We start from the raw sequence: 57671 nt of genomic DNA on the forward strand, positions 1-57671 counted from the left end.
GCCATGGCGCGTACATCGCTGCTTGATGGCAGCTTCCAGGCCTGGAAGCGTGAGGGCCGGCCCACGACTACCGACGCGCCGGCCCCGGTCAGCGGCGTGCAGTTCACGCCGCGCCTCCAGCCCGAACTGATTGCCACGCTGGCGCAGGTGGAGGCCATCACGAAGGATGGCAGCACGCATCTCATCGATGCGCGTCTGCCGCGCTTCTACCAGGGCAACGGCGGGGGCTATCCGCGGCCCGGCCATATCCCGACGGCCGTCAACGTGCCGCTGTCGACGGTGAGCAGCAACGGCTACCTCAAGCCCGCGTCGGAACTGAAGCAGTTGTTTGTGGCGCAGGGCGTCGACGGGTCCAAGCCTGTGGTCACCTACTGTCACATCGGTCAGCAAGCCACCCTGCTGTGGTTCGTGGCCAAGCTGCTGAACCATGACGTGCGCATGTTCGACGGCTCGTTTCAGGAGTGGAGTGGTGCCACGCACTTGCCGGTGGTGGCGCCACCGGGCGCCAAATAGGGTCCACTGTGGTGCACAGAGGTCGGCCTTAACGCCGACCTCTGTCGTTTCGTCCATCAGAACATGCTGATCCTTCTCGCTTCCCTGCTGCTGCAGGCCCCGGATTCTGCGGCGCTCGCGCGCGCGGCACGCCATTTCGAAGAAACGGACGGTCAGGCGCTGATCGTTATGCATGCAGGGCGCGTTGTGCACGAGCAGTATCGGGCCGGTGGTTCGCGAAACACCAGACAACTGCTCGCCAGTGGCAGCAAGAGCCTCGTTGGCCTGGCGGCCGTGGCCGCGGAAGCCGATGGTCTCGTGCAACTGAGTGCACCGGCGGCGCGCTATCTCAAGGACGCGCTGACGGCCGGCACCTTCGCGGAACCGGGGACGGCGTTTCGCTATGGCCCCTTCCCCTTTCTCGTGGTGGGGCAGGTTATCGAAACCGTGCAGCCCCGATCGTTTGCCGAGTATCTCGAGACACGCCTGCTCGCCCCGTTGGGTGTGACGGTGGAGTGGCGTCTGCGCTGTGCCGATGGCAAGCCACAGTTGGCCGGCGGTGCCGCCATGACCGCGCGCGACTGGGCCACACGGGGCGAGTTCATTCGTCTTGGCGGCGTGCACAACGGCCGCCGCCTGCTGCCCGACAGTGCCGTGCGCGCCCTCTTCCGGCCATCGTCCGTCAACCCGGCGCATGGTCTGTCCTAGTGGTTGGCCGGCGCCACCGTTCAGGCGCAACCGGCGCTGGGCCTCGAGGGTGCGGGAGCGACCGGCGCAGATCGGCCGCGCCGCAGACAGGGGGCCGGCATCCTGCGCGGGCGTCGGCGAAATCCCGCGCCTACAGCCAGCACCGAGTTGCCGGACTGGATGCCAGCGGATGTGGTGATGGCCGCCGGCGCGGGGAAACAACGTCTCTACATCATCCCGAGCCGTGGTCTGGTGGTGGTGCGCATGGGTCCCGTGCGTGGTGGGCGTCAGTTCACGGATCTGGCCTTTCTGCGCGCGCTCCTGGGTCCGGCTACCTGAGCCCGGGGCACGAATAGGCTAGATTGCCGGGATCCTTTTCCCGGAGCTTTCGTGAACGTAGTCCCGGGCAGCGAGAGCGCTGCCGGCACGACGCCCCTCGTTGGTGTGGTCATGGGAAGCGCGAGCGATTACGAGACGCTTGCGCCGGCCTGCGAAATGCTGGCCGAACTGGGCGTCCCCTATGAGGCCAAGGTGGTGTCGGCGCACCGCACCCCCGACTGGCTCTTTGCCTACGCCGAGGCGGCGTCCACGCGCGGCCTCAAGGCCATCATTGCCGGAGCGGGCGGTGCCGCGCACCTCCCTGGGATGCTGGCCGCCAAGACGCTCGTGCCCGTGCTCGGTGTTCCGGTGGTCGCCACGCCCCTGCAGGGCATGGACGCCTTGCTGAGCATCGTGCAGATGCCGGCCGGCGTGCCCGTGGCCACGTTCGCTGTTGGCAAACCCGGTGCGGCCAATGCTGCCCTGTTTGCCGCGCAGTTGCTGGCGTTGCATGACGAGCCGCTGCGAGGCCGGTTGGCGAACCGCCGCGTGACCAAGGCGGACGAAGCACTCGCTCGCCCGTTGCCGGCACCCAACGCCATCGCCACTTCGTTCGCTCCCACGCCGCGCTCCCTGTGACAACTGCCAAGCAAACTTCCGCGTCGCCCCTGCCCCCCGGTTCGGTCATTGGCTTTCTGGGTGGTGGTCAGCTCGGCCGCATGACGGCGCTTGCTGCCCGCTCCATGGGCTATGACATCCATGTGCTCGACCCCGAAGCACAGTGCGCCACGCGGCCGGTGGCCTCGCGCACGATCACGGCACCGTTCAGCGACGTGGCCGCGGCCGAGGACCTGGCTTCGCAGTGCGACGTGGTGACACTCGAGATCGAGCAGATCCACCCGGACGTGCTGGATGCGGTGGCCGCACGCGTGCCGCTGCGTCCGGGCCGCGCGCCCGTGTACATCATCCAGGACCGCATCCGTCAGAAGGAGTGGCTGCGCGCGCAGCAGTTCCCGCTCGGCGCATTTGTCGCCGCGCAGTCCGCGGACGACGTCGCAGACATGGTGCGCACACACGGCGCCTGCATCGCCAAGTCCACGCACGGCGGCTACGATGGCCGTGGTCAGGTGCGCCTGCGTGAGCCCGAGCAGGCCGTGGAAGCCTGGCAGGCCCTTGGTGCAAGGCCCTGCCTTGTGGAAGCCATGGTGGACATTCACTACGAAGTGTCGGTGCTGGTGGCGCGATCGCCGTCCGGACAGACGGTGGTGTATCCACCGAGCCGCAATCACCACACCAGCGGCATTCTCACCTGGGCCGTGGTACCGGCCGTCATCAGCGACGAAATGACCTTGCGTGCGCAGACGCTGGCCCGTGCGGTGGCCGAGCGCCTCGACATTGTGGGGCTGTTGGCCGTGGAGTGCTTCGTGACACGCAGCGGCGAGTTGCTGGTGAACGAACTCGCGCCACGCCCCCACAACACGTATCACCACAGTGAGCGCGGACTCGCGACGAGTCAGTTTGAGCAGCTGGTGCGCGCGGTGTGTGATCTGCCACTCGGCGAGCCCACGGTTTTTGCGCCCTCGGCCATCGTGAACCTGCTGGGTGATGTGTGGCTGCAGGGGCACGAGCCGGCAGTAGCCGACGCGCTGTTGGTGCCCGGCACGCGCTTGCATTTGTATGGCAAGGCCGGCGCCCGCGCCGGTCGCAAGATGGGGCATCTGTCGGCCATCGGCGCCGACAGTCAGGAGGCTCTGGGCCGTGTGCTGGAGAGTTATCGACGCCTGTCACCCAGCACGGTGGATAGTTTTGATGTGGAAGAGCCGGTACTCTCGCGTATCAGCTCGTAGCCCCGACTCAGACCCCGACCCAGACCCCGACCCAGACCCCGACCCAGACCCCGACCAAAGCCCCGACCCAGACCCAGACCGCTTTGGTCTGAGATCCCTTCCCTTCCCGCAGTTCACTTTACGCCGTTCAACCTTACGCAGTCCCACCTTACGCCCCTCTTTGGTCCCCCCATGTTTCCTAGAGATTTTTACGAGATCCTGCACATCCTCGGCATCGCCCTGCTGTTTGCGGCAGTCGGCGGCGCGGCCGTGCACGCGGCCAACGGCGGTCAGAAGGCCACCAGCGGCACACGTGGCATCCTGTCGTCGGTGCACGGCCTGGGTGCCCTGCTCATCCTCGTGGGCGGCTTCGGCATGCTCGCGCGCATCGGTTTTCAGCATGGCACCAACTTCCCGGGCTGGCTCTGGGGCAAGATCATCATCTGGCTGGTGCTGAGCGGTATCGCGCTGTTGCCGTATCGCAAGCCGGAACTGGCCAAGCCCTTCCTGTTCATCCTGCCCGCGCTCGCAGGCGCGGCGGCGTGGATGGCCCTGTACAAGCCGTTCTGATCGTCCGATCACGGCACGCAGAGCTCGCAGCACATGAACGTCCTGGTCCTCAATGCCGGTTCGGCCACCGTGAAGTTTCAGGTGGTCGTTACCGATGCCGATCGCATTGCCTGCGACCAGGACGAAAAGCTGCTGCGCGGACAGATCGAGCGCATCGGTGGCGAAGCCGTCATCACGGTGCGTGGCGCCGACGGGGTGAATCGCAAGCGCACCGCGCAGCTTCGTGACATGCGCAGCGCCGTGGAGTGGTTGGTGGGCTTCATCACCGACCCGGAAAGCGGCACCGGCATCAGCTCACGGGCTGAGCTGCAGGCCGTCGGTCATCGCGTGGTGCACGGCGGTGAACAGTTCCGCCGCAGCAGTCTCATCGACGAGGCGGTGCTGCGGGGCATTGAAGAGAACGTGGAGCTGGCGCCGCTCCACAATCCGCACAATCTGCGTGGCATTGATGCCGCCCGCGCGGCGCTCGGCAGTGGCGTGCCGCAGGTGGCGGTGTTCGATACCGCGTTTCATCAGACGTTGCCGGAACACGCGTATCTCTACGCGATCCCGTATCCGCTTTACCGGCGCCACAAGATCCGTCGCTACGGATTTCATGGCACCTCGCATCGCTCCATTGCCTATCGCTTTCGCAAGCTGACAGGCCGCGAGCGCGCGGACGTGCGCATCGTGACCCTGCACCTCGGCAACGGATGCTCGGCCTGCGCCATTCAGGGTGGCGAGTCCATCGACACGAGCATGGGCTTCACACCGCTCGAAGGTCTGGTGATGGGCACGCGCTCCGGCGACATCGATGCCGCGCTGCTGGACTACATTGCCGCCAAGGAAGGCCTGTCGCTCACGCAGGTGGAAGCGCTGCTCAATACGCAGAGCGGCCTGCTGGGATTGTCGGGCCTCACGAATGACATGCGCGACCTGCTGCTGGAAGCGAAGGAAATGCAGGATCGGCGCGCACGGCTGGCCATCGAGATCTTCTGCTATCGCGTGCGCAAGTATGTGGGCAGCTATCTCGCGGTCCTTGGTGGAGCCGACGCCGTGGTGTTTGCCGGCGGCATTGGCGAGAACGCGCCGGAGGTGCGCTCGCGCATAGGCGAGGGACTGGCCTGGGCCGGCCTCCATATCGACGAGGCCGCCAACACCCAGATGGTGGGCGGACACGAGGGGTGCATTTCCACGCCGGAATCGAGCTTGCAGGCCTGGGTGGTACCTACGGACGAGGAGCTGCTCATAGCCCGCGACACCTACCGCGTGGTGACGGGCATCACGGCGCCAAGCTGATCGTCCGGTTTTCTCGGTCTGACATGGACGGGGCTGCCACAAGTGGCCCTTGCGTTTTCTGCCGGACCGACCGATACTCGTGAGGTGCACGGCGGTTTCCCCGATTTGACGGGCCGTGTACACAGCGCCAGCGGCGCTGTCCATCCGTCTAAGTCGAGGTCCCGACGGCCCGCGACGATACAATCGGCGCGGGCCGTCGGCTTTTTTGTATCCGGCAGGCCCGTGGACAGGTGCAGGAAGACAACCGAAGACCGCAGCGTGGCCTCGCCGCCGCGCCGCCGTGGTGATTTGCCGCCGATTGCCGCCACGCAAAACAAGGAGCTAAACCGCGAGCGCGCCCGGCGGCCCTCTGTTGCCGGGCGCGTGTTGTCGTGGGGCGGCACTCACCCACTCTGGAGAGTGCCCCGATGTCCGATGTCACTACGCAGCACGATTCGCAGCACGATTCGCAGAACGAGAAGAGCCGCACCCCCGCGCGCGCCGGGCGCCCGCTGGCCGTGGATACTGTGGCCCTGCATGCCGGCCAGGAAACGGCCGACCCGGCTACCAAGTCGCGTGCCGTGCCCATCTACGCCACCACGTCCTTCGTGTTCGACAGTCCCGAACACGCAGCGGACCTGTTCGGCCTGCGCGCCTTCGGCAACATCTACACGCGCATCATGAACCCAACCACCGACGTCTTCGAGCAGCGCATTGCCGCACTCGAAGGCGGCGTGGCCGCGGTGGGCGTGGCCAGTGGTCAGGCTGCACAGACACTGGCCATTCTCAATCTGGCGCAGGCCGGTGAGAACATCGTCGCCTCCCGCTCGCTCTACGGCGGCACGGTGTCGCTGTTCACGCACACGCTGCCGCGACTTGGTATTCGTGTGCGCTTCGTGGACATTCACGACCTCAAGGCCGTAGCAGCGGCCATCGACGATCAGACGCGCGCCGTGTACGTGGAGACGGTGGGCAATCCGGCGCTTGACGTGCCGGACCTCGAGGCTCTCTCACATCTCGCGCACGAATTCAATCTGCCACTCGTGGTGGACAACACCTTTGCGCCGGTGCTGGTCAAACCCCTGGCGCATGGCGCAGACATTGTATTGCACAGCGCCACCAAGTGGATAGGTGGCCACGGCACCAGCATTGGCGGAGTCATTGTGGACGGCGGGCGCTTCGACTGGGGCGGCACCGAGCGATTCCGGGCGTTCTACCGCGATCCCGAGCCGGCCTACCACGGCCTCAAGTTCGCCGAGGCATTTGGCAACGTGAACGGTGCCAACATTGCGTATGCCATTCGCCTGCGCGTGTTGTTGCTGCGTGACATCGGTGCGGCACTGTCTCCGTTCAACTCCTTCCTCTTCCTGCAGGGGCTCGAAACGCTGCCGCTGCGCATCCGGCAGCACAGCGCCAACGCGCTGCGGGTGGCGCAGTTCCTCGCCTCGCATCCCGCCGTGTCGTGGGTGAGCTATCCGGGCCTGTCCTCGCACGCCACGCATCGCAACGCGGTGCGGTATCTGCGCGGCGGATACGGTGGTGTGCTGACCTTTGGCGTGCGGGGTGGCGAAGCGGCAGCGCGGCGCTTCATCAGCGAGCTCTCGCTGTTCTCCCTGCTGGCCAATGTCGGTGATGCCAAGAGCCTGGTCATTCATCCCTGGACCACGACACACGAGCAACTCAGCGATACCGAACGGCGCGCCGCAGGCGTCACGCCTGACCTGGTGCGGCTGTCTATTGGACTCGAAGACGCGGACGACCTGCTGGCCGACCTTGAACAGGCCCTCGCAAAGGCTGTGGCGTCGGACGCGTCGCGTCAGCTGGCGGCCACGGCAAACGCCAGCGCCAACGTGATTGCCGCACCGGCGCCGGACGAGTCTGCCGCATGAGCGTCGGAACCAGGACCCGTCGCCCGGTCAGTCGCGTGAATAGCCCGGCACGAACAACGGCGGCAAGCAGCGTGGGTGCGCAATCCGTTGTGCCACCCGATTGGCCGGTGGTGGACGAAACCATCACGCTCCCGGGCATCACGCTCGAGGGAGGCGAAACGCTTGATGCCATTCGCGTGCACTATCGCCTTGAGGGCACCGTGGCGGCGGCGCGCGACAACGTGGTGCTGGTGGTGCACGCGCTCACGGGGACCACCGAGGCGACGGTATGGTGGAAGGGTGTCATTGGCGCCGGCCAGAGCATCGACCCAACGCGCCACGCCGTGCTCTCGGCGGCGCTGCTTGGTGGCTGCGATGGCACCACCGGGCCGAGCAACATTGAGCCTGATGCACTGCCGCCAATCACCACGCGTGATCAGGCGCGCGTGCTGGCGCTGCTGCTCGACCTTCTGCGCATTCCGGCACCGCTGCTCGTCTGTGGCGGATCACTTGGCGGCATGGTCACACTGGAGTTCGCGGCGACCTTCCCCGAGCGCACGCGCGGCGCCGTGGTGCTGGCGGCGCCGGCCGTGCAAACGGCGCAGGGGATTGCGTGGAACGCCATCATGAAGCGCGCCATTGCGCTGGGCGGCGCGCGCGAGGGGTTTGCCCTCGCGCGCATGGTGGGCATGCTGAGCTATCGCACGCCCCTGGCCCTCGAACAGCGCTTCGGGCGTCGTCGCACGGCGGCAGGTCACTTTGAAGTGGCCGACTGGCTTGATGCACATGGTGAGCGTCTCGTGGCACGTTTTGATGCCACGAGTTATGGCGCGTTGCTCGACGCCATGGACAGCCACGATGTCGGACGCGGGCGTGGCGGCGTGAGTGCGGCACTCTCGCCCGTGGCTGACCGGCTCACCGCCGTTGGCATTCCGGGTGACCTGCTCTATGCCGACGAGGCCGTGCGCGAATGGGCCGACGCCTCTCGCGCCACGTACCGCGAGCTCACGTCCGTCCACGGACACGATGCCTTTCTGCTCGAAACGGCCAAGGTGTCGCGCATCATCGAGGAGGCCCTCGACGCGGCGGCGCGCACTCCCGTGTCGACGCCGGTCGTCAATCCGCGCGCGGTATCGCGCCACGTCGCACGTCCGCGGCTGCGTCGGGTGGCACTGGCCGGCTGCGGCTTTGTCGGTGGCAGTCTGCTGGAGTTGCTGACGGCCCGTCACGAGGAGCGTCCCGGTCAGGTCAGTGTACCGCGCGTGTTGGTGCGCGACGCCGAGCGCGAACGCCCTGCGCTACAGCAGGCCATTCGCAGTGGGCTCGCGCCCGCCAACGCCTGCATCACCGATCCGCACGCCTTGCTCGATGACGACATTGACGTGCTGGTGGAAGCCATCGGCGGTACGGAAGTCGCCGCCGATCTGGTGGAGGCCGCCCTGGCCCGCGGCATTCACGTCGTCACCGCCAACAAGGCGCTGCTTGGCCTTCGTGGTGAAGCACTCAAGGCCAGCGCCGAGTGGCAGCGCAGCAGTCTGTCCTTCGAGGGCGCCGTGTGCGGGGCCATTCCCATCGTGCGCTGCCTGCAGAGCGGCGCGGCGGGTGTGGACATCACGCGCATCACCGGCATTCTGAACGGCACCAGCAACTTCGTGCTGCAACAACTTGCCGCAGGCCAAACCCTCGGCGAAGCCGTCGAGACCGCGCAGGCGCTGGGTTATGCCGAAGCCGACCCCACGCGTGATCTGAATGGACAGGATGCCGAGGACAAGTTGCGCATTCTCTCATGGCTGGCCTTCGGTGTGGCGCCCCACGCCCTCGAGGTGCGACGCCGTGGACTCGACGAAGACGTCGCGCGCTGGGCCCGGGACGTGGCAGCATCCGGAGACCGCGTGAAGCTGCTGGCGTCCGTGCAACGCGTGGGCGAGCAGCTCATCGCGCGCATCGAACCCACACGCGTGGCCGCAAACGATGCCTGGGCGCAGGTCGACGGGCCATTCAATCGCATTGTGGTGGAGTCGCGTTCCGCTGGAGCCCTGGTGTTTCAGGGACCGGGCGCCGGCGGACTGGCTACAGCGGGTGCGGTGCTGTCCGACCTCCTGCCGCTCATTGCGTGATGTGCGTGGCAGCGCATGCGCTCCGCGGTGAGCAATGCCGCGCTCTTCCGGGTCTGACATGGGACTTGCCCGATCTTTGTATTTCGCGACCTCGCAGTTCAACGTTGACTGCGTTTCTCTGCGAACTCTGCGCCCTCAATTACTCTGCGTGAGTTGTTGACGTTCTTGCCAATGCCATCAATGCTGTGGTGGTCCGCACGTTCGTCAACAGCCTTGTCGCGGATGACACGGATGGAGCGGAAACCGCACGGATCAACTGCTCGCAGTGCTCTGGTTCCAGTGCGTGGGCTGACATCGTGAACAGCCCACGCAGGGTGAAAGAGGGCGCAAAGGCCGCGACAAGGCAGTTCAACCCCGACCGCATCTCTCACGGTTTGATGCCTCGGGCTTCGAGCAGAGGACGCACGGAATCGACGGGTAGCGGCCGCACGGTGCCCGCGCGGCTGCTCACCGGTGTGGCCATGAGCATGGCGTTGTACAACGCCTCCTCGGTGGCTTCCGTCACGGCCTGAAACAGGGCCGACATGGCGTCGTTGCCCAGCTCGTCGTTGGTACTGACCGACGCATCGGGTGAGCGACGCACCCTGGGGTTGGTGCTGAAGGCCAAGACGTAGTCGCCCGAACCGTTCGACGCACTGGAGCCGGTGCGCGCGAGCCCCATGATCGCGCGCGCTCCCAGGCGTTCGAGATTGCGCGCGAGAAGCGGTGCATCGGTGGCAATGACAATCATGCACGATCCGTCGCCCCGCTCCGCGCCGGCATCGCCCGGCGACCGACCGGCTGCATCCCGCTCGACATCCCGCTGAAAGGCATACCGTCCGAGCAACGGTCCTACCGGCACGCCCGCCATTTGCAGCACTCCCCCGTAGTTGCCCTGTACCAGCACGCCCACGGTGTGGCCACCGAGTGAGGCCGGCAGACGCCGCGACGCGGTGCCGATGCCCCCCTTCCAGCCAAACATGACCGTGCCGTGTCCGGCGCCGACACTGCCTTCGGCCACCGGCCCGGTTGACGCGGCAGCCAGGGCCTGCTGCACGGCGGCGGCCATGCCGGGCCGCGCACGCGTCGCATTGAGCGCGCCGTCGTTGGTCTCGCCAACCACGGGATTGATGGACCGCACCGAAGCGTTCTCCGGCCGCGCCATCATGTACTGCGCCAGGCCGTCGCCCACCTGCCAGATGCACAGCGTGCAGGTCAGCAGCAGCGGCGTCTCCAACTCGCCCAGTTCCCGCAACTGCGTCACGCCGAGCAGCTTGCCGAAGCCATTGCCCACATGCAGCGCGGCCGGGACCCGCTCACGAAACAGGTCGCCGCCGTGCGGGAGAATGGCCGTGACGCCGGTGCGAATGGAGTCGCCGTGGGAAACGGTGGCATGTCCTACCGCCACGCCGGCTACATCGGTGATGGCATTGAGTGGCCCCGGCCGGAACACTCCGGGCGCGATGCCCAGCGTCCGGGCGCGAACCTGCGCCGACAGGGTGGCAGGCACAAGGCAGGACAACAGCAGGAGGGCGCGGCGCATGGCGGGGACCTTCGAAGTACGGAGCAGGCAGCGGAGGGGCGGCGGAGGAACGGCAAAGCCGTAACGGAGACCGCCGTGGTGACCGATGTAGATTGCAGCATGTCGCTGCGTCCCGTCTATGGCCACCAGGCCATACGTCATCGCCTTGCCACTGCGGCCGCCGAAGGGCGGCTGCCGGCCAGCCTGTTGCTGCAGGGCCCTCGGGGCGTGGGCAAGCAGCGTCTGGCCCTGTGGCTCGGGCAATTGCTGCTCTGCGATCAGGCCCTGTCCGAACGCGCTATTGAACCCTGCGGGCAGTGTCCCCAGTGTCGCTATGCGGAGCGCGGCATGCACCCCGACCTGCACTGGGTGTTTCCGCGCGCAAGGCTCAAGGAAAGCGACCCCGACGCCCAGGATGCCAAGGAGGACCTGGGCGAGGCCATCGCGGAACGCATGGCGGCCGACGGGCTCTGGGGACCGAGCAACGGCACCGAGGCCATCTACAAGTACATGATGCAGATGGTGGTGCAGCATGCGGCCCGTCGCCCGGCCATGGCGCGGCGCGCGGTGTTTGTGCTGGGCGACGCGGAACGCATGGTGCCCCAGGAATCGAGCCCCGAGTCGGCCAACATGCTGCTCAAGCTGCTCGAGGAGCCGCCACCGGGCACGACGCTCATTCTCACGTCGAGTGAGCCGGGCACGCTGCTGCCGACCATTCGCTCGCGCGTGGTCTCGGTGCGTGTCCCGGCGCTGGGCCGTGCTGATGTCGACGCGTTTCTGAATGACGCGGCCGTAGCGCGCGCCTTGTCGCGGGTGCCTCGCGAGGAGCAACTGGCACGCGCGGGCGGCACACCGGGCGCCCTGTTTGGTGGAGAACCCATGCAGGGCGCCTTTACTTCGGCGCGACTGCTGCTCGAAGCGGCCCTGGCTCCCTCAACGCCCGACGGTCAGGCGCAGCGTCTCAAGGTGGCTGCCAAGCAGGGCGTCGCCGGCGCGCGTGGCGCATTCAGCGACATGCTGGACGCACTAACCCACCTGCTGCATGCACGCACGCAACAGTTGGTGGCGCAGGGTGCCGAGCGCGAAGCGCGACGCACAACGATGGCGATTCCTGTCGTGGAGCGCGCGAAGGAACTAACACAACGCAATGCGATGCCCAACCTGCAAACGGCTGCGCTGTTGGCCGATTTGCATCGACTGCTGAGGTCATGAGTACGCCACATTCTGGTCCAGATTCTGGTCCCGCCACGCCCCCGGATTCTGCCCGCGCGGAGGTCGCGCGTGACCTGACGCACACTGATGGGGCAGGAAATTTTCGCATGGTGGACGTCGGCGACAAACCGATTTCCGTACGGTCGGCGTTTGCCTCCGGTTCGATTCGAATGGAGGTGGACACATTTAAAGCCATACGTGACAATACCTTAAAGAAGGGCGATGTCATTCCGGTGGCCCGACTGGCCGGAATTCAGGCAGCCAAACGTACGGCTGAGCTCGTTCCGCTCTGTCACCCCTTGGCGTTGTCCGGGGTAGAGGTCCGGGTTAGTCTCGATGAATCCCTTCCCGGTTGCCGGGTCGAGGGATTCGTCAGAACCACCGCCCAAACCGGGGTGGAGATGGAAGCGTTGACAGCCGTGTCCGTGGCGTTGCTCACGATTTACGACATGGCCAAGGCTGTCGACCGGACCATGGTGATTTCCGACATCGTGTTGCGCGAGAAGCGCGGCGGCACGAGGGGGGACTTCATCGGCGGTCCGTGACTGACCAGCTGAACGAGAGGGTTCATGCACAACGTTGACGATAGCAGGACGAAGACAGACGCGGAGTCGCGTCGGCGCCGCATGCAGCGCCGCCGCAACATGCGTCAGGCCAAGCGCAGTTCTTTGGCCGTGGTGGTGTTGGCGCTGGTGTTGGTGATGATGGAGCGTCGTGGTCCGCGCCCTGAGGGGGCAGAGACGCCGCTTCCGTCTGTGGGTGAGGTGCTCGGCTTGCACGGTCCCACACAGCCTACGGTGGCCGCCGCGCCGCGTGTGTTGCGTCAGGAGCCGCTGGCGGCCATTGCCGATCAGCCCATGTGGCGCCGCGCCGGTGAGGTGCTCAAGCGCGGCAAGACCAGCCCGTCTGCCACGCAGATGGCCTCCGGTCAGCTTGCCGGTCAGATACCAAGCCAGCATGAGTATCTCAACCGCTGGCAGGCCATCCAGAGCTACAGCACCCGCTACCGCATCAAGACCGATCTGGCGCGGCGCATCTACGATGCCTCAATCGCCGCCGGCATCGAGCCGGAACTCGGCTTCCGCGTGGTGCGCGTTGAGAGCGTGTTCGACCCGCGCGCCGTCAGTTCAGCGGGCGCCATCGGTCTCACGCAGCTCATGCTGGGCACAGCCCGGGCGTTCGAGCCCCGCATCACGCGCGAAGACCTGCTCGATCCCGACGTGAACCTGCGCATTGGGTTCCGCTATCTGCGCGGCCTCATCAAGCAGTACAAGGGCGACTTGATGCTGGCGCTGGTGGCCTACAACCGTGGCCCGGTGGCCGTGCAGCGATCGCTGGCCATGGGCGTCAGCCCGGCCAACGGCTACGAGAAGCTGATCACCCGCGGGTATCGCGGAAACGGCATTCTGGATTAACAGCAAACGGCGACAGCCGTAACCCGGAAGCCGGGTTCGGAAGCCTCAACCCAGGAGCCGAAGGCCCGGCAACGCGCCGTGCTGTTTGTTTGGCTTCTGCGGTAAGGCTCCCGACCCCGGCTTCCGTTTCGTGCTACCGCTTCTTGCTGTTTGTGCTTCGCACGACCAGTGTCTGTCCCGCCAGAATGCGATCGCCGCGAATGCGGTTGAGTGAACGCAGGCGGGACTCCGTGATGCCATAGCGCCGCGCAATGCCGCCGATGGTCTCACCGCGCCGCACCACGTGCACACCGCGACTGGTGGACGTGGCCACCGCCGTCCCGTACTTCTCGATGCCCGGGTCCGGCACATTGCGCGCGAAGGCCAGCGCCGACTTCATGGGGATTCTCACCGTCTGCCCCACCACCACATTGCCCTTCTTGGTGGTGCGCAGACCGGGATTGAACCAGCGCAACTGGGCCGAGGTTACGCCATGCTGCTTGGCCAGGGCCGCCACCGACTTGCTGGTCTTTACCTTGACCGCGCTATAGCCGCGTCGATCAGCCTCGGGCAGCGCATCAAGCGCCGCACGCACCCGATCGCCGCTGCCGACCGGCACCCGAACCCAGATGGCCGCGTCCGGCGGTGTCACGCCGCGCAGAATGGCCGGATTGAGGTCGCGCAGCGTATCGACGGGTACGGCCCCCGCATCGGCCACCACACTCATGTTGCTGCCAGCCGCCACGAGCACCGAGTCGTACGCATAGGGAGCCAGTGAATCCACCTGCAGTCCATGGCGCTCGGGCACCTTGGCCACCAGGGCCGCCGCAATCAGTTGCGGCACGTAGTTCTTGGTTTCGGCGCGCAGATAGTCCTGCTCCGCCAGGGCAAAGAAGCGATCATCGCCTTCACTGCCCTCGAGCGCGTCGGCATAGCGCGAGAGTCCGCGCGCCACACGCCCGGGCCCGCCGTTGTACGCGGCCGCGGCCAGATAGAACGAACCAAACTGCTTCTGCAGATAGCCCAGGAAGCGAATGGCCGCATCGGTGGAGCGCGCGGGGTCCCGCCGTTCATCCATCCACCAGTCCACGCGCAGCCCCACATCGCGCGCCGTACTGCTCATGAACTGCCACATGCCCACCGCGGCCGCGCGCGAGTAGGCATTGGGGTCGTATCCACTTTCAATGAACGCGAGGTAGGTGAGGTCCTCGGGCATGCCCGCCTCGCGCAACTTGCTGCGGATCATGGGCTGGTATCGCGTGCCTCGCGTAAGCCGCGACACGGTGCGCTCGCGCGCCGTGGTGCTGAAGAGCGAGACATAGTGCGCCACCCGCTCGTGGGTCTCATAGCTGCGCACGTCGATGTCCCAAGTGGGCTCGTCGCTTGCGGAATCCGCATTGGCCACCGCCGTCGAATCACCAAAGACGGCCACGGCGGCCTCCACCACTTCATCACGGGGCGCTGACGCGGCCGGCGCGCTGGGCGGCCTAGGGGTCGGCCGGGAGGCGGTGGCGGTGAGTGGCTGGGGCGCAGCGTCCGGCCCCAGCGCAGGGCGCAGACCGGGCTGACAGGCGGTGCTGACGGCGACGCCGCACATCATGACCAGCGCGCGCAGGCGCCCGTCGCGGAACGTCGACCACAGCCCCGCGCGCAGGAAGGGGGCGGCAGGGTTCACGCCAACAACCTACCCCGATCGGCTCGCTTCGGACACCGTGCCGGCCCCCGGAAATGGGGATCGGCGTCACAGAGCGGGCGTGTGAACTAGCGCGGGTGACAGGACGGGCCGGCTGACAGATGCGGCGCCACGAGGCGGTTCACGGCCTGCAGGGCCGCCCGGGCAGCGGTGGTGATGGGGTCGCCTTCGTCCACGGCGGCGCCAATGACCTTGGTGCCCGCACCGGCCACACGGACCACGGCCGCCACCATGATGACGGTGGCATCGAAGGCCCGCACGGGCTTCGCGCCAATCAGTTCAAAGGTCAGGGCATGGCCCGTGGCCTGGGCCAGCGCGTCGAACGTGGCCAGGGCGGCCAATCGCAGGTCGCCTCCCGGGCAGGTGCTGCCCTCGTGGGTGGCGGTGAACTCATGACCAGCTTCCAGATCTGCACCGCACGCCTCGGCAGCCCCAACGAAGCGCACCCGAACGCGCGAACGCGCACCGGCCAGCAACTCCAGCTGACAAGCATCCAGCCGAAGTCGCGCCGCGTCGGCCACCACGGTCTGCGATGTGTTGGGTAGAGGGAGCATGCGCAAGACGACGATCAAGCACCGCGTTCAGTAACGGTCGCGGGTGACCCACCACCGCAACGGCTGGCCTTGGACATTGGCCCGACTACGCGTCCGCCACCACGCCCGCTTCCAGCGCAAAGCGCGTGAGTCCGGCCACCGAGTGGATCTGCAGTTTGCGCATGAGACTCTCGCGATGCGCTTCCACCGTGCGGCGACTGATGCCCAGCTCGGCCGCTATGGCCTTGTTGGTCAGCCCGCGCGCAACACCGCCCAACACGTCCTTCTCGCGCGGCGTGAGTTGATCGAGCTGCGAGGCCGGGGTGTTGTCCACTACGGCGTCGGCCGAAGAAAGACGGCGCACGACCGCCGGACTGAAGAACGTGCCACCGGCGTGCACGGCACGAATGGCGGCGCGCAACTCCTCACCGGCGGAGTCCTTGAGCAGATAGCCGTGTGTGCCGATGCGCATGCCTTCGCGCACGTACTCGCTCTGGTCATGCATGCTCAGCAACAGGACGCGTGTGCCCGGCAAGGCCTCGAGAATCCGACCGGCCGCCTTGAGGCCCGTCTCCTCCGGCATGGTGATGTCGAGGACCACCACATCGGGCGTGAGCTGCTGCGCCAGCTCCACGGCCAGGCGACCATTCGACGCCTCGGCCACCACTTCGATGAGCGGGTCGGCGTCGAGCACGTAGCGCAGCCCCTCACGCACGAGGGCGTGGTCGTCGGCCAGCAGCACACGAATACGGGGAGCGTCGGTCACGTTGGAGAGTCGGGTCACGCGGGAATGGGGACGCGGATGAGCAACTCCGCGCCGGGATCACGATTGGAAATCTGCAGCGCGCCGCCCGCTGTGTGCAGGCGCTCTCTCATGCCGGTCAGTCCCATGCGCTGATCGGTGTCAAGCAGGCGACCACCCGGCGCCGACGGGAAGCCACGACCATCGTCGCGTACACGCAGGCGCAACTCGCCATCTGCGACGTGGAGTTCCACCTCCACCGTCGAAGCCTCGGCGTGGCGCAGCACATTGGACAGGGCCTCCTGCAGCGCACGGAACACCGCCAGTTCTGCTTCACCCTCCAGCGCCGGCAGACTGGGCGGCGCCACAAATCGCACCTGAACACCGGTGCGCTCGGTGAATTCCGTCACCAGCGAATTGAGGGCGGGCCTGAGACCCAAATCATCCAGCAACGTGGGCCGCAGGGCACTCGTGACTTCACGAATGCTCGCAATGCCGGTGTCCACCAGAGACAGCAGACGATCCAGGCGCGGCCCCGCCTCCGGCACCAGCGAACCACGCAGCGCCTCGAGCTGCATCTTCACGGCCGAGAACACCTGCGCGGTTTCGTCATGCAACTCGCGCGAAAGCCGGCGTCGCTCTTCTTCGTGCTGCCGCAGCATGCGTGATGACAGGCGCTCGAGCGCGCGCGTGCGCGCGGCCAACTGCCGGTCGAGTGACCACTGATCGAGTGCCGCGCCAACCTGCTGCCCAAGGGCCAGGAGGAAATCATCATCGAGGGCCGTGAACGGATTGCGCACATCACCAGCCATGATGAGCGCGCCCACCAATTGGGTGCCCGACCCCACGGGCAGCGCCGCAATGAAGGGCTGCTGATCCGTGGACGCCACCACCTGCGGCCGTCGCGTGATGCGCATGCGCGCCAGCGCATCGCGCACGGCCGGCAGCGGCAGTTGCTCTGCCCATTCGGTGCACACACCGGTGCCGCGTACAAAACGTCCGCGTGGTGGTGTGCCGTCATTACCTGACGCCGCTGTTGTGGACAGGGCGCGAGTGCGCGCCGCCTCGAGCACGCGATCGAGAATCTCGATGGGCGACTCGTTGACCTCCCCTGCACCGCCGAGCCGCGCATCGGCACCGTCGCGCGGCGGCGGCTCAAACAGGTACATGGCCGAGCCGCGTACGCCGGGCAGTGCCAGTGGCCGCGACAGCAGGACGTCGAGCGGATCGGTGTCGTTGGTGCGTCGCTGCAGGTCACCCGACAGCGTGGACAGCGCACGCACGCCGCGTCCGAGGTCGTCGAGTACGAGCAGCACCAGGCCCGACGCCACCAGCAGCACCATGGCGATGTCGAGGTAGTAGCCCCATGGGGTCCAGGCCCCCTGCGCGCGCAGGAAGGGATAGTCGAGGTGATGCAGGCCCCAGAGCAGGAAGGCAATGGCCAGCAACCGCGCACCGGGACTGCCCACCACGCGATGATGACGCCAGAACACCCAACCGGTCCACACGGTGGCACCGCTCAGAAACAGCACCGCGGGCAAGGCCGCCGAGAGAAAGCTGTCGAGCTGATAGATGGCGAGATACGACCAGAGCGGCGGGAAAAGCGCCACCAGCAGGTAGCTGGGCCGTGCCTTGGGCTGCCGCAGAAACACCAGCGAGGCCCAGAGCAGCACAAGGGCCGTCCATCCCGTCGTGACCTGATGCCAATACAACCACACGCGCTGACCACTGAGCAGAAAACTCAGGATGCACAGCAGCCGTGCCACATACACGCCCCAGGCCACGGCAAACCAACCGAACCAGGGCCGGCGATAGCGCGCGTAAAGATGCGCGCAGAGCGCCGCCACGCCCGTGGTCACGACCCCCTGCAACAGGATGGCCGCGAGCTCGGTGGCCACGATGGCCGGTGGCTCCACGGGCAAGTCCACCTGGAGCCGCGCCACGATCCACGGCAGGAGCAGCACGCCAGCAACAGTGGACGTCACGCGCTCAATCGACCGTCACAGGTGGTGTACCGCTGGCGCCCACGTGGTACACCGTGCGCGACGGGAAGGCAAAACCGCTGCCGTGTCGCCGCACGATGCGCATGAACTCCAGCATCATGTCGTGACGATACTTCACGAACTCGTTGATGTCGGTGGTCTGAAACCAGCAGGTCACGTTCATCCGAATGGCTGACTCGCCGAAGGCCGTGAGATAGACCCGCACGCGCTCGGGCCAGATGGCCGGATGCGCGCGCAGGGCCGCTTCCACGTCGGCTCGAATGGTCTCGAACTGCTCCGGGGTCGTGTCGTAGGTGAGATCGAGATCGGTACGGAAGGCCATGCGATCACGTTCACCAAACGTCTCGATGCGATCGTCGGCCAGGCGCCCGTTGGGCACCCGCACCACCGTGCGCTCAATCGTGCGAATGCTGGTGGAGCGAAGACCAATGCGTTCCACTTCGCCCTCGGTGGTTCCAACGCGCACCCAGTCACCCACGCGAAACGCGCGATCGGCCGCCAGACTCACACTGCCGAAGAGATGCTCCACCGTCTTTTGCGCGGCGAGTGCGACGGCAATACCACCAATACCGAGACCGGCCAGCAGAGTCGTGACCGGATAACCGAACTGCGAGAGCGCCACGAGCAGCGCCACAATGGCCAGCGTGACACGCAGAATATTGGACAAGAGCGGCACGAGTGTGCGCGCCTGACTTTGCCCTGTGGCCACCGCCGACTGCACCAGGCGCTGCTGCACCAGACCGATAATGCGCAGCAAGGCCCAGAAGAGGGCTATCAGCGCGAGTCCACGGACCAGCGCCGAGAGAAACCCATCCACGCGAGGATTGAGCTGCAGCAACCCCAGCACCGGTAGCGCCACGATGGACCCGGCCCACAAACGAAACGGGCCGCGCAGGGACGCCAGCAACAAATCATCCCAGTCGGTCACGGTGCGTCGCGCAATGCGTCCAAGCACGGCACGCAAACCGGCGCCAAGCAGCCACGACACCAGGATCAGCAGCGGCAAGGCAATGGCCAGCGCCACCCACTGCCAGTAGAACACGTTGAATGGTCCCTCACGCATCATCGACGCCGGCAGGCGATCACGCAGAAACGGCGCGCCAAGCTCGTCGTACCAGGCATCGACCTGCGACACGGTCCCCGCAGCAAACTGCCAGCGCACGGCACCGCTGGTGCGCGCCGTGCGCACGAGTCGAACCGCAACGTCGCCACCACGCGTGGCAATGCTGCCCACAACATCGCTGGTGATGTCACCGTCGGTGGTATCGCCAATGGCCAACGGAGACAGCAGTGCGGGATCAAGCGCCAGTCGCTGGTCGAGCACCACCTTGAACCGACGGGCGAGCTGCGGACCGCGGCTGGTGGCTGACGGCGAAAGCGCGAGATAGCTCGCCGCGGCGTCAAAGTCGCCCGTATCGGCGAGACGCAGAAATTCCTGCACGGCCGCACGCGGTGAGGCCGACGACACGGCCGGCGGCGCGGCGCTGTCCGGGGCTGGCTTGGATGAACCGCCAAGGCCGAACTGTGCGGTGACAGAGGCAAGAGGCAGGGCGAGGGCGGCCAGCGTGGCCAGACCGATCATCGCCCCATGGGCCAGTGGGCCCCAAAGGTGGCGCGCCGGGCGCACCACGGGTCTCAGGCAGCGAAGCATCTCGCAAGATAGCCAATGACAGGGGGTTACCGAACCCGCGAGGCAAAGATCCCTGGGTCATTTTCCACAGAACCTGTCGCCGGGAAGTGACCGGGGTGGGGATCGAACCCACGACCTACGGATTAAAAGTCCGCTGCTCTACCGACTGAGCTACCCGGTCCAACTCCCACGTGCGAAGAACAATGCAGACCAGAACAATAACGGGGCGACCACCATGGCTGGTAGCCGCCCCGTTCTTGCTGATGCCCTGCGTGGCGGCCATCCCGGAGGATGGCCGACCGGACCCGCTTATTCGTTGCCCGAGATGGCGGCCACGGTGGCCGTACCCATGCCAGCCGGCGTCTCGACCACAAACACCACGCGGCGGTTGAGCTCCGCACCGCTCTCGTCACCCTTGGCACCCGGCTTCACGAGACGGGTCTTGCCGTACCCCACCGTGCGCAGCGAGGCGCCATCGAGGCCCTTGCTCACGAGGAAGTCGCGCACCGCGTCGGCCCGCTCACGCGAGAGGCGCAGATTGTAGGCCGCGCTGCCCGCCGGGTCAGCAAAGCCTTCGATGGTGATGGTCGCGCCCTTGTAGTAGTTGGACGCCACCTGCGCGAAGCGCTCCAGCGCCGCTTCGTCCTGCTGACGCACGGCCGCATCGTCAAAGCCGAAGTGCACCGGCATGGCGAACTTCACCTGGTTCTCCATGGCCGTGATGCGCGCGCCGAACTCGTTGCGCAGGGTGCCCAGGTCGTTGCGCAGGGCGTTGAGGTCGGTACGCAGCGCGCCCACCTCGGTGTCAATCTTCGTGCGCAGCGAATCATCGCCCGCCACACGCTGACTGCGCTCGGTAGACAGCGCCACGCGCTGCTCCTCGAGGCCCTTCCGCACGAAGCCCTTCGTGGCACAGGCGCTCAGCGTGCTCACCGCCAGCACCGTCATCGTCGCAAACCGGATCTTCTGCATCGCTGTCTCCTCCCATGGATTGATCGCTCTTGGCAGCGCGTCGTCACACTGTGCGCCAGCGCGCCCGCCACGAAAGGAAGGTCGTGCGCCAGGACCTGTGGCGCCGTGCGCTTCATCACGAAAAACCCGCCAATTTGTGCGAAAGGTGACAGCAGTCACGCGATTCGCATGAAGAAAACATTACGGCGTGGGCTTGGCCAACCACTCGCCGCCGTCGACGACAAAGATGGCCCCCGTAATCCAGTCGCCGGCCGGCGACGCGAGGAAGGCCACCATGTTGGCGATGTCCTGTGGCGTGCCCCAGCGACCCAACGGAATGCCCGTGCGGGCATACTCGGCCATGCGCTCTTCCGCGGCGGCAAAGAGGTCGGGCACGCCACTCTCGGCCGGCGGCGTGAAGGCCTTGCGCACGCCCTCCGTCGGGATGGGGCCGGGCGCGATGGCATTCACTCGAATGCGATCGGGCGCCCACTCCATGGCGAGGGTGCGTGTGAGGGCATCCACACCCGCCTTGGCTGCCGTGGCATGGGCCATGAGGGGCCAGCCCCGATAATGCAGCGTCATGGATGTGCTGATGATGCGTCCCCCGCCCTGCGCCTTCATGACCGGATGCGCGGCCTGCGAGCAGTAGAAGGTGCCGTAGAGATCGATCTCCACGACCGAGCGCCAGGCATTGGGGGACAGCGTGGCGCTGGGCGCGTAGAAGTTGCCAGCGGCGTTGTTGACCAGCACATCAAGACGACCATGTGTACTGGCGACCTCCTGTACCACGGCATGCACCGCCGCATGATCGCGCACATCGAGCGCCACACTGCTGGCCGCATGGCCGCGCTCACGGATGGCCGCCACCGCGGCCTCGTGATGTGCGGGTCGCCGGCTGGCCACGACCACGTGCGCGCCCAGCGCCGCCAGCAGTTCAGAGATGCCGAGGCCAATGCCGGTGCCCCCGCCGGTCACGAGCGCCACCTGCCCCTTCAGCAGGTCGTCACGAAAGACAGAGCGGAAATCGGCGGCGGGAGTAGTCATGGGTCGTCGCTCAAAACAGGGAAGGCTGTTCGTCGAGGCAGAAGCTGCGTCGATGATGGGCCGTGAGCCCGTGTTGCGCCAGCGCCGCGCGGTGCACCGCGGTCCCGTAGCCCGCGTTTCGCTCCCAGGCATACACCGGATAGCGCCCGGCGAGGGCCTGCATGAGCCGATCACGTGTGACCTTGGCCACGATGGAGGCGCAGGCAATCGCGTAGCACTTGCTGTCGCCTTTCACGACCGCCGTGTGTACGCAGCCCAAGGTGCGAAGCGGTTTGCCATCCACCAGCACATGCTGGGGCTGCTGTCCCAATCGCCGATGCAATTGGGCCAGCGCACGCTGCATGGCCAGCACGGTGGCGTGATAGATGTTGAGCTGATCAATCTCACGCACGCTGGCGGCGCCAAGGCCGATGGCTATAGCCCGTTCGCGAATGCGAAGCGCCAGCGCCCGCCGCACCTCCGGCGTGAGCTGCTTGGAATCGTCCACGCCGGCAATGGCCCGCTGCTCGGCGGGCATGACAAGGGCACATGCGACAACGGGGCCCGCAAGCGGGCCCCGTCCAACTTCGTCCACCCCGGCCAGTACCGGCCCGTGGACTGCACGCAGGTTGCGCTCGATGGGGCTCCAACGCGCCATCGATGCGTCGCCGCCTTACTTGGCGGTCTGCGACTTGTGAACGACCTTGCGCTCCTTGATGCGGGCGGCCTTGCCCGTCACGTCGCGCAGGTAGTACAGCTTGGCACGACGCACCGCACCACGACGCACGACGATGATGTCAGCAAGCATCGGGCTGTGCACCGGGAAGATGCGCTCCACACCCACGCCATTCGACACCTTGCGGACAGTGAACGTCTCGCTGACGCCAGCGCCACGACGGGCGATGACCACGCCTTCGAAGGCCTGGATGCGTTCCTTGTCGCCTTCCTTCACTCGCACATTCACGCGCACCGTGTCGCCGGCGCGGAACGGAGTGACGGTCTTCATCCACTCCTTCTGGGTTTCGATAAACGGGTGCATCGTGCAACTCCAGGACATCACGCAGGATGTCCGATTCGAAGGGCTACGGATCCGTCTGACGTTCCCGCGCGATGTCACAGGACGTGACGGAGCGCGATCGAACGACACACGGTGCGAGAGGCCTCGACGCGCACACCGGAAGCGAAGTCTTCCGGGTCGATACCGACGGGGCATCGCCACTGTCCGGGTATGGACAGGACTGTCACGGGCACCGCTGTAACGGGTACAGCGGCTTGCCCCCGTTTCCGGGGGAGCTTTGAAACATAGCCCTGCCCCCCGCTTTCATGCCAGTGGTCCCCGCCCGCGCCACCCGCCATGTTCCGGAGGCTGCCATTCCGACCCACTCCAGCACTCTCCCAATGCCCCCCGAACGCCCTCTGCCCTACCCCGTCACCCGTCGTGTTGATCAGGTCGACCACTACCACGGAACGCCGGTGGCCGATCCATTCCGCTGGCTGGAAGACGACCGCTCGCCCGAGACGGCCGAGTGGGTGGGCGCCCAGAATGCCGTTACCGCCGCGTGGCTGGCGGGCATTCCCTGGCGCGACGCGCTGCGAGACCGCCTCGCGACCCTGGTCAACTATCCCCGAAGCTCCGCCCCGGAGCAGAAGGGGCCGTGGCTCCTGTACGCGCGCAACGACGGCCTGCAGAACCAGCCCGTGTACTACATCCGCCGCGGTGAGGAGGGACCTGAGGAGCTGCTGCTTGACCCCAACCAGCTCTCGCCCGACGGTACCACGCGGGTGGCCGGACTCACCTTCGACCGGCAGGCGCGCTACATCGCCTACATGGTGAGCCACGCCGGTTCCGACTGGCAGCAGATTCGCGTGCTCGATCTGGCCACCCGACGCGACCTCCCCGATGTCATCGACCGGGTGAAGGTCTCAGGCATCGCCTGGCACGGCGACGGGTTCTACTACAGCCGGTACCCGGAACCGGCGGCAGACGCCGGCGAGTACTCGGCGCGCAACGAAGATCATCAAGTGTATTTCCACGCGCTCGGCACCACGCAGGACGCCGACACGCTGGTGTACCACGACCCCGAACATCCACAGCGCTTTCATCTGCTCGGCACGACCGAAGACGAGCGATTCGCCGTGTTGTCCGTGAGCGACCGCGGCCAAGGCAAGGACGGCAACGCGCTGCTGGTGCGTGACCTCTCGGTGGCCGACGCACCCTTTGTGCCGGTGTGGCCGCACTTCGATGATCAGATGTCTGTGCTGGACAATGATGGTGACACGCTGCTGGTGCTCACCAATCGTGGCGCGCCCAATCAGCGCGTGGTGCGCATCGACCCGCGACATGCCGATGAAGCTGAGTGGCAGGACGTCATCCCCGAGCACACCGACCCACTCGAGAACGTGAGCCTGGCCGGCGGTCGTCTCTTTGCCAGCTACCTGCACGACGTGACCTCGCGCGTGGAAGCCTGGCGCTATGACGGCACCCGCGAGCGGGAGGTGCAACTGCCCGGCCTCGGCACGGCCATGGGCTTCATGGGTGAGCGGGATGCAACGTCCGTGTGGTACACCTTCACCTCGTTTACCGCGCCGGCCACGGTGTATCGCTATGTCCTGGCCAGCGGCGAGAGCACGGTGTATCGCGCGGTGACCCTCCCGTTCGACCCCTCGGCGTTCGAGACGCGTCAGGTGTTCGTGACGAGCAAGGATGGCACACGGGTGCCCGCGTTCATTGTAGCGCGTCGTGGTCTGGTGCTCGATGGCAACAACCCGACCATCCTCTATGGGTACGGCGGATTCAACGTCTCACTGCCGCCGCAGTTCAGCGCGATGCGGGTGGCATTCCTCGAGCAGGGCGGCGTGTACGTGCAGGCGAACCTGCGTGGCGGCGGCGAGTACGGCGAGGCCTGGCATCAGGCCGGGATGAAGGCCAACAAGCAGAACGTCTTCGACGATGCCATTGCCGTGGCGGAGTGGCTGATTGCCGAGGGCTACACGCGCAGCGAACGCCTGGCCATTCAGGGCGGATCAAACGGCGGTTTGCTGGTCGGAGCCATCATGACCCAGCGGCCCGAGCTCGCGCGCGTGGCGTTGCCGAGTGTGGGTGTGATGGACATGCTGCGCTTTCACACGTTCACCATCGGATGGAACTGGATTGCCGACTACGGCTCCAGTGATGACCCGGAGGAGTTCCGCGTGCTGTATGCGTACTCCCCGCTGCACAACCTGAAGGATGGGGTGGACTATCCGGCCACTCTCATCACCACGGCCGACCACGACGATCGTGTGGTGCCGGCACACTCCTTCAAGTTTGCGGCGCGGCTACAGGAAGCGCATGGCGGCACGGCGCCGGTGCTCATTCGCATTGAGACACAGTCAGGGCACGGGGCCTCCTCGCTCAGCAAGCAGATCGAGGAGGCCGCCGATGTGTACGCCTTTGTGCTGGCCAACATGGGCGTGACGCCCTCACTCTAGACGGCACGCGTCGTCGCGCCCCGTCGGAGCGATCAACGCTTCGTGAAGGGGCGCGGCTCGGGAAGCTGTTCGGCGAAACGCCAGGGGGCCGCGCCACTTCGGGAGAGCGGTACCCTGGCAAGCCGTGCGCGCACCATGGCAATGGGCATCGGCCCGCCGCGATAGATGGCGTCATGGAACTCGCGATCCTTCATCTTGCCGCTCATGACCAGTTCCTTGTAGAGCGCGCGCAACTGCAGGCCACCCAGCATGTAGGCTGCCTGATAGATGGGCGAATAGCTGCCATTGAACGAGCGGCGCACTTCAGCCTCGGAGTTGGCGCGCTCGAACGGCACCTTGTCCACCAGATATTCGATGCACTGTTCGGGTGTCATCTTGCCCAGGTGGAAGCTGAGCGAGAACACGATGCGCGCGCTGCGGTGCATGCGCCACGCAAGCGCGCCCAGCCGATCTTCGGGCGTGACGTGGAAGTCGCGATCCCAGAGGAACATCTCCCAGTACAGCGCCGCACCCTCGTTCCAGAACGGCGTGTTGAACATGCGCCGATGACTGTTGTAGCGCGCCGTCATGAAACCCTGCAGATGATGGCCAGGGTTGAGCTCGTGAAACACGACGGCGCGTGAGAAGTGCGGGTTGTTGCCCCGCAGGCTCATGGCCTTCTCCTCGTCGGTCATGTCATTGGTGGGATAGCTCACGAGAATGCTTTCGCCACCCAGGAAGAACGGACTCACGCGCTGACGTTCCGGCGACAACATCTCCATGCGCCAGTCCTCACGCGCGAGCGCGGGAATGGTGATCCAGTCATGCCTGGCGAAGAACGCGTCGGCCTCGTTCGCCAGATCACGAATGAGATCGATCTGCTTGCCAGGCTCCACGTAGGTGTTCTTCACACGCTCCATGGCCGCCTTCCAGTCGTCACCCAGTCCCATTTCGCGCGCCGCCTTCTTGGCCTCGGCCTCACTGAACGCATACTCGCGTTCCGCAATGGCAATGAGCTCATCGGCCGTGTAGGGAATCATCGCGTGACGGAGGTCCATGGCCAGGCCGTCGGCCCCGATGGGGTCGCCGATGATGGGCTCGTTGGCCTGCGCCGCGTTGCGGGCACCAGCCGCGGCAGCGGCGCCACCTGGCCCGCCGCCTTGCGCCCCGCCCTGCCCCGGCGCCGCATTGCCGCTCGCTACCACGGCCGGTGCTTGGATGCCCACCAGACGCTGCCGAATGGTCTGCGCATAGCGGCGCAGACTTTCGTCGAGCTTCTGATACGGATTGCTGACCCACCAACTGAACAGCGGGTCGTAGCCGTTGTAGTAGCGATACCAGATGCCGACCGTGTTGCGCAGCACATCGAGGCGCTCGGCGGCACGGTTGGCCACCGTACGCGACACACGCGGCGCGGCCGGTCGCGCGGCACGCGACGAGTCACCGGCAGCGGCACGTTGTGGCGCGCTACTCGCTTCGAGCGTTTGCCGCAGGCTGTCCACCTGTTTGGTGAGCGTGGCAAGCAGACGCGCCGATTGTTGCGCGTTCACCGTGACCAGGTCACGCCGCGTTTCCTGCAGGGCCAGCAATTGATCGCCAAATGGCAGCAGCGGCGCGACCTCCGCCAACTGCCGGTCTTCCCGATCCATGAGCTCGAGCTCATAGCGCAGGTGGTTGTCGAGCAACACATAGTCCACCTTGCCTTCCTGCGACAGCTTGTCGAAATCCGACTCGGCCAGTCGCTTGCGCCAGTTCTCCCAGAAGGCGCGCATGCGCGTCCGCTGCGAACGCGAGTCCGGTGCATCGTAACGACGCTGCAGGGCCTGCTGATCAGCCGAGAAACGGGAAATGACATCGGCCAGCTCGCTCGTGGTGCTGCCGCGCAAGGCCGCCAACGACGGGACACTCGCCGTCGGGTCTGCAGGGAACTCCTGGCGCGTGGTGGGCTTTACACCGCCAGGTTGGGCGATGGCTGCCTTGGTACTGGCGAGGCTGGGGAGCAGCAGGGATCCGGCAAGCAGCAGGCGCAGGCGATCAGTCACGACGGGTCTCCGGGTGGGCAGCAGAAGCAGCGGGTCGGGCAGAATCTGCGGCACCGCCACGTTTTGTGCAGGGGCAGCCGACGATCAGCCGCCGGACGCGATGGTTTCGAGGGCCTCCCAGCGGTCCATCAGCTCCGGGATTTCCACCTCCAAGGCCTCGAGCCGGGACTTGAGAGACAGCACCCGGGGCCCGTCGCGCAACACGACGGGATCGGCCAACAGCGCGTAGGTTGACTCGCGTTCGGTTTCGAGCGCTGCAATGCGATCGGGCAGCGCGGCGAGCTCCTGCTGTTCCTTGAACGAGAGCTTGCGTGGCCGCGACTTGGCGGCGGGCGCCGCCGACTGTGCGGGCTTGTCACCAGCGGGGGGCGCGCTCTTGCGCGTCTCCACCGATGCGGCGGGTTCGGGTCGCTGGCGCAGCCAATCGCTGTAGCCACCGGCATACTCACGCACCACACCCTGCCCTTCGAGCACCAGCGTGCTCGTGACCACCGCATCAATGAACGCGCGATCGTGCGACACCAGCAGCAGCGTGCCACTGAACTCGCGCAGCAGCGCCTCCAGTAGGTCGAGCGTTTCGAGATCGAGATCATTGGTGGGCTCGTCGAGCACCAGCACATTGAAGGGCCGGGTGAACAGTCGCGCCAGCAGCACGCGATTTCGCTCGCCGCCACTCAGCGCGCGCACTGGCATGCGCGCGCGATCCGCACTGAACAGAAAGTCCTGCAGGTAGCCGTGAATGTGCCGGCGCTGTCCGCCTACGGTGACCCAGTCGGTGCCGTCCCCCACGCTCTCGATGACCGAGGCCTCGGGATCGAGTTGCTCCCGCAACTGATCGAAGTAGGCGATTTCGAGATTGGTACCGTGACGGACGCTGCCACCAGCCGGGGTGAGTTCACCGAGGAGCAGCCGGAGCAGTGTGGTCTTGCCCGAGCCATTGGGACCAATGAGCCCCACCCGATCGCCGCGCATGATGGTGGTGCTGAGTCCCTGCACAATGCGCCGCTCGCCGTGCGAGAAGCTGAGGTCCTGTACTTCCAGCACCAAGCGTCCGCTGCGATCCGCTTCCTGAATCTGCGCGCGCGTGAGGCCAACCCGTTCGCGACGCTGCGCGCGTTCCACCCGCATGGCTTCGAGAGCGCGCACGCGGCCCTCATTGCGCGTGCGACGCGCCTGAATGCCCGTGCGGATCCATACCTCTTCCTGCGCGAGGCGGCGGTCGAAATCCTCCCACGCCAGGGACTCGGCGTGCAGCGATGCGGCCTTGCGTTCGAGATAGGTATCGTAGTCGGGACCGAAGTCCGCGAGCCGTCCGCGGTCGAGCTCGACGATGCGCGTGGCCACCCGCCGCAGGAACGCCCGATCATGCGTCACGAAGACGAGCGTGAGCCCGTCGTTGATGAGCACCTGCTCCATCCACTCGATCGCGGCAATGTCGAGATGGTTGGTGGGCTCGTCGAGCAGCAGCACGTCGGGCTGTTGCACGAGGGCGCGGGCAAGCAGGGTCTGACGCGTGCGTCCACCGCTGGCTGCGGCAATAGGGGCTTCGGGGTCGAGCCCCAATTGCTGCAGAATGGTTTCCACGCGTCGGTGCCCCTGCCAGGCGTCGGCGGCGTCGAGCGCGCGATGTGCGCGGTCGAGTGCGGCGAGTGCGGACTCCGTGGCCTCGTTTTGGACCCGCTGCACGGCATCATGGTAGGCCGACAGCAGTCGTCCGGTCGCTCCCAGCCCTTCCGCCACCACATCAAAAATGCGTCCGGTGAGTGTACGCGGCACCGCCTGCTCCAGTCGCGCCACATGCACCCCACCCTGACGCACCACCTGTCCGGCATCAGGGGTCAGCGAGCCCTCGAGCACCTGAAGAAAGGTGCTCTTGCCGGCACCATTGCGACCCAGCAGACAGACGCGCTCACCGGCTTCGATGGCGAAATTGGCGCCGTCCAGCACCGGCGGCCCACCAAGTGCCACGCGTACATCCTGCACCGACAACAGGGCCATCAACGGGCTCCACGCGAAAGCAGCACACGGCGGGCGCTGCTCTCGTTGCCGTTCCGGTCCACGGCGCTCACCCACACCACGGGCGCCTCCGCCAACTCGGCGCTTCCAACCACCACGGCGGTCTGCGACGCCGGCAGCACTTGCGACGTCCACGTCGCGCCGTGTTGCACGCGCACACTGTGCCAGCGGGCCCGCGCACCAGCGGTAAGCCGCAGCACCCACTCACGCGATGTCGCATCACGCCGCAGTGTGGCCGCAGGAGCCGCTGGCCGCGTGCGTCCCAGCCACGGCGATGCGGGCACCAGCGCGTCTGCGGTGTACAGCTCGCGCAGCAAATGCGGCGCTGGGCGCTGGCCAAGACTGTCGTCCGGTGACGGCATGAGTGCCTTCATGGAGAAGAGCACATCGCCGGTGGCGCGCAGGCGTGCGCTGTCCCGCTGTGTGGTTTCGCGGGTGATGCGGATCTGTGCGTTGAGTTCGTCGCGCTTGAAGGTGCCGGCGGAAGCGCGCGAGGCACTGTGCCCCACCCACATGTGCCGGCCTTTGGTGTTCTCGTTCAACCACCAGTCGAGCAGTACCGGATAGCTCTGCGCCGTTTGCGCGATGGGCCAGTAGAGCTGCGGCGTGAAGTAGTCCACCCAGCCCTCGTTGAGCCACTTCTTGGAGTCGCCGGCAAGTTTCTCGTAGGCATCGAAGCCCTGAATGCTCGCCGGATAGCCTGGCCGCCAGATGCCAAAGGGGCTGATGCCGACTTTCACCCAGGGCTTGAGGGCCTTGGTGCGACGGTAGAGGATGCGCACGAACTCGTCCACGTTGTGCCGTCGCCAATCCGAGCGATCAAGTGCGCCGCCGCGGGCGCGATACCGCGCGTACGATGCGCTGTCGGGGAACGGGACTTCCGCGCCGTCCGGTCCCGTAATGGGATACGGATAGAAATAGTCATCGACGTGAACGCCATCCACGTCATAGCGCCGGACGACATCGAGCACGACGCGGAGTGAATGTTCGAGCACACCGGGCTCGCCCGGATCCATCCAGGTGTAGGTGCCGTAGGTGTGCACCCACTCGGGATGCGTCACGCTGAGATGCGTGCGCGCGTGCGGACCGGTGGCGGTGGGATGGCGCGCCCGATAGGGATTGAACCAGGCGTGCAATTCGAGTCCGCGGGCATGCGCCTCGCGCACGGCAAACTGCAGCGGATCATACCAGGGTTCGGGGGCGCGGCCTTCCACGCCGGTGAGGTATGCGGACCAGGGCTCCAGTGTGCTGGCATACATCGCGTCCCCCGCCGGCCGCACCTGAAGCAGTACGGCGTTCATGCGCAGGGCCTTGACCCGATCCAGAATGGCCAACAACTCGGTTTGCTGTTGCCAGGCGCTCAGGCCCGGCCGTGACGGCCAGTCGATGTTGGCCACCGAGGCCACCCACACGCCGCGAAACTCCCGCTGCATCGGCGGGGGGGCGTCCTGGGCAGTGAGCGGGGCGGCCAGCGGGGCCACCAAGAGCGCGCATGCGTGGGCAAGCACCGCCATGATCAGCGCGCGACGAGGCCGATGATGAGATGGAATCATCCGGGAACGATAGCCAATTGGACGAGGGCCCGGAGGCAGTATCTTTCAGTCATGTCCGATAATGATCGCTCCCATCTCAACGACACGCCGGTCCTGCTGTACGACGGCGAGTGCGGGCTCTGTGCTGGGAGTGTGCAGTTCATCCTGCGGCACGAGCCGGCGCACCGCCGCGAGGCCCTGCGTTTTGCGCCGCTGCAGAGTGATTGGGGGCGGCAGGTGCGTACGCGCCACCCCGAACTGGCGGGTGTGGATTCGGTCGTGTGGTTCGAGCCCACGGCCGCCGGTGGACGGGTGCGGTACCACAGCGCTGCCGGTCTGGCGGCGCTGCGGCATCTGGGTGGGTTCTGGGGTGTTCTGGGCGCGCTCGGATGGTTGGTGCCGCGCCCGCTGCGCGACGCGGTGTACCGGGCCATTGCCCGTCGGCGTTTCGATCTGGTTGCGCCGGCCTGCCTGCTGCCCACGCCCGAGCAGAGAGCGCGCTTCTTGGCGTGAAGCGACTTGTATCGGGCGCTGTGGCACCAGCACTCGATTGGGCGGCAGGATCGCCAACAGCTCACGCAGAGACGAGGAGGGCGCAGAGGGCGCAGAGAACTCCGGTCGGGGTTGTGGCTCCGTCGCGGATGACACGGATGGAGCGGAAACCGCACGGATGGATTCCTCCTACGTTTGCTGAAACCTCTTCAAGAATGAAAGTCGAGCCCCTCTGCGCCCTCTGCGCCCTCCTTGTCTCTGCGTGAGCTGTTGACGATCTCGCGGCCGCTCGAGAGCTAGTGTCCGGCCAGACCCGATTCAAACCCTCTGGCCCGTCATTCCGTCCAACCGGTCGTGAAAACTCTGCGCCCCGCAGTCGGGGCTTTCCTTTTCGGGAGTGCGTTCATGACCGGTCGAAGCCTCGCTGCCCAACTCGGGCTGGCGGTTGCTCCCTTGCTCTTGATGGCCCCGTCGCTCGCGGCCCAATCCAACGCGTACACCCTGCGTGGTGAGCGCGTTGCCGTCTACAACGTGGCCGGCGACCTGCGGGTCGAGCCCGGCTCCGGGCGTGATGTGGAGGTGCGCGTCACCCTGCGCGGTCGTGACGCCAATCGCCTGCGCGTGGAGACCGGCAGCGTACGTGGCTTGCCCACGCTGCGTGTGGTCTATCCGGACGACGACATCATCTACGACGGCGGCGAGAGCGGGAGATCACGACGTAGTTCGATGGAAACGCGCATCCGCGATGACTGGACCTGGGGCAACGACAGCGGGCGCGATGGCTGGCTGCGCGACGGACGCCGCATCCGCGTGCGCTCGTCAGGACGAGGCGTGGAAGCCTGGGCGGACATCGTCGTGCGCGTGCCCGAAGGCCAGTCGGCCGACAGCTATCTGCTGGTCGGCTCCCTCTCCGCCAGTGGCGTGCGCGGCAACCTGCGGCTCGATGCCGGTGCGGCGCGTGTGACAGCCGACCGCGTGACCGGAGTACTGCACGTCGATGCGGGATCGGGCAGCGTGGCCCTTCGCGACATTCGGGGCTCACAGCTCACCGTCGATGTCGGGTCGGGCAGCATCGACGCCGAAGACGTGCGCATGGATCGCTGCACCTTCGACACGGGGTCGGGCCGAGTCAGTGGCAGCAACGTGGCCTGTGACGTGCTCAATACCGACACGGGCTCGGGTACGGTGCGCTTCGCGTCGCTGTCGTCCAACGACGTCACCATCGACACCGGCAGTGGTGGCGTGTCGCTCGACCTCACGCGCTCGGCCCGCACGGTGCGCATTGAAAGCGGATCCGGTGGCGTGTCGCTTATCATGCCGGATGGCGTCAATGCCACCGTGGATATCGAAACGGGCAGCGGCGGCATCACCACCGACTTTCCCATTCGCACCAACCGGGTTGAACGCCGCTCACTGCATGGCAGTATCGGTGACGGCTCCGGTCGCATCATGATCGAAACAGGCTCCGGCTCCGTGCGACTCCAGCGGCGGAGCTGACGCGGGCAGAACTTTTCAGGACGAGGCACTCGGATGACGGCGCGGATCGATTACACTGAAGACATGACCGATCCCGCCGTCCCCGCTCTGCCCTCCCGTTGGTGGGACGACGTACGCGCGGCCGTTCGCGGGACGCGCCACGACTACACCCAGGGGTCGATTGGGCGGGCCACCTTCTTGCTGGCCATACCAATGGTGCTGGAGATGCTCATGGAGAGCCTCTTCGCGCTGTCGGATGTATTCTTTGTGGCGCGACTTGGTGCGAGTGCGGTGGCCTCCGTGGGGCTCACGGAGTCGCTCATGGTGGTGGTGTACACACTCGCCATGGGTCTGGCCATTGGCGGCACGGCCATCGTGGCCCGGCGCGTCGGTGAAAAGTCGCCCGATGACGCCGCGCGCGCGGCCGTGCAGGTCATTGGACTGGGCGCGGTCATGGCGCTGGTGTTGGGCGCCTTGGGGGCGCTGCTGGCGCCAACGCTGCTTCGCCTCATGGGTGCCACCCCCGACGTTCTCGAGACCGGCAGCACGTTCGCGCGCATCATGCTGGGAGGCAGCGGGACGGCGTTCCTGCTGTTTGTCATCAACGCCGTCTTTCGCGGCGCGGGTGATGCCGCCATCTCCATGCGCGTGCTTTGGCTGGCCAATGGCATCAACATCGTCCTCGGACCGCTGCTCATTTTTGGGCCCGGTCCGCTGCCAGCCTTCGGCGTAACGGGCGCCGCGATTGCCACCACCACCGGCCGCGGCCTGGGCGTCGTGTATGCGCTGTGGCAACTCTCGCGCGGCAGTGGTCATCTGCAACTGCAACGCCGGCATCTTGGGCTGGAGTGGCCCGTCATTCAGCGCGTGCTGCGCATGGCCGGCAACGCCACTGTGCAGGTCATGGTGGGCAGTCTCACCTGGATGGTGCTCATTCGCCTCATTGCCGGCTTTGGCAGTGCGGCCATGGCCGGCTACACCATCGCCGTGCGTCTTGTCATGTTTGCGCTGCTGCCGGCATGGGGCGTAAGCAATGCCGCCGCCACCATGGTGGGGCAGTCGCTGGGCGCGCGTTTGCCCGGACGCGCCGAACAGGCGGTGCGCAGTGCGGCCCGCTACAATGGACTGTTTCTCGGTCTGGTGGGCGTGGTGTATGTCGTGGCGGCCGGGCCCATCGTCGGCTGGTTCACGCAGGACGCCGCAGTGCACCACGTGGCCGTACAAGGCCTGCGGCTCATGGCCCTTGGCTTCCCGCTCTACGCACTCGGCATGGTGCTCATGCAGGCCTTCAATGGCGCCGGCGACACCCGCACGCCAACCCGCATGAACATCGGCGTGTTCTGGCTCTTCGAAATCCCGCTGGCCTGGCTGCTCACGCGCAACGACGCGATCGGCAGCACCGGCGTGTTTCTGGCGGTGCTCAGCGCGTATTCGTTGCTGGCGCTGGTGGCGTGGCTGATGTTCCGCCGCGGCAGTTGGCAGCGTCAGGCCCTGTGAGGCAGGCCAGCACGGCACGCAGCGAGCCGCGATAGCCGAAGTCCCAGTTGGCACCGTAGCGCAGATCCTGCACGCGCCACGACGGCGCCTGCCGAATCAGCACCAGTGTGTCGGTCCACTGCACGGCGGGTTTCAGATCAACATTGGTGAAGTCGAGCTGCACCCGCGCCGTGTCGCCGTCCTGCTTCGCCTCGTGCACCACGTAGCTGGTGTGCCCCTCGTACAGCCCGCTGAACACATTGCCGGCATCCACAGCAGGTGCTGACGGCGCGGACAGCGCGCGGGCCAGATCGGCGGTCAAATAGGGTTCGAGCGCCGGCAGGGCGCGCGACTCGGGCAGACTGCGCACGCCGGCCACCTCGAGTGTGACATAGAACTGCAGCGCCACATCGCGCGGTGTGGCGTCATGCGTCTTGCCGCAAGCCGACAGCGAGCTGACGGCCAAGCCCAGAGCCACCAGACCACGAACCGCCGTACCTGTGCGCTGAACCGCCGCAGAGAAATCAGAGCTCATGCGGGAACGCTCGCGGGTTCTGCGGTCGGGCGCAACGCCCGACCGCCCTCGTGAATTGCTGCGATCCGCTTTGCCGACGGGCCGCTTTGCCGACGGGCCGTCCCACGCGCAACTTGCCTCTCAGCGTTTCCACCTCTCTCCCGCCCGCCCCATGCGCACCATTGCCCTGTTGCTGCTCACCTCCGCCCTGCCGGTTGCCGCGCAATCCGGACCCGGCATGCCGCCCGTCAACGATCTCCCCAATCCGTACAACACGGTGGAGGGCTGGGCGAAGTTGCCCAACGGACGCACCTGGGGCTCCACCAGCGCGGTCGCCGTTGACAACGACGGCAAGTCAGTGTGGGTGGCCGAGCGCTGCGGCGCCAACAGTTGTGCCCAGTCGTCGCTGCCCAGCGTGCTCAAGTTCGATGCGAACGGCAACCTTGTGAAAAGTTTTGGCGGCGGAATGATCATGTCGCCGCACGGCATTCACGTGGACCGTGACAACAACATCTGGGTCGTGGATTGCAGCTGCACCGGCGGCACGGCGCCCATCGATCCCAACGCACCGGCTCCGCCTCCGCGCGGTCATCAGATCGTCAAGTTCAGCCCCGATGGCCGAGTGCTCATGACCCTGGGCAAGGCGGGCGGCGGCCGTGATTCGTCCTTCTTCTGGCAGCCCAACGCCGTCATCACCGCCGCCAACGGCGACATCTATGTGGCCGAGGGCCACTCCTCGCGCGCCGGCGCCACGGCGCGCGTGCTCGTCTTCGACAAGAACGGCACACTCAAGAAGACCTGGGGAAGCTGGGGCAAGGGTGACGGGCAGCTCGATCAGCCGCACGCCCTCGCCTTCGATTCGCGCGGCCGGCTGTTCATTGCGGATCGCGGTAACGACAGACTGCTGATCGTGAACCCGACAACGTTCGAGGTGCTCGACACCTGGTATCAGTTCAGCCGCATCAGCGGACTGTGGATCGACAAGAACGATGTGCTGTACGCGGCCGATTCGGAGTCGGGCTCGGTCAATCCGCCGCACGGCGCGTGGAAGCGTGGCATTCGCATTGGCAGTGCGCGCACGGGCCAGGTCACGGCCTTCATTCCCGACCCGGCGCCCAAGCCGCCCAGCACGAGCAGTGCGGAGGGGGTGGCGGTCGATGCCGCCGGCAATATCTACGGGGCGGAGGTAGGGGATCGGGCGCTCAAGCGGTATGTGAAGAAGTAGGCGGCCAAGCGAACCTTGAACTGATCAGTTTCGAGTTTTTGGGTTCAGGTTTCGAGTTGTAGGTCTTCACAACTCACAACTCGTAACCTGAACTCAGAACCCGAAACTGATCGGTTCACGACCTTACTTCTTCGCCGGCAACTTGAGCGCCACCAGACTCACGTCTTCCTGCGCGCCGGTGGCAAACACGATGTACTGCTGGCCCTTGTGCAGGAAGGTCATTGGCACGGCCGTGGTCTTGGCCGGAATCTGCAGTGCGCCGACCTGCTTGCCTGTGGCCTTGTCGAGCGCGAACAGCTTGGGCGGCTCTCCCGGCAGTCCACCCGAGCGTCCGGTGCCGTAAATGACCAACGTCTTGGTCGTTATGGCCTGCGCCTGGCCTCGGCCCGGCATGGGCGGAATGGTGACACCTTCGAACAGCTTGTCCCGGCTGGTCTGGCGCATGAAGCCCGCATTCGGCATCCACCAAGCCTTGTCGCCGGTCTTCATGTTGTAGGCCGTGATGCCACCGAACTGCTTGGGCTTGAGGATGGAAATGCCGCCGATCATCGAGCCCGACGCGCGTCCCGCGAAGCCCACATTCTCCGGCTTCTTGTAGTCGGCTGGCGTGGGCAGCGCGCCAATCAAACCACAGTTGCTGGCCGGTGAGCTATACGAGAACTCCGAGCAGGGGTCGTTGAGCAGCGACGTCGTGCTGAGTCCCGTGATGCTCGCGAGATACAGCATGCCGGTTTCGGGGTCGTGCGTGGCGCCACCATCGATGTTCACGCCACCGCTTGCACCCGGCGCATACCACGCGCAGCGGAAGCCCGTGCTGTCCTTGCCGTCTCCCGCCGCGGGCGGAATGTAGTATGGCCCCATGCGGCACTTCTTTGCCAGCGCCAGCGCCGAATCCTTGATGGCCGGCGTGTAATCAATGAGATCGCTCTCCAGCAGACCCTGCTGCGTATAAGGCGCCGGCTTGCTGGGAATGGGCTGCGTGGGCGACGACTGCTCACCCGGCACCCCACTCTGCAGCACGGGCTTCTCCTCGATGGGCCAGATGGGCTCGCCCGTCACCCGGTCGAACACGTACAGCCACCCCTGCTTGGTGGGCTGCGCCACGATCTTGCGCGGACGCCCATCGATGGTGACGTCCATGATGTTGGGCGCCATGGGCGAGTCGTAGTCCCAGATGTCGTGATGCACCATCTGGAAGTGCCACTTGCGCTTGCCCGTCTTCACATCGAGTGCGACGAGCGAGTTGCCATAGAGGTTGTCGCCCGGACGATGGCCACCGTATTCGTCCATGAGCGGCATGCCCACCGGGATGTACACGAGGCCCAGCTGTTCGTCCGCCGCGTAGGGTGCCCAGGCATCGGCCTTGCCCACGCCCTTCGTGCCCTGCTTGGAGCCGTTCTTCCACGTCTCCGCGCCATACTCACCGGGCTGCGGAATCAGATTGAACTTCCACAGCAGCTTGCCCGTGTTGATGTCGTACCCACGAATGGTGCCGATGGGATTGTTGGCGCGAATGGGGTAGTAGCCGTGAATGGACGAATTGCCCACCACGAGTACGTTGCCCACCACCATGCCGGGCGAACTCGCAGCAATCTGCGACGTGATACCCACCGTGCCGTCGGCACCGATCTTCTTGACGGGATCCCAGCCTTCACCTGGCTTGGCTTCGCGGTACGGCGCCGCATCGGAGATGATGAGCGGACCGGAATCATCGACGGCCAGCTTCACCAGCGGATAGCCCAGCCCTTCCATCAGATCAATCGTACCGTTCTTCCCGAACGCCGGATCCGGCTTGCCCGTCTTCGCGTCAAGCGAAATGAGGTGATACCCCGGCGTGGTGACCAACACGCGCTCCTTCGTGCCGTTGGTCCAGTACGACAGGCCACGCCCGGCAAACTGTCGCGGTGCCTTCTGCCAGCGGATGCCCTCTTCGACCTTGTACGACCACAGCTCGCTGCCGGTCTCCGGATCGAGTGCCACCACATGGCGCTTTGTGGAGACCACCGTGAACATGCGGCCGTTGGCGTACAGCGGCGTCGTGCGATAGTACTCGTCGGGACCATGCTTGGCGCCACCCTTCCACTCCCAGGCCACCTGCAGCGAATCAAAGTTGCTGGCGTTGATCTGGTCGAGTGGCGAATAGCGCGTACTCCATTGGTCGGCGCCCCAGTGGCGCCACTCACCAAAGGCATTGCCGCGCGTGAGCGGCTTGCCGGGCTGGGCTCCGGTGGGCATGACCTGCGTGATGAGCACACCGGCGAGTGTCGCGCCGAGTGCTGCGAAGGCAGCGTACCTGGGTATTCCACGTCGGATCATGCGGTCTCCGGAGTTGGCCTGTGGAGGGAACGGAGCTTGGAGGGGAGGACCTTCAGCGGACGTTCAGAGCTTGTACAACAGACATTCAGGGGTGCCGCGCGAAGAGCGGCGCGTGCTTCGTTGGCAACTGGACGCTGGCACCGTTGCGCACACTCACGGAGTCCACACGCACGGTCTTGAGCCACTTCGGCTCGGCGTTGAGTTCAACCTTGCCGGCCGGCATGCCGTTGAGCCGCAGAATGTACGCGGTCACCCACACGTACTCGTCTTCGGTGAGGCTGCCGGGTGCCGTCTTGGGCATGGCCTGACTGAGGTAGTCATACAGGTCGAACAAGGGGCGGCCAAACCACTTGAGCTGAAAGGCTGTGCCCTGATGCGACGCGGTGGTGTGGCAACCGAGACACATGCCGTTGAAGACTTCGCGGCCCTTGGTGGCCTGATCGGCGGTGTACACGCCCGCCATCGTGCTGCGTGGTGCCGTCTGCGCGTGCAAATTGCTGGCCGCAAACGAACTGGCCAACACCACACACGCGAGCGTGGCCGCAACGCCCGGCACCGGCGAACCGGAGACGCGAGTGGTCGAGGCAGAATGCGGCGTGGCCCAGCGCCGAATGAGGGATTCCATCAGCCACCACACGCCGAGCATCAGCAGCGCGGCGGTGAGCCAGCGTGCCACGGTGAGAGCCAACGCGGCATCGAGTGCCGGCAGCACAAAGGGCTGTGCAGACAGATCGGCGGCGCGTTCGCGCATCCAATGCCAGGCCTCATGCGCGACAAAGGCCGAGGCCACCAGCACGCCGGCGCGCTCAGGCACGGCGCGGCGGAAGAGTTGGTCGAGCAGAGGAACGGTCAGCACGAGCACCAGCACCTGCGCAAGTTCGACTCCGAGATTGAAGGCGGCGAGTGATACGAGGACATGACTGCCGGCGAGTTGCAGCGCATCCTGCAACGCGGCCGAAAAACCGAACCCATGCACGAGGCCGAACGCAAACGCAAAACGCCAGCGACGTTCAAGACTGGCGCCCAGCATGTTCTCGACGGCCATGAACACGATGGAGAGGGCGATGAGCACCTCCACCAGCGGCGCGAACCAGCCCGCATCGGGCGTCCAGCCAAAGGCCGAGGCCAGCAGCGTGAACGAATGGCCCACCGTGAACGCGGTCACCAACCCGATGAGCGGTCTCAGCTGACGAAACGGCAACACGAGACACAGCACGAAGAGCAGATGATCGAGTCCGCCGAGCATGTGGTGCATGCCTTCACCGACAAAGCGTGCAGCGGCATGCCACCAGCGCGGATCAAGTCGCACGGCGCCAGGATTGCCGTCGAACGAATAGGGGCGCACGCCGCCGTCTGCGCGAACCAAATTGAGTACGGTGCTGGTGCGCACACCAAGGTGTGCCCACTGCGGTTCGATCACGAGATCACCAACAGGCGTGGCCGTGGGCCACTCGAGCCAGACCTCGAGGCGCAATTGGCCGTGCGGCACGTTGACCGTGGTATCGAGCGGCGCCTCACGAATGGCCCGCATGGCGTCGGCATAGCTCGCAAAGGCGCGGTCACCGGGCAGTGTGGCGCGCACGGCGACCACCTGCGCGGTGCCCAGATCACGCGCCCCGTCACGCAGGCGAATGCCGTCGGCCACCCAAAGCCGCGCGGCGTCGGCAAGGAACGGCGCCGCGCGCGGCACGTCGAGCGCATCCTGTCCGATGAGCGGGAAGTCCACGTCGCGCACCGCATCCATGGGAATCTGCACGAGCATCCGCACCCGATCACTGAGGGGCGCCACATAGGCGCGCACCGCCACGTGCTGCGGGACCTCGTGCGCCAGCGCCGTCCGCCAGGCCACGGGCAGAACGATCGCGAGGGCGACAAGGACAGCGAGCAGTGTGCGAACAATGCGGCGCGTTGCGTGCACGGGCTGGCGGTGCACGGGTGCTGCGTCCACGGGCGGTACGTCCACGGGCAAAACGTCTCTGGACAGATGCAGGCGGGAGGATAGCTTCGAGTTCGAAGTTACCACGGAGACCGCGCCTTGCGCACGGGGCTCCGTTCCCTCTGTCCAAAGGTTCCGGGAGTCCGTCCATGCCGAGGTTTGTTCCGTCCGTTCGCTGGACCCTGTGGGGTGTGGGGCTCGTGGCCCTGGGGGCCGCGCAGGCCGTGCTGCACGCCAACAACGGGCAGACGGTGCAGGCGCCGCGCTTCGAGGTGGACCCGCTCTGGCCCAAGCCGCTGCCCAACCATTGGCTGCTGGGTTCGGTGATCGGCGTGGGTGTGGACAGCCGCGACCACGTGTTCATCATCCATCGCGGGGACTCCACGCTCAACCAGCGTACGGAAGCCGGCATGAAGGCCAACCCGCCCATTGCGGAGTGCTGTCAGTCGGCGCCGCCGGTGCTGGAGTTCGACCCGGCCGGCAACCTCGTGCGCGCCTGGGGCGGACCCGGTGAGGGCTACACCTGGCCCTCGTCCAATCACGGCATTTCCATTGACGCCAACGACAACGTCTGGATTGGCGGTAACGGTGCGCGTGATTCACACATTCTCAAGTTCAGCCACGACGGCAAGTTCCTGCAGCAGTTCGGCGCGCCCAATCAGGCGGCCAACAGCCTCGACAGCACGCACTTCGGCCGGGTGGCCAAGATTTCGTTCGACGACAAGGCCGGCGAGGCCTACGTCGCCGACGGCTACGGCAACAAGCGCGTGGCCGTCATCAACATGGCGAACGGCAAGGTGAAGCGCTTCTGGGGCGCCTATGGCAATGCGCCCGACGACACGCGCCTGCCGCCCTACGATCCGGCGGCGCCGCTCGCACAGCAGTTCCGCAATCCGGTGCACTGCGCCGAGCCCACGACCGACGGCCTCGTGTACGTCTGCGACCGTCCGAACGACCGCATTCAGGTGTTCCGCAAGAACGGCCAGTTCGTGAAGGAAGTGCGTGTGGCGCCCCTCACGCGCGGCGACGGCTCGGTGTGGGACATCGCGTTCTCACGCGACGCGGCGCAGAAGTATCTCTATCTGGCCGACGGCAAGAACGAGCGCGTATACGTGATGGACCGTGACAAGCTCGAGATCCTGACCTGGTTTGGCGACGGCGGACGGCAGCCGGGCCAGTTCTTCGCGGTGCACAGCATTGCCAGCGACTCCAAGGGCAACGTCTACACGACGGAAACCTATGAGGGCAAGCGGGTGCAGAAGTTCCGCTACCTCGGCGTGGGAGCGGTGAAGCCGGGGGCGCAGGGGGTGCTGTGGCCTGGCGGCAAGTGACGGGGAACAGCAAACTGCGATAGCCGTAGGGCAGAAGCCGTGTGTCGGAAGCCGTAGCGCAGAAGCCATAGGGCAGAAGCAGGAAGACGGGAGCCTCATCGAAATGGGGCTCCCGTCTTTGTTCTTGGCTTCTGCCTTGAGGCTTCCGAGATACGGCTATCGCTGTTTGCCGTTAAGGAATGACTCCCTGGCACTCTATCTCCACCTTCGCGTTCGGCACCACGAGTGCCGCCACCACCACGGTCGAGCGAGCGGGCGGATTGCTGGGGAAGAACTTCGTGTAGGCCTCGTTCATGCCGCGGAAGTCCTTCACATCCGTGAGGAACACCGTGCACTTGACGGCGTTGGCCAGCGTCGTGCCAGCCGCCTTGAACACCTTTTCGGTATTCTCCAGCGCCCGGGTCGTCTGACCGGCAATGGTGGTATCATTCGGGCTGGTACCAAGCTGGCCCGAGGCAAACAGCATGTTGCCAAGGCGGATACCGGGGCTGAGCGTAGCACTGACACGCTGTCCTTCGCCCACCACCACCTGGCGCGCGGCGGCCTGCGCCTCGGCCAGCGTGGCAGTGGCGGCCAGCGCGGCGCATACGGCAGCCGCTGCCATCAGCCGCGTGCGAGGGGAACGTCGTGAGGGAAACATCGCTTTCCTCCGGTACAGGACGATAGGTTCAGGGGACTTCTTCAGGAGACCGCCAATATGCCGATGTTCGACTTCGTCTGCACCTCCTGCCAGCACAGTTTCGAAGCGTTGGTGCGCGGCAGTCAGGTGCCCGCCTGCCCGGCTTGCGGCAGTGAGGCGCTCGAAAAGCAGATCGCCCTGCCCGCCATCAAGACCTCAGCCACCCATGGCATGGCCATGGCGGCGGCCAAACGCCGCGACAAGGCGCAGGGTCAGGAGCGGGTGCATGCCCAGCGTCAGTACGAGCTGAATCACGACGACTGATCATCTGCGCGCGGCGTCTGGGTCACGTGGCTCTGCCACATCAGCAACTGATCATCACGAATTGCACGGAAACAAAAGACAACCACACGGATAAGATCTTTTCTTGATCAATCCGTGTGGTTGTCTGATTCTTTCGTGTTTTTCCGTGGTAGTCAGTTGCTGACCAACGAGGAGATCAGCAGGACCGGCACTTGTTGCTGTTCTTCGATCCCAGCTTGACCAGCAAGTCCACCGTCTCAAGGAAGGGCGGAATGCGCTGCACGGGGCCGTTGGCCATGTCGGCCGTGGTCTGACCGCGGCGCGAGATGGCCTTCACGTCGGTGCCCTTGCTCATGAGGTACTCGATGAGCTCGTTGTCACCGCGCGCCGCCGCATGGTGCATCGGGTTGTAGCCGTTGTGGTCACGCGCGTTGGGGTCGGCACCGATGGTCTCGATGAGATACTTGACCGCCGGAATCCAGGCATCGGGCGCGTGGCGATGCGAGTTGGCGGCATAGCCTTCCCCGTAGCCCACGCCTGACGCCGCGTGAATGGGATACACCCCCGGTCCACCGTCTGGCACCGGCGGCAGCCCGCTCGGGTCACTGCTGCCCGCCGCACCCTCTTCGGGCGCCTCATCACCCGGCAGACGTCCCACCGGCTTGATGGTGGGAATGGTCGGGTCGGCCTTGTACTGCACCAGCAGCTTCATGGCCGGGACATCCAGCCCATAAGCGGCGCGCCAGAACGGCGTGGCGCCCACGGTGTTCACGCCCAGCAGGTCGAAGTTGTACGACATGAACCACAAGTGCTTCTTGAGTCGCACGTTGGGGTCCGCCCCGGCCTTGAGCATGCGCTCCATGAGCTCGAGGTGCGAGGTCTTCTGCTGATACTGCGCCGTCGGCTGCGGATACAGCGACTTGGGCGCCCACTGCGTGTTGATGACCGCGTAGAGCGCTGTGGCACCGGCATCACTCTGCAGCTTGACGTCCGCGCCCTTGTCCATGAGACGCGCGGCCATGTCGAAGCGGCCGTTGATGACCGCCATGAGCAGCGGGCTGGTGTGATCGCCCTCGCTCACGTGATTCACGTTGGCACCGGCCGCGAGCAGCTTGTCGACGGCTTCATCGTGGCCTTCGCGCACCGCAAACAGCAGCGGCGTGAGCCCACCCTTGTTGCCAATGAGTTCGCCGTACGACGGTCCACGCTGCTGGAAGCCCGTCGCCGGACGCGCCGAGTCACCGGCCGCGCGTCCAGCAGGCGCACCCTGAGCACCCGCCGCTGGTGCTGCTCCCGCTGGCGCAGCTGCCGCCGTCCGCTGTCCAGCGGCTCCCGCAGCGGCGGCTTCCGGCGCCCGGGCTGCCGGCGCCGAGGCTGCCGCTGTTTGCTGTTGCGGCGCCTGCGGCTGTTCCGCCGCCTTCAGCGCCGCCACCTTTCGCGCCCTCGCCGTCAGCAGCGTCCGGATTTCCCGCTCCTGCTTCGGGATATCCTCAATGCGCGACGCGGCCTCGATGCCCGCACCGCGCTTGATGAGCACGTCGATGGCATCCACACGACCGAAGGCCGCCGCCCACATGAGCGGCGTCTGGCCCCAGGCACTCTCGCGAATGTCCACCGGCACCTTGGCATCGAGCAATGCCGCGATCACTGCCGGGTTGCCGTACTGCGCGGCAAAGTGCAGCGGCGTGGCGCCACCCGTTGACGTTTCGGCCAGCGCGTTGGCGCCGTGCGAGAGCAGTAGCTTGACCACATCGGCACGGCCTTCACGCGCCGCGAGGTGCAGCGGCGTGTAGTTCCCGTTACGCGTGACGGCATCCACACGCGCGCCGGCAAACAGGAGCACCTGCGCCGAGTTGGCGTCGCCACGGCGCGCCGCCCAGTGCAGCGCCGACATGCCGTCGGCCTGCGCGGCGTTGACGTCGTTGCCCGCACGAATGAGCGTCCGCACCTGGGCCGTGTCACCGCGCATGACGGCGTCGGCCACCGGCGACTCGGCCGGCGTGAAGCGCGCCGCTCCCAACATCAGCGTGGCGGCGCAGGCCACCACGACCAGCGCCCCGCGTCGTGCGCGGGACGCTGACGAATGTGCCGAGCGATCAGGCATTGGCGGAATTGAGGTTGAGGACGCCGGTGCTGTCACCGAACGACGTCATGTTCTCGAGGCCGAGCGTGTGCATCATGGAGAGCATCGCGTTGGCCATCGGCGTACCGTCCGGCGCCTTGATGTGCAGGTTGCCCGTGAGACGGTTCTCCGCCTTACCGAGCACGATGAGCGGGCAGCGGCGATGGTTGTGGAGATTCGAGTCACCCATGGGCGAACCGTAGATGATCATCGTCTTGTCCAGCATGTTCGACTCGCCTTCCTGAATGCTCTTGAGCTTGTCGAGGAAGTACGGCAGCATCGACACGTGGTACTTGTTGATCATCTGGAAGTCCTTCACGCCGCGCTCGGTACCGCCGTGGTGCGAGGCCGGATGGAACGGCTTGTCCGTACCGCTCTCCGGGTAGGTGCGGCTCGATCCGTCGCGGCCCATCTTGAACGAGAACACGCGCGTGATGTCGGCCGCGAACGCCAGGGCCTGAATGTCGAACATCAGCTTGACGTGCTCGGCGAACGAGTCGGGCACACCGGCCGGCGCCTCGGGCAACTCGCGCACTTCACCGCTCGTGTTGCGCGCTTCGACGCGCTGGATACGACGCTCCACTTCGCGGATATCCGTCATGTAGCGGTCGAGACGGATACGGTCTTCCGGACCGAGCGCCGCCGTGAGTGACGACATTTCGCTGGCCACGAAATCCAGAATGCTGCGGCGCGTGCGGCGACGCTCGGCGCGCTCGGCGCTGGTGCCACCAACGCCGAAGAGCTTCTCGAAGGCCACACGCGGATCACGAATGACCGGCAGCGGCTCGTTGGGCGACGCCCAGCTGATGGAGTCCGTGTACACGCAGGCATAGCCGTAGGCGCAGCCACCGGCCTGGTCCACGTTCTCGATGCAGAGTTGCATGGACGGGATGGGCGTTTCCTGTCCGAACTTCTGCGCATACATCTGATCGAGCGAGGTGCCGACGCGCACATCCGAGCCTTCCGTCTGCTTCGGATGCATGTGCGTGAGGAACACCGCGCTCGAGCGGAAGTGGTCGCCGCCGATTTCGTTGGGCGACGTGGGCTCGGCCTCACGCACATCGGTGTTGCTGATGATGGTGAGGTAGTCGCGGTACTGATCGAGCGACGTGAGCGCCGTGGGCGACAGATCGTACTGCTTGCCCACTGCCTCGGGCGACCAGAGGTAGTTCTTGGCGCCCCACTCGTTGCAGCCGGCCGCGCCGTGCACCATTTCGATGGCCACGAGACGGGGCGCCTGCTTGGCATCGAAGCCGCCGCGGCGTCCCACCGGGATCATGGCGTCGAGGTAGGGCAGCGCGATGGTGGCGCTCATGCCCTGCAGGAACCGGCGGCGCGGCATGGCCTTTCCGCTCAGAAATTGCATCGGGTGTTCTCCGTGTAGTGTGCGAGCGTGAATCAGCGGCCCCGGCTGCCAGCCGGTGCAGTGGAAGACGGCGCCGGTGCGGGCGCCGGAGACGACTTGCCCGGCGCGGCCTGCTCGGCCCCGCCCTGAGCAACCAACGTGCGATAGCGGAACGCTTCGCTCTTCACCACACCCACGATGAACTCGTGCATGCGGTAGTCCTTGGCCCGTGCCGCCGCTTCGATGCGGCGCACCGTGGGCGCATCGTAGTACTCCACGCGGCGACCCAGCGCGTAGGCCATCAGGTTCTGTGTGAACGAGCGCATGAGCGGTACCGGGCGCTTGAGCAGCGCGGCCTGCAACTCACTCGGGCTCGACACCTTGGTGCCGTCGTAGAAGTCACCCTGCGTATCCAGCGCCTCACCGTTCTCCTTGATACGCCAGCGGCCCATGACGTCGAAGTTGTCGAGCGCGAGACCGATGGGGTCGATGAACTGGTGACAGGACTTGCAGGTCGCCGCGGCGCGGTGCACTTCCATGCGCTCGCGCGTGGTGAGCAGACGGCCTTCCTTGGCCTCGCCCACCTTTTCGAGGTCGGGCACGTTGGGCGGCGGCGGCGGCGGCGGGGAACCCATGAGCACTTCCATGACCCACTTGCCGCGCAGCACCGGCGAGGTGCGATTGGCGTGCGAGGTGAGCGTCAGCACGCTGCCATGCCCCAGAATGCCGCTGCGCGGCGAACCCGCAGGGTAGTTGACCTTGCGGAAGTGGTCGCCCACAACACCCGGGATGTCGTAGTGACGCGCCAGCCCTTCGTTGATGAAGGTGTAGTTGGCCGTGAACAGGTCGTTGAGGCTACGGTTTTCGCGAACGAGGTAGTTGAAGAACAACTCCGTCTCGCGCCGCATGTCGTCCGACAACTGCTCGCGGAAATCGGGGAACTGGTTGGCATCGGGATGCACCAGCTCGATGTCCTGCAAACGCAGCCACTGCGCGGCAAAGCGCGTGGACAGCGCCTCACTACGCTTGTCGGCCAGGAGACGACGCGTCTGCTGCACCAGCACCGTCGTGTCCTGCAGACGGCCGCTGCGACCGAGGGCCACGAGCTGCGAATCGGGCGGCGCGCCCCAGAGGAAGAACGAGAGCCGCGAGGCGAGATCCACACCCGCGACGGGCACACGGCCCTTGGCAGTTGCCGCGGCCGGCACTTCTTCGATGCGGAAGATGAAGTGCGGGCTGGCCAGCATGGCTTCCACCGCGGTGCGAATGCCGACTTCGAATCCACCGTCCTTGGCGCCGTCGTCGTAGAAGGTCATGAGCGCCTTCACGTCATTGGCCTGCATGGGCCGGCGATAAGCCTGGGCACCAAGACGGCCGATGATCTTCTCCGCGCAGGGCCGCGCTTCGGCGGCCGACAGCGGACGGCAGCTGAAGATGCGGCGGCGACTCGGGGTGTCCGACACGCCGGTGGGGTTGTACGGACCCGTGACCGCGAAGTTCTGAATGTGCGCCTGCACCGTGATGCCGGCCTGTGCACCGATCTGCGTGTCGGCGATGCTGTGGCCCAGCGGCACGATGTTGTCGTTGACCGGCCCTTCGAAGGTGCGCAGGAAGGTGGCCGTAATGCGATTGGGTCCCGCCTTGACCGGCACCGGCTTCGTGCGGATTTCCATGCCCTGCGGGTCAGCCTGCGACATGCCGCGATCGATGTCGAGCAAGGCCACGCGCTCACCATTCACCGAGACTTCGATCTTCTCGTCGAACGGCGCAGTGGAGGCAAACAGCTGGCCCGTGGGAATGGCGTGCAGCGTGACGGTGAACACGTACTCACCATCGGCCGGGAAGGTATGCGTGACCGAGGTCCCGCCACGCGTCCCCACGGGCGCGCCTTCAACCTGCTCAAGCTGCGACGCCAGGCGCGGGATCTTGTACGTGCTGGTGGAGACGCTGGCCTTGGGGTCACCCACGGCCAGCCGGGCAATCTCGCTGGCGGCATCAAGATACGAGTCGAGCAACGTGGCCGAGGGCAACTGCACGTCGGCGATGTTGTCGAAGTTCGCACTCTTGGTGTCGAGCGGCAGCCAGGTGCCGGCCTTCACGTCAATGGCCAGCAGGTCCTTTACCGCGCGCTCGTACTCGGCGCGATTGAGTCGCTGGAACGCGCGCGAGCCCGCATTGGGGTTGCGGGCGAACTGCGTGTCCATGGTGCGCTCGAGTGTGTTGAGCAGCACATCGAGCGTGTCGCCACCCGGCCGCGCACGTCCCGGCGGCGGCATCATGCCGGTGCGCAGCTTGTTGATCATCTTCTCCGCCACTTCGGGCGCGGTCTGCCCAATCGTAGCGAGGTCGAAGTTCTGCAGCGTCAGGTTGCCCTGCCGGCGCTGATCACTGTGACAGCCGGCGCAGGTCTTCTTCACCACATCACCGAGCGCGACGTTGCTCATGGTGGTAGTGGGTGCCTTGCGGCGCAGCACCGGGTGCGCACCGTTACGCGCAACGGCGGCTGGCGTGCGTTCGTTCGACGCGTCGAGGAACGACAGGTCATACGAGGCCGGGGCCAGCGACGCAGGCTGCGGAGACGGCGCATCGCGGCGGGTGATCCCTTCGGGACCATCGAGCGACGCGATCGCCAGCAGGGCGAGACAACCGGAACCAGCAACAACCAACGACTTCATCCCCGAACCTCCAGGCTCAGGCGGGTGTGGTCGGCGCGGTGGCGCAGGAGGGATCGCGTCACCGGAAAGGCCTATTACTGAAATTACGCGGACTGCCCCAAAAGTGTTTACGGCGTTCCTGACAGCGATCTTGCTCTCTCGGACGTTGAGGGGCATATACGCCGAGTCGTGGACTGAGACGTCCCGGTGATATGCCCGGCTAAGGCCGGTGCCCCACCCTTCCTCCCACTCCCCCCCTTTCGGAGGTCCATGTGCGATCGCGCTGGATTGCGGCCGCTGGTGCAGCCGTCTCCCTGGCCCTGCCCGCCGGCTCGGCGCAGGCGCAGGCCCCTGCTTCAGGACGACTCAACCCCGTCATTGATCTGCTGAGCAGCAATCAGCCGGTCTTCGGCCTGTATGCCCCCGCCAACCGGCGCGCGCGGCCCGGTGGGCCCTCCCTGCCCCCGGACTCGGTCAAGTCCATGGCCCAGCTGGCCCAGGAAGCCTTGGCCTACAAGCGGGCGGACTATCTGTTCGAAGGCACGATGGAGTACAACTTCGACCAGAGCTACCCGGCCTTCCAGCAGTTCGCCACGGCTCTGGCCTCGGGCGGCAACCTGCAGAAGGGCAAGGCGCCCCGCTTCACGCACCCGGTGTTCGTGAAGACTCCCGAAATTGCCCCTGACCCGGCGGTGGCTGCGGCGCGCATTGGGAAGCAGCTCAACGAAGGGGTGAGCGGCATCGTGTTCGTGGACGTGCAGAGCGCCGATGAACTCAAGAAGGGTATCGCCGCGCTGCGCTTCAAGGCCAACGGCGGCACACGCAGCGACGACGTGGGCGGCGCCCCGGCGCGCTGGGGGATGACGGAGGCCGAGTACAAGGCCAAGGCCGATCTCTGGCCGCTCAATCCCAAGGGTGAGCTGGTGACGTTCACCATCGTCGAAAGCAAGGAAGGCTTGGCGAAGATCCGCGAGATTGCCGCCGTGCCCGGTGTGGGTGTGCTCTTCCCCGGCGCCGGTACGCTGCGCGGCGTGTTCAGCACCACCGACGCCAACGGGCAGCGCAAGTTCGACGAAGCGGCCTGGGAAGCGGCCATTCAGTCGGTGCTGGCGGCCTGCAAGGAGTTCAAGGTCCCCTGCGGCTATCCGGCCGGCGCGGCCGACATCGAAATGCGCATGAAGCAGGGCTTCAGCGTCTTCGTGATCGGCTGGGGTGAGCCGGGCTTCAAGGCGGTAGAGTTGGGGCGCGCGGCCGGCAAGCGCTGAGGGGGTTCTGACTGACGGCCGGTAAGTGACCACGAGCGTCGCGCACCGGCCGTTGTGTTTTGAACAGCTCACGCAGAGGGAAGGAGGGCGCAGAGTCCGCAGAGCACGGCAGTCTGAGTTGAACCGCCTTGTCGCGGATGACGCGGATGAGGCGGAAACAGCACGGATCAGAAGAATGAAAATCGAAGCTCTCCCTGAGGCCCCTCTGCGCCCTCTGCGTCCTCCTTTCCTTCTATGAGAAGGGTCTTGTAGTCAAGGGCGACGTGGCGCCCGTGCGGCTGGTCGATGTACGTGGTGTCGTGCCGGCGTGTGGTTTGAGTGAATGCCGTGTGTCACGTGCGAACGAACCCCAGCGACCCCATACCACTCTTCTATCCGCACTCTCCGTCAGGACGGGGTGCATGCTGAGGTCCGATGGGTGGGCGGTGGATGCTGCCAACTCTGCGACGCTCTTAGGGGAGCAAGAGATGGATCGCAGTCATCCAGGACGCGGGCTGGGATCGCGCAACGGGTGGGCGGGTTACGCGGGGGATGCCGCGTGCCGCATTGGCTGATAGTCGGTGCCGGTGCGCCAGAGGGCATGGAGCAGGACGGCGAGTTTGCGAGCCACCGCGACGACGGCGCGCTTCTTCGCATTGGGCCCCCCGCGCACCATCAGGGCCTCCCCGAACCGGCGCAGGTCACACGGGGGAGCAAACGGGCCGAGGAGGTATTGCGCGGCGCTGACCAGGTAGCGGCGCGCCATGCGATCGCCCCGTTTGGTGATACGCAGTTGCGGCGACGATTGGCTACTCTCGTCCAGCTTCGGCACGAGGCCGAAGTACGCCCCCAGCTGGCGACTCGTCGCAAAGCGCGCGGGATCCTCCACGAGCAACACGAAGGCGAGGGCGGTGAGGGGACCGACGCCGGGAATCTGGCGGAGCCGCTGCGTCACGGGATAGTGCGTCGCGCCCAACCGCTCCAGCCGGTGATCATACGCGTGAATCTGCGTCGTCAGCGTCGCAATCATCGTAAGCAGCGGCGTGAGCGCCTCGGTCAACGCCAGGGGGAGGTGGGCCGCCGCCCGCGTGGCAAAGGCGTCGGCACCGCCGCTCGGCAGCCGCTGCCCGACACTCTTCACCGCGCCGCGCACATGATTGATCAATTGCGTGCGCGATTTGACGAGTTGATCGCGCGCGCGGAGCTGGGCCAGATGCGCCTGCGTCGCTTCGCTGCGATGCTGAATGGCGTGCAGCAACTGCACATCCACGCGCCCCAGCCGCGCGAGATAGGCCGCGTCCATCCGGTCGTTACGCCGGCTGCGGCGCCGCGCCCCGTACATCGCGCTCGGATCGGCGACGTACACCTCGTGTCCATATCCGGCCAGCTGCCGACTCACCCAGGGCGAATGCGTGCCCACCTCCAGCACCACCCGCACCGCGCCACGCTCGGCAAAGTAGCGCTGCAACGCCTGCGGCGTGGTCGCGATCGCGCGCTCCTCGACGGTGGTACCCGCGGCATCGATCACGCACAGCTGGCTCTGGCGGTCCCCGAGATCCACGCCGATCGTCAACGCGGGGAATCCGGTGATAGCTTCCGATGAGTGAGACATGGCCGACCTCCGGTCAGGGGCCTCGCGGCCCGCGTAAGTGGTCACCTCTGGCGCGCACTCTAATTAGTGCGACGCCGCGACCAGCCGGGGGAAGGCCCTTCTCATTTCAACTCTGCGTGAGCTGTTAATGGTCTCACGTCTCGCACGACGCCCAGTAATCAGCACCAAACCGCTGTCCCCAAGAATCCGTGCCGTTTCCGTTCAGATCCGCGTAACCCGTGGTAGTCAGTTCTCGACCGCAGCAGCGAATGCAAAAAGGGCCGCCGGACGTGATGTCCGACGGCCCTCGTGCTTACGACCTACTCCCGTTTACGGGTTGCGATCGAGGCAGCCCTGGAACTTCGGGTTGTTCCGCTCGCGGATGGGGATGACCAGGTTCACGTCCGCGCCGTAGGTCTGGCCCGGGCGGTACAGCATGGGGCCAACCGGGTACACGGTATTGGCCGCGCGGCCGTACTGCCGGATGAGACGACGCATGTCGCCGAGGCGGTGGCCGGTGAGCCAGAGCCAGAAGGCCCGCTCGCGGAACAGCATGTCCACTGCCGCCGGCTGCGTGGTGGGCGCCGCCGCCAGTGCCGGGATGGCCGTGGCGAGACCCGTGGCGCGGAGCTGGTTGAGCGCCGCGAACATGGCGTCACGATCGGCCTGCGAGCCACCCGAGGTGCGGTTCAGCAGCGCCTCGGCCTCGATGAGGCGCGCCTCGATGCCGTCGGCCAGCGTGGCCGGCGCAGGCTGCGCGGTGTACTTCTGCTGCTGCGGCAAGTTACGGCTTGAACCGTCGAAGCCCGTACGATTGCTGGGCGCCCAGGGCACACGCGGGTCCGCCGGCGTGACCAGGTAATCGATACCGTTGGTGCCTTCCCGGTTGCTGATGGTGTAACGCGAACCGGCGGGGAAGGTAGCCGTCCAGATGCCGTTGTTCTGGCCGGTTGTGGCTATGGAATGGAAGATCTGATACCGGAAGCTCGTGGGCACACCCGCCACGGCCTGCGCGGCCTGCGCGTACTGCCCCAGGTTGAGCAAGGCCCGTCCGCGGGCCACCTGGGCCAGACTGCGAATGTTGGTCGCGGTGGCGGTGCTGAGCGCCGTGTCCGCCGTGGCGCTGGCACGGGCCAGGATTTGCGCCGTGGTGAGCGGATCACCGTAGTCGAAGTCGCCGTTGGGCAAGACCTTGCTGAATGGCACGCCCGAGCAATAGCCCTCGGCAAACATCGTCTCGGTGAAGCTGCGGACGGCGTAGAGTTCAGCCAGGGAGTCCCGGGCGGCGGCGGCGTCGGGTTTGGCGGCTCGCCACCGTTCGATGGCGGTGGTCAAGCCAGTGCGCGCCAACTGGAGGTTGGTGTAGGTCGTGTTGAGGGTTCCACCGAGGTTTTCCGTGGCCACCCGCTGGTCGGTGTTCTGGCGGTCGGCAAAGGTATCGGTGGTCTGGATTTCGTCACCCAGATTGCCGGACACCACCACAAACCCGTCCTGGGTGCCCGAGTAAGCCGTCGCGAAGGAGCGCAGGGCCCCGTTGCGGATGGTCGTGGCGCCAAGTGAGCCCGAAACGGACGCGTCGGCCAACACGTTGGGTGTGGCGACGTTCAGCATGTCGGTGCTGCAGCCGACCGCGGCCAATGCCACGGCCAGCGTGCCGGTGGGCCGGGCCACCCGTCGTGCGTAGTTGTAGAATCGCATGGAGTGGTCGGGGTCAGAAGGAGAAGTTCATGCGGAGCGTCATGGTGCGGACCGGCGGCGTGGCGAAGAACTCCTCGTTTCCGCGCGCGTCATTGTTCGACTGGGCCGCCTCCGGATCCACGCCCGTGTAGTCGGTCCACACGGCGAGATTGCGGCCAGTGACCACGATGCTCCAGCGCGAGGAGCGGAGCTTGTTGGCCCACGCCGTCGGCATCTCATACGCCACCGACAGTTCACGCCAGCGGGTGAACGAGCCATCCTCGAACTGACCGGTAAACACGGCCACCGAGGTGGCCAGGGCATTGGCCTGATCCTGCAGCGACAGGGTGCGGTCGTAGCGGCCGCGGCAGGTGATGCCGTTCTGGCACTGGTGGCGCAGGGTGTTGTTGAACTTGAGCAGGCCCCACTTGCTGTCGAACTGTGTGGTGATACGCAGCTTCTTGTTGAGCAGCTCGAGCGTGGGTGTAAAGGCCACTTCGCGCGTGGGGAAAGTAGCGCCCTGGTAGACGGCCGTGTCTCCCAGGCCCAGCTCACTCACCACGATGATGCCGTCGTTGTTGGCATCCACCGGATTGATGTTGCGATCCCAAAGCCCATACAGCGGGTAGCCCGGCAGATTGCGCTGCACGTTGCGGTTGCCGGACGGGATGGGCGCGATCCCGTCACCCAGCTTGGTCATCTCGTTCTTGAGCGTGGAGCCGGTGAGCATCCACGACAGGCCGATCTTGTCGTTGTCGATGACCCGCTGATTGTACGTGAGCTCGAGACCCTCATTCCGGATGTTGCCGATGTTGACCAGCTGGGTATTGAGGCCGGACAGCGAGGGCGCGATTTCACGCTGGATGAGCGCGTCGGTGGTGGACTTGGTGTAACGCGTGACCTCGATGTTGCTCTTGCCCGAGAACATGGTGAGGTCGAAGCCAAACTCGGTTTCCGCCGAGTACTCCGGCTTGAGGTTGGTGTTGCCAAGGGACCCGAGCTCGGCGCCGGGGGCATCGCCGTTGGCCAAGGTGAGCGGCACGGCGTCAAAGAAGCGCACGGCCGCCGTCGCGCCGGGAATCTGGCCCGAGGCGCCGTAGGTACCACGCAGACGCAGACTGTTCAGCCAATCCTGCGCGGGAAAGAAGGACTCATCGGAGATGAGCCAGGAAGCACCGAACTTGGGATAATAAACCGCACGCGTGTTCTCGCCGAAGGCGCTGGCCGCGTCGCGACGCACACCACCGGTAAGGAACAGGCGATCGCGGATGGCCATCTGCTGTTCCACGTAGTAGCCCAAGGTGCGACGCTCTTCGAGGAATTGCGTGCTGGAGCGTGTGGCGGCAGTGGACACGATGGTGCCGCCCGGCGGCAGGCCGATACCCGTGCCGGAGGTGTTGGTCTGCAGCAGGCGGACATACTGCATACCCACCGAGGTCTTGCTGTTCAGCCAATCAGTGAGCTGAAACGTGCCCGTAGCGCCGTAGTCGGCCGTCTGCTGGTTGATCAGCCCCTTGAGCGTCTGGATTTCACCCTGACGGCGGACCCCGGAAGCAGGGCCTTCGCCGACCTTGGACAGGAAGAGCTCATCCCGGTTGGTGATGTCTGAACCCAGGGCGGCCCGGGTGTTGAGCCACGAGGTGGGGTTCCACTGCGCCGAGAGGCTGTTGATGAAGCGGTTGATGCCAAGCGTGGTGGTCTGCGACAGCACGTCACCCATCATGAAGGCGCGATAGCCGCGCAGCGGATTGCCGAAAGCATCCCGCTGATCCTGGCGCCACGGGCCTCCCAAAGCCGCCACCATGAGGCCGTTGCCGTTGTCTTCGTTCTGCGGCAAGCGCAGCGAACTGTTCACGAAACCGGAGGAGGCCTGGATGAACAGGTTGGGGCGCAACTCTGCGTTCACGTTGGCGCGGAAGCTGTTACGGCCCAGCGCGTTGGGACGCATGATATCGCCGGGCAGCTGGCTCACGCCGCGCTGCTCCTTGAGACGCGTCACTTCGCTGTTCGGCATCTTGTAGACGCCGTTTTCCCCTTCCGACTGCCCGGAGACGAAGAACTGCACCTTGTCGTTGCCGCCCGACACCTGGAGGTTGTACTGCTGGCGCTGACCTGTCGTGATCGGCGTCAGATCCGGGTCGTTGAGCACATTGCCACGCGAAAGCGAGTCAATGTTGGTGCAGGCCCCCGTGGCCACCGCCGTCAGCAGACAAGGCGAGGACACGCTCGGATTGGCCGTGGTGCGGCCCCAGAGCGTCCAGAGATCGGGGAAGCTGGCCACGTTTTCCAGACGGCCGTTTTCGAGCCCGAGGTTCCAGGTGGTCTTGCCCGACTTACCGCGCTTGGTGGTGATGACGATTACGCCGTTGGCCGCTTCCGTGCCGTAGAGCGTGGCGGCCGAGGGCCCCTTCACGATTTCGATGTTCTCGATTTCGTTGGGATTGATGTCGTCGAGACGCGACGGGCCCGAGCCACCGACGCCGAGACCGTTGTTGGTCTGCGCCGAGGCACGCACCCCGTCGATGATGACGATGGGATCGTTGGTCAGCGAGAAGGAGTTCTGACCGCGGATGCGGATACGCGAGCCGGTGCCCGTGGCACCCGTCTGCACGACCTGCACGCTGGACGAACGACCCGACATGAGCGCGCCCATGTTGGCCACCGGCAGCTCCGCGATCTTCTCGGCCACGTTCACCGTGGAGGTAGCGTTGGCGAGTTCGACCTTGCGCTGCTGACCGGTCACTGTGGTGACGACGGCCGCCAGCGAGAAGGCGGCCTGCGTGAGCTTGACGTCCTGCACGACGGGCGTGGCGCCCACGGTGACGGTGACCTTCTGCGCCTCGTAGCCGATGCGGCTGATTTCGAGATTGACCGGGCCCTGGTTGGGAACGCGCAGGGTGTAGCGGCCGTTTTCAGCGGTGAGGGTGCCGTTCTGTGTGCCGGCAACGAGGACGCGGGCCTGCTGAATGGGCTGACCGGTGGCCGCATCCGTGACCTGACCGGTCACGGTCCCCCCGGCGCCTTGCGCGGAGAGTGAAGCGGGTGCTGTCACCCCGACACTTGCCGCCAACGCAAGCAGGGTGGACAGGAGGCTCCAACGCATCCCTTTGGGACGTGTGGCAGCCGGTGGTGAGCAGCCTCGCTCTCCACGGGTGAACGCGGCAGGTACGAACAATCGCATCTCGTGACTCCCCAGCTCAGGATCACATGCCGGCCACCCAGATGTGACCGGCGCACGACGAATGCGCGCGCGACCGCCGCCGCAGCATCGCGGCGATGGGGGCGCACATCGTCATGGTCTTGCACGGGAGCGACGCTCCCGGGATGTACGAGTTGGAGAGGAATGCCGTCGGCGCGGGTGGGTCGCGCGCGGATTCCGTAGGGCGGGAACCCATTGCCAGCGCGCGTGACAACGCGGCGACAACAGGCGGGTGGGGAGTGGTGGGACGGTACGGCAGGATGCTGCGAAAACCAACAAGCAGACCAACAAGTGGAACGCGAGCCTGCTTCATCGCAGCGCGCCGCGCACCATCCCGAGCAACAACCCGGAGGCGCGCGGCGTCACAATGCGACAAATGCTGGGCATCGGTACCCGTGGTGCGCTCAACTCGCAGTGAACATGAGTTGGCACCGCGTCATCTTATCGGCGTCGCGCGCACGAGGCAGCGCGGGGGAATGTCACGATCAGATGACTGATGAGGTACGGCGGCTGACGCTACGACGCTGCAACGAGACTGTCAATAGCGACGTGCGACTTCAGCGCGTGCTGTTTGCGCCACCACTGCCAGCGGGTAGACGAAAGGTGATCGCCGACAGTGCAACGGAATCGGTGGTGAGTCGCTCTTCGCCAGCGGGCAAGCCGTTCAATTTGAGGATGTACGCCACGGTCGCGGCGTAATCGTCGACCGGCAACGTACCCGGATCACCGTCGGGCATCGTGGTGCGAATCGTTTCGTACAGCGAAAAAAGATTCTGGCCCACCCACTTGGTCCGGAAGTCCGATCCTGTGACATCGCTGGTCTCGTGACACTCGCTGCAGGTCTTGGTCCACACGGCCTGACCGGCGGTGGCCTGCGAATCGGTGTACACCTTGGGCAGCGAATCCTGGCCCCGCTGCAAGGCCCAGTGGGAAATCGGCGCGCCGGGAGCCTGCGCCGTGCTGCGCGTGCCGGCAGCCACGCTCGCCGCCACCACGGCGGTGAGCAAAACGGTCTGGAAGATCGTGGTTCGGTGCATATGCAGTGAACGTGTTGGGGGCGTGGTTCGCTGGCAAGCCGCGCGGGCGAGGTCTGTTGAAGCGTCTGTTGAAGCATCTGGTCCTACCCCGATTGCGACGCTCTGTCCCGCCGGGCATTTTCGGGCGATGGATTCGACCCCCTCCTCTACGTCCCCCGCCCTGCCGCCTGTTCCCGGCGAGCACACCGTCCCTGACATTGCGGTGCCCGATGGCACGGTGCCCCGGCGTGATTTTCTCAAGCTGGCTGGCGCCG

At 66.0% G+C, this 57671-nt stretch carries 45 protein-coding genes, 1 tRNA gene and 1 riboswitch (2 of these 47 cut by a window edge); of the genes, 21 read left to right on the forward strand and 25 right to left on the reverse strand.

Going from position 1 to position 57671, the window contains the following annotated elements; all coding sequences use genetic code 11:
• From B2747_RS08565 to B2747_RS08605, 9 genes are all read left to right on the forward strand, one after another.
• On the forward strand, positions 1-513 hold the 3' portion of the coding sequence (locus tag B2747_RS08565; RefSeq protein WP_291159159.1) for a sulfurtransferase. 408 nt of this gene lie to the left of the window's left edge; the window shows 513 of its 921 coding nt (coding positions 409-921); its start codon lies off the left edge, out of view; it ends in the stop codon at positions 511-513.
• A gap of 63 nt (positions 514-576) precedes the next feature.
• On the forward strand, positions 577-1200 hold the full coding sequence (locus B2747_RS08570) for a serine hydrolase domain-containing protein (RefSeq protein WP_291159161.1): 624 nt from the start codon (positions 577-579) through the stop codon (positions 1198-1200).
• A gap of 3 nt (positions 1201-1203) precedes the next feature.
• Entirely contained in the window at positions 1204-1518 is a 315-nt protein-coding gene (locus tag B2747_RS08575; protein ID WP_291159163.1) for a hypothetical protein, read from the forward strand.
• 111 nt (positions 1519-1629) lie between these two features.
• Positions 1630-2136, forward strand: coding sequence for a 5-(carboxyamino)imidazole ribonucleotide mutase (gene purE, locus B2747_RS08580; RefSeq protein ID WP_291159294.1), 507 nt, complete (start codon positions 1630-1632; stop codon positions 2134-2136).
• Positions 2133-3344, forward strand: coding sequence for a 5-(carboxyamino)imidazole ribonucleotide synthase (purK, locus tag B2747_RS08585; protein WP_291159165.1), 1212 nt, complete (start codon positions 2133-2135; stop codon positions 3342-3344). Before purE ends, purK begins: the two co-directional genes overlap by 4 nt.
• Positions 3345-3515: 171 nt before the next feature.
• Positions 3516-3893, forward strand: coding sequence for a hypothetical protein (locus tag B2747_RS08590; protein ID WP_291159166.1), 378 nt, complete (start codon positions 3516-3518; stop codon positions 3891-3893).
• A gap of 33 nt (positions 3894-3926) precedes the next feature.
• Positions 3927-5171 (forward strand): acetate/propionate family kinase, encoded by a 1245-nt coding sequence (locus B2747_RS08595; RefSeq protein ID WP_291159167.1) that lies wholly within the window; start codon positions 3927-3929, stop codon positions 5169-5171.
• Positions 5172-5441: 270 nt separating this feature from the next.
• Positions 5442-5513, forward strand: a riboswitch (SAM riboswitch).
• A gap of 65 nt (positions 5514-5578) precedes the next feature.
• Positions 5579-7039: an O-acetylhomoserine aminocarboxypropyltransferase/cysteine synthase family protein gene (locus tag B2747_RS08600; RefSeq protein ID WP_291159168.1), complete on the forward strand. Its 1461-nt coding sequence runs from the start codon at positions 5579-5581 to the stop codon at positions 7037-7039.
• An 89-nt stretch (positions 7040-7128) separates the two neighbouring features.
• The gene (locus B2747_RS08605; RefSeq protein WP_291159169.1) at positions 7129-9135 is read left to right on the forward strand and encodes a homoserine dehydrogenase; all 2007 of its coding nucleotides are present in this window, start codon (positions 7129-7131) and stop codon (positions 9133-9135) included.
• Positions 9136-9502: 367 nt separating this feature from the next.
• Here B2747_RS08605 and B2747_RS08610 read toward each other — a convergent pair whose 3' ends face one another.
• Entirely contained in the window at positions 9503-10657 is a 1155-nt protein-coding gene (locus B2747_RS08610) for a P1 family peptidase (RefSeq protein WP_291159171.1), read from the reverse strand.
• A 99-nt stretch (positions 10658-10756) separates the two neighbouring features.
• Here B2747_RS08610 and B2747_RS08615 point away from each other — a divergent pair, with 99 nt between their 5' ends.
• The 3 genes from B2747_RS08615 (at position 10757) to B2747_RS08625 (ending at position 13263) form a co-directional block, all read left to right on the forward strand.
• Entirely contained in the window at positions 10757-11848 is a 1092-nt protein-coding gene (locus B2747_RS08615) for a hypothetical protein (protein ID WP_291159173.1), read from the forward strand.
• A 74-nt stretch (positions 11849-11922) separates the two neighbouring features.
• Entirely contained in the window at positions 11923-12393 is a 471-nt protein-coding gene (moaC, locus tag B2747_RS08620; RefSeq protein ID WP_291159297.1) for a cyclic pyranopterin monophosphate synthase MoaC, read from the forward strand.
• A 24-nt stretch (positions 12394-12417) separates the two neighbouring features.
• Entirely contained in the window at positions 12418-13263 is an 846-nt protein-coding gene (locus tag B2747_RS08625) for a transglycosylase SLT domain-containing protein (RefSeq protein ID WP_291159175.1), read from the forward strand.
• A gap of 133 nt (positions 13264-13396) precedes the next feature.
• Here the strand turns inward: B2747_RS08625 and B2747_RS08630 are convergent, their stop codons facing one another.
• From B2747_RS08630 to rplS, 10 genes are all read right to left on the reverse strand, one after another.
• Positions 13397-14917 (reverse strand): lytic transglycosylase domain-containing protein, encoded by a 1521-nt coding sequence (locus tag B2747_RS08630; protein ID WP_291159177.1) that lies wholly within the window; start codon positions 14915-14917, stop codon positions 13397-13399.
• Positions 14918-15003: 86 nt separating this feature from the next.
• Positions 15004-15489, reverse strand: a complete 486-nt coding sequence (locus tag B2747_RS08635) for a hypothetical protein (RefSeq protein WP_291159179.1) — start codon at positions 15487-15489, stop codon at positions 15004-15006.
• A gap of 85 nt (positions 15490-15574) precedes the next feature.
• Positions 15575-16252, reverse strand: a complete 678-nt coding sequence (locus B2747_RS08640; RefSeq protein ID WP_291159181.1) for a response regulator — start codon at positions 16250-16252, stop codon at positions 15575-15577.
• Positions 16249-18195 carry a sensor histidine kinase gene (locus tag B2747_RS08645; protein WP_291159183.1) on the reverse strand — a complete coding sequence of 649 codons (1947 nt, stop codon included), beginning with the start codon at positions 18193-18195 and terminating at the stop codon, positions 16249-16251. The genes B2747_RS08640 and B2747_RS08645 overlap by 4 nt, the downstream gene beginning before the upstream one ends.
• Positions 18196-18199: 4 nt before the next feature.
• Positions 18200-19795, reverse strand: a complete 1596-nt coding sequence (locus B2747_RS08650) for a mechanosensitive ion channel family protein (RefSeq protein WP_291159185.1) — start codon at positions 19793-19795, stop codon at positions 18200-18202.
• A 156-nt stretch (positions 19796-19951) separates the two neighbouring features.
• A tRNA-Lys gene (locus tag B2747_RS08655) sits at positions 19952-20024 on the reverse strand.
• Between the two features lie 128 nt (positions 20025-20152).
• Complete coding sequence (locus B2747_RS08660; protein ID WP_291159187.1) at positions 20153-20815, reverse strand: OmpA family protein; 663 nt, start codon at positions 20813-20815, stop codon at positions 20153-20155.
• A gap of 180 nt (positions 20816-20995) precedes the next feature.
• Positions 20996-21841: an SDR family oxidoreductase gene (locus B2747_RS08665; RefSeq protein WP_291159189.1), complete on the reverse strand. Its 846-nt coding sequence runs from the start codon at positions 21839-21841 to the stop codon at positions 20996-20998.
• 10 nt (positions 21842-21851) lie between these two features.
• On the reverse strand, positions 21852-22478 hold the full coding sequence (locus B2747_RS08670; protein ID WP_291159190.1) for a ribonuclease HII: 627 nt from the start codon (positions 22476-22478) through the stop codon (positions 21852-21854).
• Positions 22479-22493: 15 nt separating this feature from the next.
• Positions 22494-22859 (reverse strand): 50S ribosomal protein L19, encoded by a 366-nt coding sequence (gene rplS / locus B2747_RS08675; RefSeq protein WP_291159191.1) that lies wholly within the window; start codon positions 22857-22859, stop codon positions 22494-22496.
• 359 nt (positions 22860-23218) lie between these two features.
• Here rplS and B2747_RS08680 point away from each other — a divergent pair, with 359 nt between their 5' ends.
• A complete protein-coding gene (locus B2747_RS08680; RefSeq protein ID WP_291159193.1) occupies positions 23219-25291 on the forward strand; it encodes a prolyl oligopeptidase family serine peptidase in 2073 nt (690 codons plus the stop codon).
• 32 nt (positions 25292-25323) lie between these two features.
• Here B2747_RS08680 and B2747_RS08685 read toward each other — a convergent pair whose 3' ends face one another.
• From B2747_RS08685 to B2747_RS08695, 3 genes are all read right to left on the reverse strand, one after another.
• A complete protein-coding gene (locus B2747_RS08685) occupies positions 25324-27312 on the reverse strand; it encodes a DUF885 family protein (RefSeq protein WP_291159195.1) in 1989 nt (662 codons plus the stop codon).
• A gap of 84 nt (positions 27313-27396) precedes the next feature.
• Positions 27397-29310: an ATP-binding cassette domain-containing protein gene (locus B2747_RS08690; protein ID WP_291159197.1), complete on the reverse strand. Its 1914-nt coding sequence runs from the start codon at positions 29308-29310 to the stop codon at positions 27397-27399.
• Positions 29310-30881, reverse strand: coding sequence for a glycoside hydrolase family 10 protein (locus tag B2747_RS08695; protein WP_291159199.1), 1572 nt, complete (start codon positions 30879-30881; stop codon positions 29310-29312). Before B2747_RS08695 ends, B2747_RS08690 begins: the two co-directional genes overlap by 1 nt.
• A gap of 51 nt (positions 30882-30932) precedes the next feature.
• On the opposite strand from B2747_RS08695, the gene B2747_RS08700 reads away from it, so the two are divergent.
• The 3 genes from B2747_RS08700 to B2747_RS08710 all read left to right on the forward strand — a co-directional run bounded on the left by B2747_RS08700 (position 30933) and on the right by B2747_RS08710 (position 34325).
• Positions 30933-31373 carry a thiol-disulfide oxidoreductase DCC family protein gene (locus B2747_RS08700; RefSeq protein ID WP_291159201.1) on the forward strand — a complete coding sequence of 147 codons (441 nt, stop codon included), beginning with the start codon at positions 30933-30935 and terminating at the stop codon, positions 31371-31373.
• A 384-nt stretch (positions 31374-31757) separates the two neighbouring features.
• Positions 31758-32849, forward strand: a complete 1092-nt coding sequence (locus B2747_RS08705) for a DUF4097 family beta strand repeat-containing protein (protein ID WP_291159204.1) — start codon at positions 31758-31760, stop codon at positions 32847-32849.
• 63 nt (positions 32850-32912) lie between these two features.
• Positions 32913-34325 carry an MATE family efflux transporter gene (locus B2747_RS08710; protein WP_291159206.1) on the forward strand — a complete coding sequence of 471 codons (1413 nt, stop codon included), beginning with the start codon at positions 32913-32915 and terminating at the stop codon, positions 34323-34325.
• Here the strand turns inward: B2747_RS08710 and B2747_RS08715 are convergent.
• Positions 34249-34839 (reverse strand): hypothetical protein, encoded by a 591-nt coding sequence (locus B2747_RS08715; protein WP_291159207.1) that lies wholly within the window; start codon positions 34837-34839, stop codon positions 34249-34251. The genes B2747_RS08710 and B2747_RS08715 overlap by 77 nt on opposite strands.
• A 151-nt stretch (positions 34840-34990) precedes the next feature.
• Here B2747_RS08715 and B2747_RS08720 point away from each other — a divergent pair, with 151 nt between their 5' ends.
• The gene (locus B2747_RS08720; protein WP_291159209.1) at positions 34991-36043 is read left to right on the forward strand and encodes a hypothetical protein; all 1053 of its coding nucleotides are present in this window, start codon (positions 34991-34993) and stop codon (positions 36041-36043) included.
• A gap of 123 nt (positions 36044-36166) precedes the next feature.
• Here the strand turns inward: B2747_RS08720 and B2747_RS08725 are convergent, their stop codons facing one another.
• Complete coding sequence (locus B2747_RS08725) at positions 36167-38359, reverse strand: PQQ-binding-like beta-propeller repeat protein (protein WP_291159210.1); 2193 nt, start codon at positions 38357-38359, stop codon at positions 36167-36169.
• An 85-nt stretch (positions 38360-38444) separates the two neighbouring features.
• Positions 38445-40322, reverse strand: coding sequence for a HupE/UreJ family protein (locus B2747_RS08730; protein ID WP_291159211.1), 1878 nt, complete (start codon positions 40320-40322; stop codon positions 38445-38447).
• A gap of 122 nt (positions 40323-40444) precedes the next feature.
• Between B2747_RS08730 and B2747_RS08735 the strand changes: the two genes are divergently transcribed.
• Entirely contained in the window at positions 40445-41626 is a 1182-nt protein-coding gene (locus B2747_RS08735) for a hypothetical protein (protein WP_291159212.1), read from the forward strand.
• Between the two features lie 172 nt (positions 41627-41798).
• Here B2747_RS08735 and B2747_RS08740 read toward each other — a convergent pair whose 3' ends face one another.
• Positions 41799-42266 (reverse strand): RidA family protein, encoded by a 468-nt coding sequence (locus B2747_RS08740; RefSeq protein ID WP_291159214.1) that lies wholly within the window; start codon positions 42264-42266, stop codon positions 41799-41801.
• Between the two features lie 57 nt (positions 42267-42323).
• Between B2747_RS08740 and B2747_RS08745 the strand changes: the two genes are divergently transcribed.
• Positions 42324-42569, forward strand: a complete 246-nt coding sequence (locus tag B2747_RS08745; protein ID WP_291159223.1) for an FmdB family zinc ribbon protein — start codon at positions 42324-42326, stop codon at positions 42567-42569.
• 175 nt (positions 42570-42744) lie between these two features.
• Here B2747_RS08745 and B2747_RS08750 read toward each other — a convergent pair whose 3' ends face one another.
• Genes B2747_RS08750 through B2747_RS08760 form a run of 3 tightly spaced genes read right to left on the reverse strand, consistent with a single transcriptional unit; the run spans position 42745 to position 48690 of the window.
• Entirely contained in the window at positions 42745-44652 is a 1908-nt protein-coding gene (locus B2747_RS08750; protein ID WP_291159226.1) for an ankyrin repeat domain-containing protein, read from the reverse strand.
• The gene (locus tag B2747_RS08755; RefSeq protein WP_291159230.1) at positions 44645-46036 is read right to left on the reverse strand and encodes a DUF1552 domain-containing protein; all 1392 of its coding nucleotides are present in this window, start codon (positions 46034-46036) and stop codon (positions 44645-44647) included. The genes B2747_RS08750 and B2747_RS08755 overlap by 8 nt, the downstream gene beginning before the upstream one ends.
• Before the next feature lie 32 nt (positions 46037-46068).
• The gene (locus tag B2747_RS08760; RefSeq protein WP_291159233.1) at positions 46069-48690 is read right to left on the reverse strand and encodes a DUF1592 domain-containing protein; all 2622 of its coding nucleotides are present in this window, start codon (positions 48688-48690) and stop codon (positions 46069-46071) included.
• A 251-nt stretch (positions 48691-48941) separates the two neighbouring features.
• On the opposite strand from B2747_RS08760, the gene B2747_RS08765 reads away from it, so the two are divergent.
• Positions 48942-49934 carry an aldolase/citrate lyase family protein gene (locus B2747_RS08765; protein WP_291159235.1) on the forward strand — a complete coding sequence of 331 codons (993 nt, stop codon included), beginning with the start codon at positions 48942-48944 and terminating at the stop codon, positions 49932-49934.
• Between the two features lie 520 nt (positions 49935-50454).
• Here B2747_RS08765 and B2747_RS08770 read toward each other — a convergent pair.
• From B2747_RS08770 to B2747_RS08785, 4 genes are all read right to left on the reverse strand, one after another.
• Entirely contained in the window at positions 50455-51525 is a 1071-nt protein-coding gene (locus B2747_RS08770) for an IS110 family transposase (protein WP_291159237.1), read from the reverse strand.
• A gap of 309 nt (positions 51526-51834) precedes the next feature.
• Positions 51835-53202, reverse strand: coding sequence for a hypothetical protein (locus B2747_RS08775; RefSeq protein ID WP_291159239.1), 1368 nt, complete (start codon positions 53200-53202; stop codon positions 51835-51837).
• A gap of 13 nt (positions 53203-53215) precedes the next feature.
• A complete protein-coding gene (locus B2747_RS08780) occupies positions 53216-56284 on the reverse strand; it encodes a SusC/RagA family TonB-linked outer membrane protein (protein ID WP_291159242.1) in 3069 nt (1022 codons plus the stop codon).
• Between the two features lie 653 nt (positions 56285-56937).
• Positions 56938-57417: a c-type cytochrome gene (locus B2747_RS08785; protein WP_291159245.1), complete on the reverse strand. Its 480-nt coding sequence runs from the start codon at positions 57415-57417 to the stop codon at positions 56938-56940.
• Positions 57418-57544: 127 nt separating this feature from the next.
• On the opposite strand from B2747_RS08785, the gene B2747_RS08790 reads away from it, so the two are divergent.
• Positions 57545-57671: the start of an NAD(P)/FAD-dependent oxidoreductase gene (locus B2747_RS08790; RefSeq protein WP_291159249.1), read on the forward strand. Its footprint extends 1325 nt past the window's final position; only the first 127 of its 1452 coding nucleotides appear in the window; it begins with the start codon at positions 57545-57547; its stop codon lies off the right edge, out of view.

Source organism: Gemmatimonas sp. UBA7669 (assembly GCF_002483225.1).
In the GTDB taxonomy this organism is placed as follows: domain Bacteria; phylum Gemmatimonadota; class Gemmatimonadetes; order Gemmatimonadales; family Gemmatimonadaceae; genus Gemmatimonas.

What these genes read in the sequence shown, in the direction of transcription:
- B2747_RS08670 (WP_291159190.1), bottom strand. Translation starts at nt 22,478, where the DNA reads ATGGCGCGTTGGAGCCCCATCGAGCGCAACCTGCGTGCAGTCCACGGG.
- B2747_RS08750 (WP_291159226.1), bottom strand. Translation starts at nt 44,652, where the DNA reads ATGCCTGATCGCTCGGCACATTCGTCAGCGTCCCGCGCACGACGCGGG.
- B2747_RS08680 (WP_291159193.1), top strand. Translation starts at nt 23,219, where the DNA reads ATGCCCCCCGAACGCCCTCTGCCCTACCCCGTCACCCGTCGTGTTGAT.
- B2747_RS08660 (WP_291159187.1), bottom strand. Translation starts at nt 20,815, where the DNA reads ATGCAGAAGATCCGGTTTGCGACGATGACGGTGCTGGCGGTGAGCACG.
- B2747_RS08610 (WP_291159171.1), bottom strand. Translation starts at nt 10,657, where the DNA reads ATGCGCCGCGCCCTCCTGCTGTTGTCCTGCCTTGTGCCTGCCACCCTG.
- B2747_RS08625 (WP_291159175.1), top strand. Translation starts at nt 12,418, where the DNA reads ATGCACAACGTTGACGATAGCAGGACGAAGACAGACGCGGAGTCGCGT.
- B2747_RS08600 (WP_291159168.1), top strand. Translation starts at nt 5,579, where the DNA reads ATGTCCGATGTCACTACGCAGCACGATTCGCAGCACGATTCGCAGAAC.
- B2747_RS08745 (WP_291159223.1), top strand. Translation starts at nt 42,324, where the DNA reads ATGCCGATGTTCGACTTCGTCTGCACCTCCTGCCAGCACAGTTTCGAA.
- B2747_RS08715 (WP_291159207.1), bottom strand. Translation starts at nt 34,839, where the DNA reads ATGAGCTCTGATTTCTCTGCGGCGGTTCAGCGCACAGGTACGGCGGTT.
- B2747_RS08700 (WP_291159201.1), top strand. Translation starts at nt 30,933, where the DNA reads ATGTCCGATAATGATCGCTCCCATCTCAACGACACGCCGGTCCTGCTG.
- B2747_RS08650 (WP_291159185.1), bottom strand. Translation starts at nt 19,795, where the DNA reads ATGATCGGTCTGGCCACGCTGGCCGCCCTCGCCCTGCCTCTTGCCTCT.
- B2747_RS08725 (WP_291159210.1), bottom strand. Translation starts at nt 38,359, where the DNA reads ATGATCCGACGTGGAATACCCAGGTACGCTGCCTTCGCAGCACTCGGC.
- B2747_RS08760 (WP_291159233.1), bottom strand. Translation starts at nt 48,690, where the DNA reads ATGAAGTCGTTGGTTGTTGCTGGTTCCGGTTGTCTCGCCCTGCTGGCG.
- B2747_RS08710 (WP_291159206.1), top strand. Translation starts at nt 32,913, where the DNA reads ATGACCGATCCCGCCGTCCCCGCTCTGCCCTCCCGTTGGTGGGACGAC.
- B2747_RS08740 (WP_291159214.1), bottom strand. Translation starts at nt 42,266, where the DNA reads ATGTTTCCCTCACGACGTTCCCCTCGCACGCGGCTGATGGCAGCGGCT.
- B2747_RS08635 (WP_291159179.1), bottom strand. Translation starts at nt 15,489, where the DNA reads ATGCTCCCTCTACCCAACACATCGCAGACCGTGGTGGCCGACGCGGCG.
- B2747_RS08775 (WP_291159239.1), bottom strand. Translation starts at nt 53,202, where the DNA reads ATGCGATTCTACAACTACGCACGACGGGTGGCCCGGCCCACCGGCACG.
- B2747_RS08720 (WP_291159209.1), top strand. Translation starts at nt 34,991, where the DNA reads ATGCGCACCATTGCCCTGTTGCTGCTCACCTCCGCCCTGCCGGTTGCC.
- B2747_RS08770 (WP_291159237.1), bottom strand. Translation starts at nt 51,525, where the DNA reads ATGTCTCACTCATCGGAAGCTATCACCGGATTCCCCGCGTTGACGATC.
- B2747_RS08705 (WP_291159204.1), top strand. Translation starts at nt 31,758, where the DNA reads ATGACCGGTCGAAGCCTCGCTGCCCAACTCGGGCTGGCGGTTGCTCCC.
- B2747_RS08590 (WP_291159166.1), top strand. Translation starts at nt 3,516, where the DNA reads ATGTTTCCTAGAGATTTTTACGAGATCCTGCACATCCTCGGCATCGCC.
- B2747_RS08665 (WP_291159189.1), bottom strand. Translation starts at nt 21,841, where the DNA reads ATGACTACTCCCGCCGCCGATTTCCGCTCTGTCTTTCGTGACGACCTG.
- rplS (WP_291159191.1), bottom strand. Translation starts at nt 22,859, where the DNA reads ATGCACCCGTTTATCGAAACCCAGAAGGAGTGGATGAAGACCGTCACT.
- B2747_RS08595 (WP_291159167.1), top strand. Translation starts at nt 3,927, where the DNA reads ATGAACGTCCTGGTCCTCAATGCCGGTTCGGCCACCGTGAAGTTTCAG.
- B2747_RS08735 (WP_291159212.1), top strand. Translation starts at nt 40,445, where the DNA reads ATGCCGAGGTTTGTTCCGTCCGTTCGCTGGACCCTGTGGGGTGTGGGG.
- B2747_RS08755 (WP_291159230.1), bottom strand. Translation starts at nt 46,036, where the DNA reads ATGCAATTTCTGAGCGGAAAGGCCATGCCGCGCCGCCGGTTCCTGCAG.
- B2747_RS08695 (WP_291159199.1), bottom strand. Translation starts at nt 30,881, where the DNA reads ATGATTCCATCTCATCATCGGCCTCGTCGCGCGCTGATCATGGCGGTG.
- purE (WP_291159294.1), top strand. Translation starts at nt 1,630, where the DNA reads ATGGGAAGCGCGAGCGATTACGAGACGCTTGCGCCGGCCTGCGAAATG.
- B2747_RS08570 (WP_291159161.1), top strand. Translation starts at nt 577, where the DNA reads ATGCTGATCCTTCTCGCTTCCCTGCTGCTGCAGGCCCCGGATTCTGCG.
- B2747_RS08780 (WP_291159242.1), bottom strand. Translation starts at nt 56,284, where the DNA reads ATGCGTTGGAGCCTCCTGTCCACCCTGCTTGCGTTGGCGGCAAGTGTC.
- B2747_RS08785 (WP_291159245.1), bottom strand. Translation starts at nt 57,417, where the DNA reads ATGCACCGAACCACGATCTTCCAGACCGTTTTGCTCACCGCCGTGGTG.
- B2747_RS08690 (WP_291159197.1), bottom strand. Translation starts at nt 29,310, where the DNA reads ATGGCCCTGTTGTCGGTGCAGGATGTACGCGTGGCACTTGGTGGGCCG.
- B2747_RS08615 (WP_291159173.1), top strand. Translation starts at nt 10,757, where the DNA reads ATGTCGCTGCGTCCCGTCTATGGCCACCAGGCCATACGTCATCGCCTT.